We start from the raw sequence: 56,298 nt of genomic DNA, 5'->3' as shown, positions 1-56,298 counted from the left end.
AGCACGGGCGCCTCAGCGGGCGGGCGGAGGACAACCGGCTCGTCCACGTCGGAGTGCCGGCCGGCGCCGAGGTGCCGCGCCCCGGCGATGTCGTCACCGTGACCGTCGACGAGGCGAAGCCGTACTTCCTGCTGTCCGATTCCGGCTACGCGCTCCGCCGCACCCGCGCCGGAGACGCCCATGACCTCGCCCAGGCGGAATCGTGCGGAACGGATGCGGCCGGGAGCCAGGGGGCAGGTGCAGGGCCCACCTCCCTCGGCATGCCCTCCCTGCGCGCGGGCCTCTGAGCCCGGCATGCGCACACCCGCAGCTCTCCTCATCCCCGGGACGCCGCTGCTGCTGGAGGGGATCGACGCCTGCGAACCGGCAGACGTCCGGGACCTCCGCACAGCCATGGGCGAGGTGCTGCGCAGCGCACCGGAGTGGACGGTCGTCCTGCCGGGAAACGCGCCGAATCCGCACGGCGGGACCGCAGCCGCGGCGCGATCCCGGGCCGTCCCGGGCGCTCGACCGGAGGCTGAGACCCTGCCGCAGCTCCTCTCGCTGGGCGGGCTGGGCGTGCCGCGCGGGGTGAGGGTGTCCTGGAGGGACGCCCGTGCCGCCGCTGCGCGCAGGGAGGCCCACCTCGCCTCCTCCGGTTCGCTGGAGGGGCCCGCGCTCGTCTCCGCCGTGGGCACCCTCCGGGAGCTGGATCCGGCCTCAGCGGCGGCCTCGGAGAACGTGCCGACGGGCATCGTCGTGGCCGTGCTGGCAGCCCTCGACGCCGGGGTCCGGGTGCGCCTCGTCTCCGATCCTCGCGTGTCCGCAGCTGAGGGGCTGTCCGCACAGGAGGGGCAGTCCGAGGTCGCGGGGCCGTCGCGCTCCCTGCTCGTGCCCCTGGACTTCTCGGGCGCGGCGCATCCGGACGCGCCGCTGGCACCCATCGGGGGCGCGGAGGCGTTCGACGAGGCGCTGGAGCAGGTTCTGACCGGGCAGGTGGACCGCCGAGCACTGGCGCATCTGCATCCGCGGGCCGAGGCCGCGGCGGCTTGGACCGCAGCGCTGCGTTCCGCATTCGCCGGGTCCGCGCTCGGGGAGTCCGCACCGGGCGGGACGGCGCTGCGGGGGACACTCCTCGCCGCCGCGGACTCCCATCATGTCCGCTACCGGCTCATCCAGCTGGACGGACACAGCGGGCCTCACGCGGACGGGGGAGGCATATGAGCGCCGGTGGAGCGGACCGGCGTCCGCTGATCACGGTCGTGGGCGCAACCGCGACGGGCAAATCCGACCTCGGGATCGCTCTGGCCCGGACACTGGACGGGGAGATCGTCAACGGCGACGCCCTGCAGCTCTACCGCGGCATGGACATCGGCACCGCCAAGCTCGCGCCGGGGGACCGCGGGGGAGTGCCGCATCACCTCGTCGATGTCCTGCACGTCGACGAACCTGCCTCGGTCTCGGCCTTCCAGCGTGCCGCCCGGGCGGCCATCGCAGAGATCGAGAGTCGCAGGCGGTGCGCGCTCCTCGTGGGCGGTTCGGGGCTCTACGTCCGCGCGGTCACCGACGACATGCGCTTTCCGGGCACGGATCCGGAGGTGCGCGCGCGGCTGGAGGCCGAGGCACAGGCGCAGGGGGCGCAGGCGCTGCACGCCCGGCTGGAGCAGGCCGATCCGCCCGCGGCGGCGAAGATCGCCCCGGGAGACGTCCGACGCATCGTACGTGCGCTGGAGGTCATGGAGATCACCGGGGAGCCGTTCTCTGCGCATCTGCCGGAACACGCCTATGTCCGCCCCACGGTGCAGCTGGGGCTCACGCTCGCACGGGAGGTCCTGCACGCGCGGATCGCCGACCGCGTGGAGCGGATGTGGGACGCGGGCTGGGTCGAGGAGGTCGCCGGCCTCGTGGAGCGCGGCCTGCGGGCGGACTCGACGGCGGGTCAGGCGATCGGCTACGCGGAGGTGCTCGCGCACCTCGACGGGACGATGAGCCGGGCCGAGGCCGTGGAGCGGACGATCGTCCGCACGCGGCAGTTCGCCAAACGACAGGAGACGTGGTTCCGGCGGGACCGCCGGATCACGGTGCTGCAGGCGGACGCCCCGGATCTCCTGGAGCAGGCGCTCGCTGCGGTTCGAGCATGAGGACATCGCCCACCCCGAACGGCTGTGCGGCCATCCGGCCGAGGCTTCGATGACCCCTCATCGGGGCTCGAGGCCGACGGCGGAGACGAGGCGGTGCGCAAGCGCTGCGGCCTCGTGTGTCGGCTCACCGGCGTAGGCAGCCAGGAACGCCTCGTGCAGTGCGGCACCGGTGAGCAGGCGTGCGACTGCGTCCGTATCGCAGGCCTGCGGCAAGCGACCGCGCTGTGCCTCCTGGTCCAGGTAGCAGGCGAGCAGGTGGACCGGGCCCTGGGGACCGGCACCGCGCGAGGTCATTGCCTCCCTGTGCGCGGTCAGCAGGTCCGTGCTGCTGAAGATCGAAGCGGCGATCGGGAAGGTCTGTGCGTAGAACTCCAGGAGGTCCGTGACGAGACTCTCGAGGTTGCCGGTGACGGTACCGGTACCGGGCAGCTCGCTCGCCGAACCGAGTCGCGGAGACCGCTCGCTCAGCATTCGCAGGAAGATGTCCTGTTTGTCCGGGAAGTGCTTGTAGAGCAACGCCTCCGAGCATCCGGCCTCGCGCGCGATCTCCTTGGTGGTGGCCCGCGCGAGTCCGTCTCGTCGCATGATCGCTGATGCCGCGTCGAGAATGCGAGTGCGGGCAGAGGGCACTTGGCTGCGCGAACCGGGTGTTGACGAGGATCCTGCCATGCTTCCAGTCTAGGGGTTAGTAAATACTCACTCACCCTAGGAGGGACGATGCCTCCCTTGGAAATTGCACGTCTTGCGCTGCTGATCGTCCACTTCCTCGGACTCGCTGCCATGCTCGGCCCCTTCCTGCTGCAGATCCGCAGCCGGGAAGCCCTGCGCCTGCGTCTTATGCTCACCGGTGCGATCGTGCAGGTCGTCACCGGGAACGCGCTCATCGCCTCGAGACGGCTGCAGGGGTTGGAGGTCGACGAGATCAAGATGATCGTCAAACTCGGCATCGCTCTCGTGGCACTCGGCGCGCTCATCGCGGCGATCGTCCTGCAGCGCCGGCGCGGTGCTGACACCGGCTCGGTTCGCCCGCTCTTCCGCGCTGCGGGCGGGCTCGGGCTCGCAGACGTCATCATCGCGGTGGTGTGGGCATGAGGCGCAGCGCGTTCGTCTGGACCGGCGTCGGGGCCATGGTGCTGATCGTCGAACTCGGTGCGACCCTCGGCGCAATCACCGGTGAGCCGTTCTCGCCGGTCGAGGAATGGGGTCGGACCGCCCCGACCGATGCCATCGCATTCGCTGTGGTGGTGCTCGGATGCGCTGCACTCGCGTTCTTCCGACGCTTCCCGCCCACCGTTGCGGTCATCGCGACCGTTTCCTACGTCATCTTCGCCGTGCGCGACTACGAGCTCGGCATGTTCCTGCCGCCGATGGTGGTCATCTTCGCTCTTGCGGCGCTGACCGGGCACCGGTTCGCTGCGGTCCTCTGTGCCTCGGCGAGTTTTGCTGCGGCCATTGCCTGGGTGGCTCACCGGACAGCCGCGATCACCGAGCCCGGAGTCGAACTGCTCGCCTGGGTCGCATTCGGCACGGTGCTCGCAGTGTTCTTCTTCGCGCCTCTCCTCATCGGTGAGATCGTCCGCGCCCGCTCGCTGTTGCGTGATGCTCGCACGGCTCATGGCACTCCCGGCTGATCAGCCGGCGCTCTGCACGCTCATGCGGTATTCGGTCCCGCGGCCTGCACTGCCAGCTCCAGGGCACGGCGCGCAACGGGAAGGGCATCGGAGGCGGCTGGGGTGAGGGCGTAGATCGTCCGGACGGGGGTGGGAGAGGTGATCGGCCGGGCAACCGCTCCGTGCGGCAGTGAGCGCGCGGCGAGCGACGGCATGACCGAGATGCCGATGCCACGCGCCACCAGCGCCAATGCACTGGGATAGTCGGGAGTCTGCACGCGGAAGACCGGCTGGAATCCCGCTGCTGCGGCCGCGTCCACGGCTGTCTGCCGGCATGAGCCTCCGGCGACGTCGTTGTCGATCCAGTCGTATTCGGACAGGGTGCTCAGCGGGATGCGGTCGCTCGCGGCCAGCGGATGGCCGGCGGGCATGACGACGGCGTACTCGTCCTCCGCGAGGAGGTGTGCGCGATAGCCGGGCGGCGCATGCGCGGTGTCGGGGAGGACGACGAGCTGGAGGTCCGGTCTCGGGTGCCGGGCAGCGTCGAACGAGTCGGCGACGAAGAGCTCCAGCTGTGTCTCGGGGTGTTCCCGGGCGAGGCGTGCGAGGATGTCCGGCATCCACGTGGTGCCCAGGGAGGCGAAGTATCCGATCGTCGCGGTCGTATCGCGGCCCTCGCGCAGGCCGCGCACGTAGTCCTCGAGGACGCTGAGCTCTCCGAGGACCCCGTCGATCCTCCTGGCGAGGGCGAGGCCTTCAGGGGTCGGCTCGATCCCGCGGCCCACCCGAGTGAGGAGGGGGACGCCGGCGGCGCGCTGCAGCCCGGAGACCTGCTGGCTCACGGCAGACGGCGAATAGCCGAGCATCTCCGCGGCTGCGCGCACGGACCCTGTCGCCACCACGGACCGCCACGCCCTGAGCTGTTGGACCTCCATGGGGTGATTCTACTCACTGTTCAGCTCACCTGAACAGTGCATCAGAATTGTTCTCTTTCATTCATCACTGCGAGAGGCCATGCTCGAAGCATGCCCCTCGTTGCGAAGCGTCCTGAGTCCCTTCCGGCGGGAGCCGGATCCCCGCGCGTCCTCGGTGCGGCGGCGGTCACCGTGGTGCTGTGGGCATCCGCGTTCGTGGTGATCCGCGGCCTCGGCGAGCATTTCGGACCAGGTTCCATGGCGCTGCTGCGGATGGCGGTGGGCAGTGCGGTGCTCGGTGCGATCGCGGCTCTCTCCGGGGCGCGCATGCCGTCACTGCGGGATCTGCCGCTCATCGCCGTGTGGGGGATCAGCTGGTTCTCTCTCTACAACCTCGCGCTCAACTGGGCCGAGGTCTTCCTCGACGCGGGCACCGTGGCCATGCTCGTCAACCTTGCGCCGCTGATCGTCATCGTCTTCGGCGCCGTCTTCCTGCGGGAGGGCTTCCCCGGGCCCCTCCTCATCGGGGCTCCCGTCTCGTTCCTGGGGGTGGTGCTCATCGGAAGCAGCTCGTGGACGGGCAGCAAAGCGGTGGGCGGAGTCGTCCTCGCCGTCACCGCGGCCTTCCTCTACGGCGGATCGGCGCTGCTGCAGAAGCGCCTGCTGCGCGACGCCGATGCGACCGCGCTGACGTTCCTCGGGGCACTGGTCGGGACCGCGGCGCTGCTGCCCTGGACCGGCGAGCTCGTGCACGACCTCGCGCACGCCTCGCTCCCCGCGACGCTGGGGGTCGTCTACCTGGGGGTGTTCCCCACCGGCGTCGCGTTCACCACCTGGGCATATGTGCTCTCGCGCACGTCAGCGGGGAGAACGGCTGCGACGACGTATGCGGTCCCCGCGGTCGTCCTCGTGATGTCCTGGCTTCTGCTCGCCGAGATCCCGACTCCGGTGATGTTCGCCGGTGGAGCGCTCTGCCTGCTGGGAGTCTTCATCACCCGCCTCCCCACCCGCCGGGCACCGGCCGGTCGGGTGTCAGCGGGCCCAGGCCAGTGACGCCGCCCCATAGCCCCCGATCGCACCGGTCAGGCTCTCGCCGTCCAGCCGGATCGGGGGCGGAATCGCCTCCAGCCTGCCGTGCGGAGAATCGACCGTCACTGTCTCCGGGGCCGGCACGCCTACCTGCTCCGGCCGGTCCGCTCCGGCCGCGCCCGGGCGCGCGAGCAGCGTCCGGGCGGCTCCGAGCAGGCTTGCGCGGACGAGGCCGCCGCGGCCCTGCGCGAGGAGGGTGAGCACCCCGGCGGCCAGACGGTAGCCGGTCGCGTGGTCCAGTGCCTGGACGGGCAGGGCGCCGGGCCTGCCCTCGTCGTCCGCACAGGTTGTCGCGATGCCCGAGGCCGCCTGCACGATCGAGTCGAACCCGGCGCGCTCGCCCCACGGCCCGCGGTCTCCCCAGGCTGAGAGCGATCCCACGATCAGGTGCGGACGTGTCTCGCGCAGGGTCGCGGGGTCGAGCCCGAAGCGCGCGAGTGCTCTCGGCCGGTAGCCGAGCAGGACGATGTCAGTGCGCGGCAGCAGCCGCTCCCGGACCGTGTGCCCGACGCGTGCCAGATCGGCCACGGCCGAGCGCTTTCCCAGGGAGTTCGACAGGTACTGGCCGATGAGCTCCGGGCGCTGCGGGGGATCGATGCGGAGGACGTCCGCTCCCAGGCAGGCGAGCAGCTGGGAGCAGGTCGGGCCGGCGATGACGCGGGTGAGATCGAGGACGCGGATGCCGGTGAGGGGCAGGTCCGCAGAGCTCTCGAGTGGGCGCGCCTGCCCGGGCTCGACCTGCACCCACGGGTCTCCCGAGACGGCGAGCGCATGAGGATGCGCCGCCCACTCATCGGTACGGCGCACCCGGACCCCGATGCCGCCCGCCTCCGTGACGGCATCCTCGACCTCCTGCGCCTCGCGTCGCAGGAGGGCGCGGGTCAGCTCCTCCCGGTCCGCGACGCCGAGGACCCACTCGATCACGGCGGAATGGTGCGGATAGTTCCCGTGGAGGCGCACCCAGCCCTCGGCTGTCGGGAAGAAGCCCGAGTACGGGGCCCAGGCGGCCAGTGCCCTGCCGTCGACGCGCAGGTGCTCGAGTGCTGCGAAGGCACCGGGAACCCCTGTCACCGAGGTGCGCACGCGCACGCGGAGCCTGCGCGCGGCGACGACCTCCTCGACGGCCGACCGCGCCGCCCCGACTGCCTCGACGGCGAGCCCCTCCACGTCGAGGGGACCGGGCCACCATCGCTGCGGAGTCGTCATGCGGTCATGGTAGCGGGAGGGCGGCGGTCCCGGATCACGAGGAACCAGGTGACGAGGAGGGCGCCGAGGGCCGCGAGGAGGGCCGCGGCGACGGCATATGCCTGGAGGCCGCTCGCCACAGCCGTGTGCACCGCCGTCAGGAGCTCCTGTCCGCCTGCACCCAGCGACTGCGCCGTGCCGATGCCGTCATGGACGCTGCTGAGCGCGGCTTGGCCGGCGGACGGGGGAACCTCCGCCGGCATTGATCCGGACAGGGCCGCCCGGTAGACCGCGATCCCCACAGCACCCCCGGCCGCCGTGCCCAGGGCAGCGCCGAGCTCGCCTGAGACCTCCTGGGCCGCGGCCGCGGAGCCCGCCTGCTCCTCCGGGGCGCCGGCGATGATGAGGTCGCTCACGAGCGCCATGGAGACACCCTGTCCGAGGCCGATGACGGAGAGTGCGCCGATGAGGACCGGCAGCGGTGTCGCGGGGCCGGCGAACACCGCGAGCCCCACTCCGCCTGCGACGGTGATCCCGAGGCCGCAGGTCACCACGACGGCCGGCCGCAGGCGAGCGGCCAGCGCGGGCGCGAGAAGGGCGCCTGCGATGTTGACGACGACATAGGGCACGGTCCACAGGCCCGCCTGCAGCGGGCTCTGCCCCGCGACCCACTGCAGATGCTGGGTGACGAGGTAGAACGCGCCGACCAGTCCGATGCCCGCGAGGAGCAGCGCGAGGAGGGAGACGCCGATGCGCGGATTCGCCAACAGCGTGAGATCGAAGAGCGGATCGTGCAGGCGGCGCTGGCGGAGAACGAACACGACGAGGGCGAGGAGACCGAGCCCGGTGACGAGCACGTTCGGCCAGAGCGCTCCGTCCTCGGTCTCCTGCCCTGCGGCGAGCTCCTGGAGGCCGTAGACGATCGCGAGCATCCCCGCCACCGAGAGCGCCACGCTCGGGAGGTCGAGTGCGGCATGTCCGCGCTCGGTGCGCTCCGGCAGGAGGCGGGGGCCTGCAATGGCGAGCAGCACCATCGGCGGGACGTTGATGAGGAACACGGAGCCCCACCAGAAGTGCTCCAGCAGCGCTCCGCCCAGCAGCGGGCCGAGGGCTCCGCCCGCGGAGAACGCGCTGAACATGATCGCGATCGCGAGCCGGCGCTGCCCGTCGTCGCGGAACATCGTGCGCAGCAGGGAGAACAGCGAGGGCATGAGGGTGGCGCCTGCGATGCCCAGCAGCGCGCGTGCCGCGATGAGCATCTCGGGATTGACGGAGAGCGCCGCGAGGAGCGAGAGCAGGCCGAAGGCGAGCCCGCCGATCAGCAGCAGCCGTCGGGGGCCGATGCGGTCGCCGAGGCGTCCCATCGTCACGAGGAAGCCCGCGATGAGGAAGCCGTAGACGTGGACGATCCACAGCGCCTGCGAGGCACTCGGGTCGAGGGCCGCGCTGAGGGTGGGGAGCGCGAGGAACAGGACGGTGAGGTCGGTGGACAGCGTCAGCATGGGCAGGACGAGGAGCGCGAGGCCCGCCCATTCCCGTCGGGTGGCGCGCAGAGGGGTGGTCGTATCGACGGTCATGATGTGCTCCTCGGGGTCGGGAGGATGCCGGGTCTCAGTCGGACGGGGTCCCTGGGAACGGCTGGCGCGCGCGGCCCTCGCGCAGAGTCGCGGCCCACCATTCGAGCTGATCGAACAGGCGGGCGGCGCGGGCTGCGGCGCGCTCGGCGTCGACGGGGAGGGAATCGTGGTCGAAGGCCTCCCAGAAGTCCGGGAAGGCGACGGCGTAGGAGAGCGCGACGGCATCGAACTCCGCGAAGACCTCGCGCAGCGCCGCGACCGATTCGATCCCGCCGTAGGTGCCGCCGTAGGACACGAAGCCCACCGGCTTGAGCCGCCATTCGGAGAAGAACCAGTCGATCGCATTCTTCACCGAGCCGGGGAAGCTCCGGTTGTAGACCGGGGTCACGACGATGAAGGCATCGGCGGCGTGCAGTCGCCGGCTCAGGGCGGCGATCTGCTCAGGCATTCGCGCATCGGCGCTGTCGCCGCCGAGGACGGGAGGGACATCGGCCTCGGCGAGGTCGATGAGGTCCACCTCGAAGCCCTCCCTCCGGCGGGCCCGGTCCGCGATCCACCGGGCGGGGGCGGGGCCGAAGCGGCCGGTGCGGATGCTGCCGACGATGACGGCGACGCGCACGGGCGTCGCCTGCGCCTCGGCTGCGGCGGTCTCGGGGGTGAGAGCAGGTGACATGGTCATCGGTGATCGACTCCTTCGTGGTTTCACTGCCTGTCGGCATTGATCCTCCGGCGGCGGGGCTTCACCGGGGCTTCGGGAAGGCTTCAGTGCATACCCGAGCGGACGTAGCCTCACAGGCGGTGCTCCCAGGGGTCGAGGCGGCCGGCGATGGCGTACGGGTCGTCGCCGTCCCAGGCGCGCAGCGCCGCCTCTGAGATCTCCGCGTGGGTGAGCCACCGGGAGCCTCCGCGGTCGCTGCGGTAGCCGAGGAGCAGATGCCGCATGGTCCACGGGCGCGGCGTACGGGTCTCCTCCGCCATCACCTCGCGGGGATCCCTGTGCGCGCTTCCCCACAGCTGGAGGACGGTCGCCTCTCGAGACAGCACGCGTTCGAGCTGATCGAACACGGCCTGGCGGTGGGGCGCATGCACCCAGGCGATCGCGCCGGGCAGGGACGCGGGAGGGAAGCCGTGATCGCGCATGGCGGTGAGGGCGCCGTCCGCGAGGCCCTCGGGTTTCCTCCATTCGGCGGTGACGGGGATGAAGCTCCCTGGAACCGGGCCGTCCGGGGCTGCGCGTGCGGGACGGCGGGCGGCGGCCAAGACGGTGTCGCCGCGCTGGGCGAGCGCCCGCACGGCATCGCGGAGCATCCCCGTGCCGCCGATGACGAGCACCGGTTTCCTGCCGTCCATGTTCCTCTCCTCCAGCCTCACGATCGTGTATCGGATCGACGGTGCCTCACGAGGGCTTCGGGGAGGCTTCGGGCAGATTTCCCGGGCTTATATGCTTGCTATTATGGAGTGAACTCCATAATATGAAGTTATGAGCAAGGACTACGGACAGTTCTGCGGGCTGGCGAAGGCGGCCCGGGTGCTCGGGGAGCGCTGGGCGCTGCTGATCATCCGGGACCTGAGCATCGGGTCCCGCCGTTTCAAGGACCTCCACGACGGGCTGCCCGGGGTGCCGACGAGCGTGCTGACGGCGCGCCTGCGCGAGCTCGAGGAGGCCGGCGTGGTGGAGCGCCGCGCGGCTGCACCCCCGCACCGGGGTGTGGTCTACGAGCTCACTCCGTACGGGCGTGAGCTGCAGCCGGCTCTCGATGCGCTGGGCCGCTGGGGTGCGCTCCGCATGGCCGCTCCCGAGCCCGAGGACATCATCACCGGCTCCTCCCTGGCGGCCGCGCTGCGGGCCGGCTATCAGCCCGGTGCGGCCGCCCCGGCCGCGACCTACCTGGTGCATGCCGGGCCGGCCACTGCATGGGCCCACACCGAGGGCGGCGAGCTGACGGTGGGCGCCGGCCCGCCGGAGGCCGATCCGGATCTCGTGATCCGCGCCGGACCGCAGCTCAGACTGCTGCTCGCCGGCCGGCTCTCGCCCGCGGAGGCACTGCGGAGGGGCATGGTCGAGATCGAAGGGCCGCATGCCGCCTTCGAGGCCTTCGCCGCGGCGTTCCAGGTTCCGCTGGAAGCTGATCTCCACTCCGCGGAGACCATCGGGGAAGGAAGATCATGACGACCGCCGTCGAACATCTCATCAGCCTGCCGATCGCCGACCGCAGGCGATCCATGGACTTCTATCGCGAGGCCTTCGGCTTCGAGGCCGTCGGCGTCCCTGAAGCGGACGGGGTGCCTGAACCCCTGCAGTTCCGGCTCGGAGCGCGGACGCTGCTGGTGCTCGTCCCCTCCGGCGGATTCGGATGGGTCCTGGGTGACCGTCCGCTCGCGCCCTACGGTGCGAGTGAGTGCCTGCTGGGCCTGGTGCTGACCGCCGAGGCCGAGGTCGACGAGGTCATCGAACGCGTCAGGCGGGCCGGCGGTGAGGTGAGCGCCGAACCCGCGAACCAGGACTGGGGATACACCGCGATCTGCACCGATCCCGATGGTCACGCCTGGCAGGTCACCGCCGGATCTTCGACGGCGTCCTGACCGGCAGTCCACGATCTCCCGAAGAGGAAGGAAACATCTCATGGAACTCAGCATCAATCTCTTCACCACGTTCGACGGCGTCAGCCAGGGGCCGGGCAGCTCCGAGGAGGACACGCGCGGGGGCTTCACCCGCGGCGGATGGCTCATGCCGCTCTTCGACGAGGGGTGCGGACAGGCCGTCGACGGCTGGTACGAACGCTGCGGGGCCATGCTCCTGGGCCGCAACACCTTCGACACCTTCGCCTCGCACTGGCCGCGGGTGACCGACCCGGACGACAGGATCGCCGCCCACATCAACCGCGATCACAAGTACGTCGTGACGTCCTCGCCGCTGGGCGAGGTCTGGTCCGACACCAGCACCACACTCGGCGAGGGGTTCCTCGACGAGATCGCCCGGCTCAAGGAGACCGAGAGCGACCTCGAGCTGCAGGTCCACGGCAGCGTCCATCTGGCGCGCACGCTGCACGAGGCCGGACTCGTCGACGTCTACCGCTTCCTGGTGGCCCCCGTCGTCGTCGGCTCCGGCTCCGGCCTCTTCGGCGGCGAGGGCGCCCCGGCCCACACGATGAGCGTGCAGCAGGGCTCGGTGACTTCCAACGGGGTGTTCGCCGTGGAGATGAGGCCGCATCCGTTCGAGAACTCCCTGACGCCGACCGTCCAGGACGGTCGGGACGCCGTCGTCGAGAGGTGAGGAGGGGGCACCCTAGACTGAGTTCATGCGGATCGAGGTTCTCGGACCCGTCAGGCTCAGCACTGAGGCGGGCGCGCACGTGGAGGTGGCAGAGCGCCACCTGCGCCTGCTGCTGGCCTCGTTCGCCGCCGCCGGAGAGCCCGTGCCCGCGGACGTCCTCGTCGACCGGCTGTGGCACGAGGAGCTGCCGGCCGAACCCAGGAAGGTGCTGCGGGCCAAGCTGTCCCGACTGCGCACAGCGCTCGACAGGGCAGAACCCGGTGCCCGCGCACTCCTGCGGCACACCCCTGCCGGATACCTCCTCGATCTTCCCTCCGGCAGTGTGGACACCGACCGGTTCCGGGAGAGCCTCGAACGGGCGCGCCGGACCGAGGACGCCCACGAGCGAATCCGGCTGCTGCGCGAGGTTCTCGCGATGTGGCGGGGACAGCCGTTCGGGGACATCGGTGATGCCCTCTGGCTCGCTCCCGTGCTCGCGGAGCTGCGGGACCTGCGCGGCGAGGCCGTCGAGCTGCTCGCCCGGACGCTTGTGGAGCAGGGCGAACCGGAGGGTGCACTGTCCCTCATCGGCGCCGTCATACACGAGCACCCCGCGCGCGAGCGGCTCGTGGCCGCGAAGATGCTGGCCCTCTACCGGCTCGACCGGCAGTCCGAGGCGCTGGAGTCCTTCGAGAAGCTGCGGCACCGCCTCGCCGAGGACCTGGGCGCGGACCCCGGTCCCCACCTGAGCGAGCTGCACGCGCAGATCCTGCGGCACGACCCGGCCCTGTCCGCCCGGACAGAGCCGAAAGCCGTATCGGGACCGGAAGCAGAACCCGGCCCGGCGCCGGAACCCGAGCCGCCTCCGGAGCGAGCCCCGGTGGCCGGCGCTCGCCTCGCCCTTCCAGCGGAGACCGTGCCGCTCATCGGGCGGAGGAACGAGGCCGTCTCGCTCCGCCGTCTGCTGGACGCCTTCCGCCTCGTGACCCTCGTGGGCACCGGTGGTGTGGGCAAGACCCGGCTCGCGGTGCACGTGGCCCGCGAACTCGCAGCCCGCCCCGGGCAGCGGATCTGGTTCGCGGACCTGACCGAGGTCCTCGAACAGCCGCAGCCGGCCGGATCCGAGGCGCCTGTGCGTCCTGTCTCCTGCGAGGACATCGCCGCGCACGTCATCGCCGCACTCGACCTGCCCAAGCGCAGCCTCGGGGTGAGCGACACGGACCAGCTGGCCGCAGTGCTCGAACGGCGTCCCGTGCTCCTCGTGCTGGACAACTGCGAGCATCTGACGGCCGCCGCCGCGGAGTTCGTCGCCGGCCTCCTGCGGAGAAGCGGAGAGGTGCGGGTGCTCGCGACCAGCCGAGAGCCCCTGGGGCTGCCGGAGGAGCAGCTGTGCCAGCTCGACACCCTGGGCACCGAGCCGCCCGGTCCCGGCGAGCTGAGCGCGGCCGCCGAGTTCTTCCTCCGGCGTGCGCAGGCCGGAGACCCGGACTTCCGCCTGGATGCGGCGACCGCCCCCGCGGTCCAGGAGCTGTGCAGGCGGCTCGACGGGCTTCCGCTCGCGCTGGAGCTGGCCGCGGCGCGCCTCCGGGGCATCTCCGCCGCCGAACTGCTCGAGCGCCTCGACGACCGGCTGCGCCTCCTGGCACGTCCCGGCGGCGGCGTGCCCCCGCGTCAGCAGACGCTGCGCGGGACGATCGAGTGGAGCTGGTCCCTGCTCGACGCCCGGCAGCGCACGGTGCTGCGCAGGCTCGCGGTCCATCCCGGCAGCCTGAGCCTCGACGCAGCCGAGGCCGTCTGCGGCGACGGTCCCGACCGCCGCGACGGCGCGGTGTCGGCCGGGCAGGTCGCCCGGACCCTGCTCGACCTGGTCGAGAGGAGCATGGTCGTCAGCGTCCCCACTCCCACCGGCACCCGCTACCGGCTGCTGGAGTCGATCGCCGCCTTCGCCGCTGAGAAGCTCGAGGAAGCGGGGGAGCGGGACGTCGCGGCTCGCCGTCACCTCGACTTCCACCTCCGCCTGGTGCGCGAGGCCGATGCGCACCTGCGCGGTCCGGGCCAGCGGCGGTGGCTGAATCGGCTGGCGGCCGAGCGCACCCAGCTCCGCCACGCCTTCGACGAGGCGGTGCGCACCGCGGACGGCGGCAGTGCGGTGGCGCTGTCCCTCGCCGGCTTCTGGCAGCAGTGGATCTTGGGCTGCCACGATGCCCTCGCCGAGGAGCTCGATGCCGCCGTCGCACTGCCCGGACCCCGGGACGACCGGCATGCCGCCGCGACCGTGCTGTCGGTGTGCATGCACGCCCTCGAGCAGCCTGCGGGGCTCGCCCTCCGCATCGCCGCAGGGCTCGAGCGCTGCGGCGACGGCCTCGCCCGGGCACGCGTCCAGTGGTTCGCGGGAGCCTCGCTGCTCGCCACGGGGGCACGTGAGGCGGGGGAGTCCCATGTCGAGGCCGCCCTCGGCGTGCTGCTCGCGGAGGGGGAGGACTGGGAGGCCGCCGTCGCCGCGAGCCAGCGCGACTGGTTCCGCATCGCCCTGTGTGGCGAGGCTCCGCACGGCCTCCCGGACGGACGCGATCCCGAGGAGCTGCTGCTGGGCATCGGCGACGGCTGGGGAACGGTGCAGGCGCTGAGCGTGCGGCACCGCGCGGCGGAGGTCGCCGGAGACCACCGGGAGGCCGCCGCGGTCGCACGGCGTGCGCTCGGCACCGCCCTCGAGTTCGAGCTGTGGGCCGAGGCCTCGGACTGGCACAGCGCCTGTGCGATCGCGGCCGTGCGCGCAGGCGACCTCACCCGGGCCGCGGAGCACCTGGAGCGGGCGCGGGCGGCGGCACGAGGCAGTGCCTATGCGCACGGAGAGCGTGCGGCCGAGCTCGCCGAGGCGATGCTCGTCCGCCGCCTGGGAGACCTGGACCGGGCGGCGGCGTGCCTCGACGGGTGGCTCCTCGGCGCGGGGATGGAGGCGAGCGCGGATCCCGTCACGAGGCTGGAGCAGGGCTTCCTGGCGGTCGAGCGCGGAGACCGCCGGAGCGCGGAGAGGGCGCTCGGCGCGCTCGGCACCGCACTCGGCCCCAGTCCCTCGGTCGCGATGAGCGCCGCCGCCCTCGAGCTGGCGGCCGGTGTCCGCGCACTGCGCGGGGACGGTGCCGGCGCGGCGGAGGCACTGGATCGCGCCGCCGCCCTCCGCGAGTCCTCGGGCGCGGAACCCTCGGTCGCAGCCGGCTGGGACATCGCCCGGGTGCGCACCCTGGTGGACGCGCTGGACCTCGCGCGCTCGTGAGCGCCTTCCGCAGCGCCGATCGCCTCCCGTGACGCGGGGCGGGGCCCGTAGACTGGTGCGCGTGACGATCGCACAGGTGACCAAGGGACACGGGACCGCCAACGACTTCGTGCTGGTGCACGATCCCGCCGGCCGGGAGAGCCTCGACGCGGACACGGTCCGCGGGCTCACCGACCGCAGGCGCGGCATCGGCGGCGACGGCCTCATCCGCGTGATCCGCTCGGCCGCGCTCGCCGAGTCCGCGACTCCCGAACCGGCTGCGGCCGAGGCCGCCGCGGCGGGCGCCGAATGGTTCATGGACTACCGCAATGCCGACGGCTCCGTCGCGGAGATGTGCGGCAACGGCGTCCGCGTCTTCGCCCACTACCTCGTCGAGAAGCGCCTGGCCGATCCCTCGGCGCCCATCCTCGTGGGCACGCGCGGCGGCGTGAAGGCCGTGACCGTCGTGGACGCGCCCACCGGGAATGCGACGACGGGCCCCTGGTACCGCGTCGAGATGGGCCGCTGGCGCATGCCCGCGGCCGGTGCGGGCCTCGAGGAGCAGGGCTCGGACTCCCGCGTGCGCACCCGCGGCCTCGACGTCGACCGGCCCGCCGTGAGCGTCGACATGGGCAATCCGCACACCGTCGTCGCCCTCGCCGCCCTCGAGGAGCTCATCGCCGCGGACCTCGGCGCGGCACCCGCCGTGGAGCCCGAGCCGTCGCACGGCACCAATGTCGAGTACATCGTCGTCGAGGCCGATGGGGACGGCGACCGGCGCACGGGCCGGCTGCACATGCGCGTGCACGAGCGGGGCGTGGGCGAGACCTTCGCATGTGGGACGGGAGCCTGCGCCTCTGCGCTCGCCGCGCGCTTCTGGGCCGGCGCCGAGGGTCCCGTCGACTGGCTCGTCGAGCAGCCCGGCGGCACGGTGCGGGTCGAGATCGACGGCGACCGGGTGGCCCTGTCGGGTCCCGCCGTCCTCGTCGCCGAGGCGGTCCTCACCGGCAGCTGATCCACCCGCCCCGCGCGGGGTCGGCTCAGCCCGCGCGGTCGACCCGGATCACCCGGAAGCCCCTGCTGTTCCCGACCCGCGCGGCCGTGAACTCCGGTCCCAGTCCGGCGCCGTCCTCGTCGTCCAGCCAGCGCAGCAGGGAATCGGCCCCGAGCTTCTTCGCCACGACGAGGTGTGCGGCCCCGCCGGGCGCCAGGCGCGGCAGCCACTCCCGCAGCATCCCGTGCAGCACCGCCTTGCCCACGCGGATGGGCGGATTCGACCAGATCTGAGTGAACCGCACCTCGGCGGGCACCTGCTCCTCCGTCACGGCACGCACGCACGCCGGCGAGCCGCCGGGCTCTCCGGCCGGTCCCTCCAGACCGAGTGCACGCGCATTGGTCCGGGTGAGCTCGAGCGCCCGTGCATTCACGTCGAGCGCCCAGACCGTGACCGGCGTACCCGCCTCCCGCGCCCGCAGGCCCGCGTCAAGGGCGATGGGCCCCCAGCCGCAGCCCAGATCGAGGAGGTCGCCGGGCACGGGCTCCGGCACGGTGTCGAGCAGCACGCGCGTGCCGGTGTCGACGTGCTCGGGGGAGAAGACGCCGCCGGCGGTGACGACCTCGGCCTCCTGCCCGCCGAGGACGACGCCGATGCGCCTGTGCTCGGCGCGGCTCACGGGCTCCTGGGTGAAGTAGTGCTCGGACATGCCAGCGATTCTAGGCGCAGCGATCCGCAGGCGCCGGCCGGACTGGGGTCCGCCCGAGCCCTGTGGGACAATGAGGGCTCGCCATCACGAGAGGGAGTAGATGACCCGGACCCACGGCAGCCACACGGACGACGCCGGAGACGAAGGAGCGCAGGACCCGGCGATCGAACGCATCCTGGGACGTGCTGCCGCACTGGGCTCGGCGCAGACCTCGGCGGACGAGGCCGAGCAGCTGGACCTGCTCGAGCGCTCCGCGCTGCGCAGGGTGAGCGGGCTGTCGACCGAGCTCGAGGACATCACCGAGGTCGAGTACCGGCAGGTGCGCCTCGAGCGCGTCGTCCTCGCGGGCATCCACGCACCGGGCCGCGTGCGGGAGGGCGAGACGAGCCTGCGCGAGCTCGCAGCACTCGCCGAGACCGCCGGCTCCCAGGTGCTCGACGGGCTCCTCCAGAAGCGCGTCACCCCGGACCCCTCCACCTTCCTCGGCAGCGGCAAGGCCCTCGAGCTCAAGGAGATCGTCGAGGCCGTCGGCGCCGACACCGTCGTGGTCGACTCCGAGCTCGCCCCCAGCCAGCGCCGTGCGCTCGAGGACGTCATCAAGGTCAAGGTGATCGACCGCGTCGCGCTCATCCTCGACATCTTCGCCCAGCACGCGAAGTCCCGCGAGGGCAAGGCCCAGGTCGAGCTCGCGCAGCTCGAGTACCTCCTGCCCCGCCTGCGCGGCTGGGGCGATTCGATGTCCCGCCAGGCCGGCGGCCGGGTCGCCGGCGGCGAGGGCATCGGCTCCCGCGGCCCCGGTGAGACGAAGATCGAGCTCGACCGCCGCCGCATCCGCACCCGCATGGCGAAGCTGCGCAGGCAGATCCGCGCGATGGCGCCCGCGCGGGCGACCAAGCGCGCCGACCGCCGCCGCAACGCCGTGCCCTCGGTCGCGATCGTGGGCTACACGAACGCGGGCAAGTCCTCGCTGCTCAACAGCCTCACGGACGCCGGGGTCATGGTGCAGAACGCGCTCTTCGCCACCCTCGACCCCACGGTGCGCCGCGCGGTGGCCCCGGACGGACGCGACTTCACGCTCACGGACACGGTGGGATTCGTCCGGAACCTGCCGCACCAGCTCGTCGAGGCCTTCCGCTCGACGCTGGAGGAGGCCGCGGACGCGGATCTGCTCATCCACGTCGTCGACGCCTCCCACCCTGACCCCACGGGGCAGATCTCCGCGGTGCGTGAGGTGCTGGCCGAGGGCGAGGCCGCCGAGCTGCCCGAGCTCGTGGTCTTCAACAAGATCGACGCCGTGTCCCCGGACGAGGCTGCGGGGCTCCTGCTCGAGGCGCCCGGTTCGCTCGCGGTCTCCGCGCGCACCGGCGAGGGCATCGAGGCGCTGCGCGAGCGGATCGGGCGGATGCTGCCGGTCCTCGCCCGCGAGCTCACGGTCCTCGTGCCCTATGAGCGCGGTGAGCTGGTCAGCCGCGTCCACGAGCGGGGAACCGTACTCGACGAGCGCTTCCTCGCCGAGGGCACGGTCCTGCAGGCCCGCGTGGACGAGGCGCTGGCCGCCGAGCTCGAGCCCTACCTCAGGCCCGACATGTACGCCGGCGATGACGCAGACGCCTGAGCTGCTGGCCTCCGCCGTCGCCGCAGTGGGCGGGACGGAGCGGGAGGGGCAGACCCGCATGGCCGAGGCGGTGTCCAGCGCGCTGGCCTCGGGCACCCACCTGCTCGTCCAGGCCGGCACCGGGACGGGCAAATCGCTGGCCTATCTCGTCCCCGCGATCGACCATGCCGTCGCGACCGGCAACCGCGTCGTGGTCTCCACCGCGACGCTCGCGCTGCAGGCCCAGATCGTGGACCGGGACCTCCCGCGCCTCGTGCGGGCGACGAGCGCGCAGCTCGGCCGCAAGCCCAGCTACGCCGTCCTCAAGGGCCGGCGGAACTACCTCTGCCGGCACAAGCTCGACGGCGGCTATCCCGATGACGGCGCGGGCATGCTGTTCGACTTCGGCGCGGACCAGGCCGGCACGCGCGGCGGGAGCGCCGGCGGCAGCCGCATGGAGGAGGAGATGCAGCGCGTCCGCAGCTGGGTGCGCACGACGGAGTCCGGCGATCGCGACGATCTGGTCCCCGGCGTCTCGGACCGGACCTGGGCGCAGGTCTCGGTCAACTCCTTCGACTGCCTGGGCTCCAAGTGCCCGGCCTTCGAGGAGTGCTTCGCGGAGCTCGCCAAGATCAAGGCGCACGGTGCGGACGTCGTCGTCACGAACCACGCCCTGCTCGCGATCGACGCCTTCGGGGAGAACGCGGTGCTGCCCGAGCACGATGCGGTCATCGTGGACGAGGCGCACGAACTGCGCGACCGCGTGACGAATGCGCTCTCGGCCTCGCTCACGGTGTCGATGATCGAGCACGCGGCCTCCGCCGTCCGCCGCACGGGTCTCGTGCAGGAGGGCGTCATCGCGCTGCTCGAGACGGCCGGTGCGGCGTTCGGCAGGGCGCTGGAGGCCGCCGAGGACGGACTCGTCCAGCGCTGGCCCGAGGCGCTGTCGGCCGGAGTGGGACAGGTGCGCGACGCCGCCCGCCAGGTGTCCGCGGATCTCGGCTCCGGCACCGGGGCGAAGAACGGGGAGACGGACGCCGATGCGGGCAGGCAGCTCGCGCGCGCCCGCATCCTCGAGGTGTTCGAGGTCGCCGAGCGCATGGCCGAGCCCTCCGGCAACGACGTCGCGTGGGTGTCCCGGTCGACGTTCCGCGAGCGGGTGACCGTCTCCCTCGTGATCGCCCCGCTGTCCGTGGCCGGGACCATGCGCACGGGGATCTTCGAGAAGGCCACCGTCGTCGCGACCTCGGCGACTCTGGCCCTGGGCGGGCGCTTCGACACGGTGGCGGGCTCACTGGGCCTGGCCGGCCCGGAGGCTCCGCGCTATGACGCCGTCGACGTGGGCTCCCCGTTCGACTACGCCAGGCAGGGGATCCTCTACGTCGCCGCGCATCTGCCGCGGCCGGGCCGGTCCGGTGTGGGCGAGCAGGCCTTCGAGGAGCTCCGGGGGCTGCTCGAGGCCTCGGGCGGGGGAGCGCTGGGGCTGTTCTCCTCCAAGGCGGCGGCCCAGGCGGCGGCCGAGGAGATGCGTGCGCGCACGGACCTGCCGATCCTGCTGCAGGGCGAGGACGGCCTGAGCTCGCTCGTCGCCCGCTTCGCCGCCGATGAGAGCGCCTGCCTGTTCGGGACCCTCTCACTGTGGCAGGGCGTGGACGTGCCGGGACCGACCAACCGGCTCGTGGTCATCGACCGCATCCCGTTCCCGCGCCCCGACGATCCGCTCGTGCGCGCCCGCACGGAGAGCGCGCAGCGCGCCGGCGCCAACGGCTTCATGTCCGTGAGCGCCTCGCACGCTGCGCTGCTCATGGCGCAGGGTGCCGGCCGCCTCGTCCGCGCCATGGGGGACCGGGGCGTCGTCGCGGTGCTCGACGAGCGCCTGCGCAGCGCCCGCTATGCCGGTTTCCTGCTCAGCTCGCTGCCGCCCATGTGGCGCACCGACGACCCGCAGGCGGTGCGGGCGGCACTCACCCGCCTCCGGACCGCCGCCTGAGGCGGGTGCGGCCGCAGGCTCAGTCGACCCGGCGGATGACGGCGGTGACGACGCCCATGATCGTGGCGAAATCGCCGTCGATGGGATCGTAGAAGCGGTTCTGCGGCAGCAGCCACTGCTTGCCGTCGGCGCGCTTGAGCGTCTTCACCGTGGCCTCGTCGTCGAGCAGGGCGGCGACGATCTGGCCGTTCTCGGCATCGGGCTGCGAGCGCACCACCACGAAATCGCCGTCGCAGATCGCGGCGTCCTGCATCGAGTCGCCCACGACCCTGAGCAGGAACAGCTCGCCCGAGCCCACGATCTGCCGGGGGAGGGCGAACATCTCGTCCACGGACTGCTCGGCGAGGATCGGGCCGCCGGCGGCGATCCGACCGACCACCGGCACCATCGCGGTGTTGGGCGCGGGGTCGATCCCCTTGCGGACCTCCTCCGGAGGGGTGACGACCTCGATCGCGCGCGGGCGCTTGGGATCGCGGCGGAGGTAGCCGAGGCGCTCGAGCTGCGAGAGCTGGTGGGCCACCGAGGAGAGCGAGGCCAGCCCCACCGTCTTGCCGATCTCCCGCATGCTCGGCGGGTAGCCGTTGACGTGGACGGCGCGCTCGATCGTCTCCAGCACGAGGCGCTGCCGGGCGGTGAGGCGGTCGTCCCCCTCCGCGGCCGAACCCTCCGGCAGCTCCGGATCGCCGTCGAACCGGAGGCGCCGGACGTTCTCGACCTCCTCGTCGATGCCGCTGTTGCGCGGGCGGCCCCGTCCCCTCCGCTGCGGGCTGTCGGTGCTCATTGGTCTTCCCCCTCGTCGGCCTGTGGCCATCTGACCTGTCCGTACGCCGGTGCCTGCCGCTGTGTCCGTGCCTCGTGCTCCACTTGCCGTCATGGTCCACCGCTGCGCGGAGGCGATCGCGGAAGCGGTCACCGACGTTCGATTCCCATTCTCGCATACGCGTTCGAAGGGGGGTGGACATACGTTCTAATATGCGCTTCAATAGTACACGTGTTCGATCCCGCTGGAGCGGTGAGGAGCGGCGAGCGCCGGTCCCTCCGGTGCTCCTGGGATCGGCGGGGTCAGCATCGGAAGGTCAGTGGAGGTCCAGTCATGAGCGCACTCGCAGTCGGTCGTCCCGCACTCCGGCGCCCCGCTCCCGGGGGCGTCCAGCTGCTGCGCACGCAGCTGCACCGCATCTGCGCCGGCTCCCCGCGCCGCAGCCGTCTGCTGCGCACCGCGGTCCTGGCGCTGGCCCTGCTGGCGCTGCTGGGCGCCGTGCTGGCCGGGGCGCTCACGAGCAGCGCCGCCGCCGGTGACGAGCGCCCCGCCGTCGAGACCGCGGCGGTGGTGGTGTCCGAGGGCGAGAACCTCTGGGAGATCGTCGCCGAGCGCGGCTACGACCGGGACCCGCGCGCCGTGATCGAGGAGATCCGTGCGCTCAACGGGCTCGCCACATCCGTGGTGCACCCCGGTCAGAGGATCGAGGTCCCGGCGCGATAAACTCCCCCGTGTGACATCACTGGACTCACTTCCGCTCCGCGCGGACCTGCGGGGTGCGACCCCCTACGGCGCGCCGATGATCGACGTCCCCGTCCGCCTCAATGTGAATGAGAACGCCTTCGACGTGCCCGAGGTCGTCGTGCGCGCGATCGGCGAGCGGATCGCGGAGGCGGCCGGCGCGCTGAATCGCTATCCCGACCGCGAGTTCGCGCAGCTGCGCGAGCGTCTGGCCGGCTACCTCACCGGGGTCCTGGCCGCGGAGGGGTCGGAGCAGACGATCTCCCCGGCGATGGTGTGGGCGGCCAACGGCTCCAACGAGGTGCTGCTGCACATCCTCCAGGCCTTCGGCGGGCCGGGGCGAACGGCACTGGGCTTCGTGCCGAGCTATTCCATGCACCCCCTCGTCGCGCAGGCGTCCGGCGCATCGTTCATCGCGGTGGAGCGCGACGCAGGGTTCGGGATCGACGCGGAGACCGCCGCCGCGGCCGTGGCCGAGCACGATCCCGATGTCGTGTTCCTCTGCACCCCCAACAACCCCACGGGCAACAGCACACCGCTCGAGGTGGTGGAGGCGGTGTACGCCGCTGCCCGTGGGATCGTCATCGTCGACGAGGCCTATGCGGAGTTCGCCGACGAGGGGTTCCGAAGCGCCCTGAGCCTCCTGCCCGGCCGCGAGCGCCTCGTCGTCTCGCGCACCATGAGCAAGGCCTTCGCCTTCGCCGGGGCCCGCGTGGGCTATGCCGCCGCCGATCCGGCCTTCGTCGACGCGCTGCGGCTCGTCCGCATGCCCTATCACCTCTCCGCGCTCACGCAGGCGGCGGCGATCGCCGCACTCGACCACACCGCGGACCTCCTCGCCGGCGTGCGCGCCCTCGTCGCGCAGCGGCGGCGGATGGCCGCCGCGCTCGAGGGGCTCGGCTTCGAGGTCGTCGACTCGGACGCGAACTTCGTCCTGTTCCGGGGCGCGCGGGATCCCCGCGCACTGTGGCAGGGGCTCGTCGACGCCGGCGTGCTCGTCCGCGACGTCGGGCTCCCCGGATGCCTGCGGGTCAACGCCGGCACGGAGGAGGAGACGACCGCATTCCTCACCGCCGTCACCGCGCTCGTCGGGCAGGAGCGGCAGACCACGCAGACCACAGACAGGAGTGCCGGATGACGCATCGCACAGCCACCGCCCAGCGGGTGACGGGGGAGTCCGAGGTGGCCGTGGGCATCGACCTCGACGGCGCCGGCACCTCGACGATCGACACGGGGGTGCCGTTCTACGACCACATGCTCACGGCGCTGTCGAAGCACTCCCTCATCGACATGGACATCCGCGCGACGGGAGACGTGCACATCGACGTCCACCACACCGTCGAGGACACCGCGATCACGCTCGGCTGGGCGCTGCGGGAGGCGCTGGGCGACAAGGCCGGCATCCGGCGCTACGGCGATGCCCTCGTCCCGCTCGACGAGGCGCTCGCACGTGCCGTGGTCGACGTCTCCGGCCGCCCCTACTTCGTGCACTCGGGCGAGCCCGAAGGCCAGCAGTACCACCTCATCGGCGGGCACTTCACAGGGTCGATGACAGCGCACGCGCTGGAGTCCCTGGCGTTCCAGGCGGGACTGACGGTTCACCTCACCCTCCTCGCCGGCCGCGATCCCCACCACATCGTCGAGGCGCAGTTCAAGGCGTTCGCCCGGGCGCTGCGCACGGCTGTGGAGCCGGATCCCCGCACGACCTCGGTGCCGTCGACGAAGGGCGCGCTGTGAGCCGGACCGTCATCGTCACCCCCTTCGGCCGGGCGGACCAGCTCGCTGCGGCCTGCGTGCTCTCCGGCATCCCCGGCTGGGTCGTCCCGCTCGGGGACTTCTCCGCCGTCGTGCAGGACACGACCGACATCGCCGCCGGGAACGAAGCGGCCGCGACCCTCTCCCGGCTCACGGGCAAGCACGAGGTGCTGCTCATGGTGCGCAGCGAGGAGCAGATCGACGCCGCGCACTACCGCTCCGGCACCCGGGAGGCGGACGTCCCGGCCGGACTGGCGCTGTCCAATCTGCCCGGGGAGCTCGAGGGGCTGCTGCTGGGCTCGCTCGAGCCGGCGGACGTCGAGGGCGGTTTCGACACCGCGACGATGTCCCGTCTCGAGGCCTCGCGGGCAACCATGACCCCGGCCCGCGCCGCCCTCGCGCGGACGGCGCTCCTGTGGCTCGTCGCCGCGCTCCTCGCGGTGGTCGTCATCGCCTTCGGCGCGGTGCAGGGGATGAATGGCTCCGCGATGGGCTGGGCGGTGGGCGCCCTCGGCCTCATCGTCCTCGTGATCTCCCTCCTGCGCGTCCGGACGCTGCTGGGCGGCGGCCGCGGGGCCGGAGCGGGCGGGGGCCGGCGATGACGACAGCGCCCTTCGTCGCCGTACTGGACTACGGCTCCGGCAATGTGCATTCCGCCGTGCGCGCGGTGCAGGCTGCGGGTGCACATGCGGAGCTGACCGCCGAACGCGCGCGGATCGAGGCCGCGGACGGTCTGCTGGTGCCCGGAGTGGGCGCCTTCGCCGCCGTCATGGAGGGCCTGGCCGGCGTGGACGGCGTGGAGATCATCCGCGAGCGCCATGCCGCGGGCCGGCCGCTCCTGGGGATCTGCGTCGGCATGCAGGTGCTGTTCTCCGCGGGCACCGAGCACGGTGTGCGCACGCCCGGGATCGGCCTGTGGGACGGCGAGGTGGTGCCGCTGCGCGCGCCCGTCGTCCCGCACATGGGCTGGACGCGCGTGGCGGCCCCGGCCGGCAGCCGCATGTTCGCAGGGCTCGGCGGGGAGCACTTCTACTTCGTGCACTCCTATGCCGCATCGAGCGGGCCCGCGGGCGCGCTCACGACCACCGCCGAGCACGGCGGGCGCTTCGCCGCCGCGGTCGAGGACGGCACCACGTGGGCCGCGCAGTTCCATCCCGAGAAGTCCGCGGCCGCAGGTGCGGCCCTGCTGCGCAACTGGGTCGCCTCGCTGAGCGAGCCGCCCCGGTCCGCGGGCCCGAACCCCCACGCACACGAACCGAAGGACACGGTATGACCCCCCTCGTCGAAACCCCCTCCCTCACCCTCCTGCCCGCGGTCGACGTCGCTGACGGGCAGGCCGTGCGCCTCGTCCAGGGCGAGGCCGGCACCGAGACCTCCTACGGCTCTCCGCTCGAGGCCGCCGGCGAGTTCGAGGCCGGCGGCGCGGAGTGGATCCATCTCGTCGACCTCGATGCGGCCTTCGGGCGGGGCTCGAACTACGAGCTGCTCCGCAAGGTGACGAAGTCGCTGTCGATCAAGGTCGAGCTGTCCGGCGGGATCCGGGACACCGAGAGCCTCGAGCGGGCTCTCGACACCGGTGCGGAGCGGGTGAACATCGGCACCGCGGCGCTCGAGGACCCCGAGTGGACGGCTGAGGTCATCGCGCACTACGGGGACAAGATCGCGATCGGCCTCGACGTCCGCGGCCGCACGCTGGCCGCGCGCGGGTGGACCCGCGACGGCGGGGACCTGTACGAGGTGTTCGACCAGCTCGAGGCCGCCGGCTGCACCCGCTACGTCGTCACGGACGTGACGAAGGACGGCACGCTCACGGGTCCCAACACGGACCTGCTCTCGGATCTCGCCGCCCGCACCGAACGGCCCATCGTGGCCTCGGGCGGCATCTCCAGCCTCGACGACATCGCCGCACTGCGGGAGCTGGTGCCGGAGGGCGTGGACTCCGCGATCGTGGGCAAGGCGCTCTACGCCGGGAAATTCACGCTCGCCCAGGCGCTGGACGTCGCGGGACGCTGATGAGCGGCGGCCCGGAGATCCCGGAGCACCTCAGGGGCGCGCTCGGCGGTCCGGCGGACTCGGCCGGGGTGCCGTGGGGCGGACGCGAGCTGCACCCGAACCCGTTCGCCGGCGACACCGGTGAGGCCGATGCCGGGCTCCTCGCGGCCCTCGAGGCCGTGGCCGCGGATCCGCTGGACCCGCAGCGCCACCGCGCCGTGCTGAGCGCGCTCGCCGGCGCGCGGCTCTACGCCCCCGTGCTGCCCGTCGTCACCGAGAGCACGGTGGACGAGCGCGGGCTCATGCACGACAACGCCTCGGACATGGCGATGGTGCGGCTGCGGTCCGCCGACGGGCGCGAGGCCACCCCCGCCTTCACCGACATCCCCTCGCTGACCGCCTGGCACCCGGAGGCCCGTCCGGTGCCGATCGAGGCCGAGCGCCTCGGCGCCGCCGCCGTCGAGGAGGGCGCCCAGCTCGTGGTGGTCGATCCCGGCCGCCCGCACGCGTTCCTGCTGCGCAGGCCGGCGCTGTGGTCGTTCCTCAAGCAGGAGCAGTGGATGCCGGCCTGGGCGGACGCGGCCGTCGCCGGTGCGCTGCGGGGTGCGGCCGCAGGGCATCCGTGGATCGCGGGCATCGGGATGGGGCCCGGCTCGCGTGCCGTGCACGCGCAGGGACCGGAGGTCCGGATCGAGGTGCGGGCCGATGCGGCGCCGGCACCCGAGGAGCTCGCAGCCCTCCAGCGGTCGCTCGCGGCCGATGCGGTCATCGCGGAGCGGATAGACTCGCTCGCGCTCAGCGCCGTGTGAGCGCTCGGCGCTCGTCGTTCAGCGCCTGTCCGCGAGCGCGGCCGCGACGACGTTCTCCACGCGCGCGCCGAGGTGCGCGTCGACGCTCTTCCAGTAGTCGAAGGCGCGCGCCCGCACGCCGGCGTCCGCGACCTGCATGACGTGACCGGCGATGTTGCCGACCATGCGGTCGCGCGCCGCGTCGTCGAGGACGGTGCGGACGAGATCGCCGGCCTGGTTGAAGTCGCCGTCGTCGGAGCGCAGGGTCTGGGCGGAGCGGAGCACGTCCCCGGAGGCGCCGGAGAGGTTCGCCTCGGTCGTGAGCGAGGGTTCGGCTTGCGGGCCGTCGAAGCCGCTGGGCGCGTATTCGGGCCTGTCGGCGGGGTAGTTCTCGAACGACATGGCGCCGTCGCGCGAGTAGCTCGCCTTCGCGGCCCGGGGCCGGTTGACCGGCAGCTGCGCGTAGTTGGGGCCGATCCGGTGCCGGTGGGTGTCCGGGTACGAGAAGATGCGCCCCATGAGCATCCTGTCCGGGGACAGGCCGGTGCCCGGCACGAGGTTCGCAGGCGAGAACGCGGCCTGCTCGATCTCCGAGAAGAAGTCCTCGGGATTGCGGTTGAGCTCCAGCCGGCCCACAGTGCGCAGGGGGAAGTCCGCGTGCGGCCAGACCTTCGTCACGTCGAAGGGGTTGATGCGGTACCGCGCGGCTTCCTCATAGGGCATGATCTGCACCTTGAGGTCCCAGCTGGGGCAGCGGCCGCCCTCGATGGCCTCGTAGAGGTCCCGGCGGTGGAAGTCCGCGTCGACCGCGGCCATCTGGTCGCCCTCGGCCTGCGAGAAGCCCTCATGGCCGTGCGCGTCGACGAAGTCCTGCTTCTGGTTCGACAGGAAGTGGTACTTGACCCAGAAGCGCTCCCCGGCGGCGCTGATCCACTGGAACGTGTGCGAGCCGTAGCCGTTCTGCTCACGCCAGGACCGCGGGATGCCGCGATCGCCCATGAGGTAGGTGACCTGATGCGCGGAGGCGGGCACCTGGGTCCAGAAGTCCCACTGCATCGTGTTGTCGCGCAGGCCGGTGCGGCTGCGGCGCTTCTGCGAGTGGATGAAGTCCGGGAACTGCATGGCGTCCCGGATGAAGAAGACGGGGGTGTTGTTGCCGACGATGTCGAAGTTGCCCTCGGTCGTGTAGAACTTCACCGCGAATCCGCGGGGATCGCGCCAGGTGTCCGGGGAGCCCTGCTCGCCGGCGACGGTCGAGAACCGGAGGAGCACCTCGGACTGCGCACCGGGCTGGAAGAGCGCGGCCCGCGTGTAGGCGGAGAGGTCCTCGGTGGCGGTGAAGGTGCCGAAGGCGCCGCCGCCCTTGGCGTGGACGACGCGCTCGGGGACGCGCTCGCGGTCGAAGTGCGCGAGCTTCTCGATGAGGTAGTGGTCCTGGAGGAGGATCGGGCCGTTGGGTCCGAGTGTGAGCGAGTGCCGATCGGATCCGACCGGGATGCCGAAGTCGTTGGTCGTGAAGCGGGCGGTCACACTACCTCCATGGATTCGCCTGCCGGTGCGGGCCCTGCCCTGCCGGTGCAGTGGGCATGGTACCGAGCCCGCGCCGGAGGCTTCAAGGACGGGGCGCCTGATGTGCGCCGTCCGGCTGGGTCAGGAGACCGGTCCCGTCCACTTCTCGCCCGGGCCCCTGCCGGGCGCGTCCGGGATCGTCGAGGCCTCGCGGAAGGCCAGCTGCAGGGCGCGGAGGCCGTCGCGGATGGGGCGGGCGTGCTGATCGCCGATCTCGGGCGCGCCGGCGGTCACGAGGCCGGCGAGGGCCGTGATGAGCTTGCGCGCCTCATCGAGGTCGACGAGGTCCGCCGCCTTCTCCGTCTCCGAGTCCTCGGTGAGGCCGAGCTTGACGGCGGCGGCGCTCATGAGGTGGACGGTGGCTGTGGAGATGACCTCCGCAGCCGGCACCTCGGCGATGTCGCGGACCGCCTGGGACTCGGCTGCGGCGGAGCCGGCGGGTGCGGCCGACGGGCTGGACTGGGGGGTGTGCGCGTGTGCGCCGGGCGCCTGCGACTGCGCGTCGAAGCTGAAGGACTGGGTCATGGCAGACAGTCTCCCACAGGCCGATGTGCGCTCGCGCCGCAGGTGCGGTAGCATGGTCCGAGTGTGAAGAGGGGCCTGCCGGCTCCCACCTGGATCGCGAGCGCGATCGGGTAACCCTGCAGTGCGGAAGCCGCGCCCGTGGCGAACATCTGGTTCACGGGTGCAGCGGATGCGCATGCTCGACTCAGGACCAGGGCCCCTCTGCATCGTCAGCGGGGTCCTTTTTCGGTTCCCCTGACGCGTACAGCAGTTGTCATCAGTCGAGAAGGAGCAGCACATCAGCGAGCCGCGTATCAACGATAGGATCCGAGTTCCGGAAGTCCGCCTCGTGGGCCCCAACGGGGAGCAGGTGGGCATCGTCGCGATCCGCAAGGCACTCGACCTGGCTCGTGAATCGGAGCTGGACCTGGTCGAGGTTGCGCCCCAGGCAAAGCCCCCTGTCGTGAAGCTCATGGACTACGGAAAGTTCAAGTACGAGTCCGCGCAGAAGGCTCGCGAGGCCCGGAAGAACCAGGCCAACACGGCGCTCAAGGAGATCCGCTTCCGGCTCAAGATCGACGAGCACGACTACGAGACCAAGAAGGGCCACGTCACGCGGTTCCTGACGGGTGGGGACAAGGTCAAGGTCATGATCATGTTCCGCGGTCGTGAGCAGTCGCGCCCGGAGATGGGAGTGAAGCTCCTCAATCGACTCGCTGAGGACGTGTCCGAGCTCGGCAGCGTGGAGTCCGCTCCCCGCGTCGACGGACGGAACATGGTCATGGTCATCGCGCCGGCGAAGTCCAAGGCCGACGCGAAGGCGGAATCGCGCAAGGCGTCCGCCGGAGCCAAGGGCTCGCGTGCGGAGGTCAAGTCCCGCCGCGAGCGCGAGGCGCAGGCCAAGGCCGGCACGCACTCGGAGGACTCCTCCGAGCAGGCCGACTGAGCCCCGCGCTGACAGACACGATGTGAAAAGGAGACGGCACCATGCCGAAGCAGAAGACCCACAGCGGCGCCAAGAAGCGTCTGCGCCTCACCGGTTCCGGAAAGGTCATGCGTGAGGGCGTCAACAACCGCCACCTCGCAGAGCACAAGTCCTCGCGCCGCAAGCGCCGGATCTCGATGGATCAGGAGCTGACCGGGGGCGACAGGGCCAAGGGCCTCAAGCTTCTCGGCAAGCGCTGAGTCTCACTTTCCGGATACTGGTTTTCTAAGGAGTACACGTGGCACGTGTGAAGAGGGCGCTCAACGCCAAGAAGAAGCGCCGGGTCATCCTCGACCGGGCGAGCGGCTACCGCGGACAGCGTTCGCGGCTGTACCGCAAGGCCAAGGAACAGGTCATCCACTCGCTGGTCTACAGCTACCGCGACCGCCGGGCCCGGAAGGGCGATTTCCGCCGTCTGTGGATCCAGCGCATCAACGCCGGCGCCCGCGCCAACGGCATGACCTACAACCGCTTCATCCAGGGTCTCAAGGCCGCTGGCGTCGAGGTGGACCGCCGGATGCTCGCGGAGCTCGCGGTCAACGACGGCCAGACCTTCGCGACGCTGGTCAAGGTCGCCAAGGACGCGCTGCCGGCAGACGTCAACGCCGCGAAGAGCGCAGCCTGAACTGAGCCGCGGACAGTGCGTCCGGCCGGCTGAGGCCGGTTGCGCGCACCCGCTTCGCCGATGGGCCGAGGGAATGCTCCCTCGGCCCATCGGCGTCTTCGCATGCATCCCGGCCGCGCCCTCCGGGCGGTCACGTCCGAGGCGTCTGCTTGGATGATGGTATGACTCACAGCTCCGCGGGGCACCCGCACCCGTCTCAGCAGCCAGGCCCGGCTCAGCAGCCTGACGTGTCTCAGCAGCCGGCCCGTCGGCTGCGGCCCCTGCTGCTGGGCATGGCGGCAGGGCTCGCTCTCGTCCTCATCGCGGTGGGCGGGATCTTCGCCTTCCGGGTGCTCTTCGGCGGGCCCGATTTCCGCACCGCGCCCGCACAGGCCTCGACGACGGACGTCTCCGGCGTGGGCGAGGATGTGCGGCTCGTGCCGCTGCACCTGCCGGGCGCTGGGCAAGCGGGCGGGGCAGGGGACTTCGCACGTCTCGTGACCCCCACCCGTTCGGTCGTCTACGCGCTCGGGGAGACCGGGGCGCTGGAGGACTCCCGCTGGGCCGCTCCCGTGCCCCACACGGACATTCCCGCGCAGCCGCGGGAGGTGGACTTCGAGGAGCTGTGGAACCGCGGCGAGGCCGCCGGTGCCGGAGGGGCCGGGGAGACGGCCGAGCAGGAGCCGCTGCCGCCGGAGCTTCACGGCACGCTTCCCGACTGCGCCCTTGACGGTGCGGACCTGCTCTGCGGGAGCACACGGATCGGCCTCTCCGACGGCAGCGTGGAGCACGGCGATGCCGGCCAGGGCAGTGCTGAGCACAGCGGCGGCGCGGCGCCCTCGGAGGCGGCGGGAGGCTCCCAGGATCCGGCCACCGCCGCCGTGCCGGTGATCGCGGAACCCGATGGCACGCTCACCACGGCAGCCGGCGTCCCCTATCCGGAAGCGGCGGTGGACCCGGCGGACACTGTGCGCATGGTGGGGCCGTCCGCGGACGGTGAGGAAGGCCCCTGGGCGGTCTCGGACGGAAGCGCGCTGTTCGTGCTCGGAGAGGACTCCGTGCTGTGGCAGCGGCAGCTCGACGCCGCCTCGGCCGCGGTGACCGGTCTGGGCTCGTCCGCCGTGACGCCGGGATGGGCGCTCGTCGACGGCGTGCTGGTGCTGGGAGCGCGGGACGAGGTCCACGGGCTCGACGCGCGGACGGGGGAGGCGCTGTGGACCGTCGGGGTGCCGGGCCTCGACAGCTTCACGGTGGCGGGCACGCAGCTGCGCATCCTCGCCGACGGCGTGTACACGGTCCTCGACTTCGCCGATCCCACCGGGGAGGAGCGCAGCACGGTCACCGCCCCGCCGTCCGCGGCCCGGGCCGGTGGGCTCCTGGGGCCGGGCCGGGAGGCGTTCGCGAACGGCACCTATGAGCTTCCCCGGGAGTGTGCCGCCTTCGGGCTCCACTACGATGCCGCCCACCTCGACGGGCAGCCGCTGTCCGAGCTCGACACGACCGGGGACTTCACGGACGGCGTGGCCGAGGCCGGGGAGTTCCATGCCTCCGTCACCGTCGGGGAGGTCAGGCCGGCACGCGCGGACGGGGCGCCGGTGACCGCTGTGAGCTTCCTCTGCTACGGGGGCGGTGCGTATGCGTACAGCTCGATCGGCCTCTACGATGCCGATCGCTCGCTGCTGGGCTCCGTGGAGCCCTGGGGCGCCGGTGCTGCGCGAGCGGACGTGCCCGCGGGGTCCATCGGGGAGTTCGGCATCGGCGATCTCGGCATGACCGGGTCCCTCCTCACCTTCAACCTGCAGGGGATCGACCTCTACGGCGACGAGCCGTGTCATGCGTGCGCGAAATCGGCGTCCGCGGACCTCGTCTACCGCTGGGACGGTGGGGAGCTGGTCCACGCCGACACCGTCTTCCACGTGCCCGGCGGCGATGTGCGCCCGCCCTCGGCCGAGGGCGTGCAGGAGTTCGTCGATGCGGTCGCCGCCGGCGACGATGCCGCGGCCTCCGCGCACGCGACGGATGCCGTCATGGAGCTGGTGCGCGAGGGCACGCTGGGCGATGCCTCCGCCGGGGCTCCCCTCACGGTCCGCGAGGTCCAGTTCGCCGACACCGAGGTTGAGGTCTGCGAGCTCGTGAGCGCGAACGGCTCCCCGGGCGGCTACGGCGCGTCCGAGTACCGGTTCGGCGACGGGAGCACTGCGCCCGTGCGCTTCGAGCACCTCGAGGGAGTGGAGCCCGGGGACGTCATCTGCGCCCAGAGCATGCCCGGAGCGCCGGCGGAGCAGCACCCCCTCTGGCTCCTGCTGCGCGCGGACTCCGCCGGCGGCTTCGAGGTCTACGAAGCCGGCCGCGCATTCAGCTGAGTGCGCGGCAGTAGGCTTCTGCCATGAGCGATTCCCCCGCACCCGCCCCCCTCCATCCGCGCCTCACCGGCCCGGTGGTGACGAATCCGCAGTCGACCCGGCTCAGGGACGCAGCGAAGCTGCTCCGCCGTGCAGGGCGCAGGCGTGAGGGGAGGTTCCTCGTCGAGGGCCCGCAGGCCGTGCGGGAGGCGGTGCGCCGGCACGGTGCCCGGAGGCCCGTGCTCGCGACCGTCGGCGGGGACGAGACCGCGGAGCAGCCCCGCCCCGACGGCGGCATCATCGACATCTGGGCCACCGCCGAGGCCGCGGATCGGCATCCTGACGTCATCGACCTCGCCCGCGGCGCCGGGCTGCGGGTGCGGCAGGCCGCCGCGGAGGCGCTCGCGGGCCTCACCGACACCGTGGCCTCGCAGGGGATCGTGGCGGTCGCGGAGCGGCTCGACGTCCCGCTCGCGGACGTCCTCACGCGCGAGTCGAAGCTCGTGGTCGTCCTCTCGCAGGTGCGCGATCCCGGCAATGCGGGCACCGTGCTGCGCGTCGCCGATGCCGCGGGCGCGGACGCTGTCGTCGTGACCGCGTCCAGTGTGGACGTCTTCAACCCCAAGACGGTGCGCTCGACCGCGGGCTCCCTGTTCCACGTGCCCGTCGTCACGGGTGTGGGCCTGCCCGAGGTCACAGAGCTCGCGCGCGCCCGCGGGATGCAGGTGCTGGCCGCCGATGCGCACCCGCCGGCGCACGACCTCCACGTGCCCTGGGACACCGGGCTGGACCTCTCCCGGCCCACGGCCTGGGTGTTCGGCAACGAGGCCTGGGGTCTGCCGACCGAGGATCGGGAGCAGGCCGATGCCGCCGTCGCGATCCCCATCTACGGGGCCGCCGAGAGTCTCAATCTCGCGACAGCCGCGAGCATCTGCATCTACGAATCGGCCAAGAGCGTCCGCCTCTGAGACGCCCCGCCCGCGCCCGGGACGTCCGACCGGGCCCGGCTAGACTTTCCGTGAAGATCCATCCGTGAGGAGAAAGCAGGCAGATGACACAGCCCAGTGCTGCCGAACAGCCACCCGTCGACCCGTGTGACGAGTCCGCGGTCACCGCCGCCGTCGAGGCCGCGCTTGCCGCCTTCGCCGCCGCCGGGGACCTCGAGGAGCTCAAGGCCGTGAGGATCGAGCACATGGGGGACCGCTCCCCGCTCGCGCTCGCCAACCGGCAGATCGGCTCCCTCGACAAGCAGGACAAGGCAGCGGCGGGCAAGATCGTCGGCCGGTCCCGCGGGCGCGTGAACCAGGCGCACGCCGACCGGCTCGCCGAGCTCGAGGCCAAGCGCGACGCCGAGGTGCTCGTTGCCGAGGCCGTCGACGTCACCCTGCCCGTCGCGCGGACCGCGCCCGGCGCCCGCCACCCGCTGCAGCTGCTCCAGGAACAGATCGCCGATCACTTCATCGGCCACGGCTGGGAGGTCGCCGAAGGGCCGGAGATCGAGGCCGAATGGCTCAACTTCGACTCGCTCAACTTCGGCCCGGATCATCCCGCCCGGCAGATGCAGGACACCTTCTTCGTCGACCCGCCCGAGGCCGGCCTCCTCCTGCGCACGCACACGTCCCCCGTGCAGTCCCGCAGCCTGCTGGAGCGCGGCGTCCCGCTGTACGTCGTGTGCCCGGGCAAGGTGTTCCGCACCGATGAGCTCGATGCGACGCACACGCCCGTATTCCATCAGGTCGAGGGCATCGCGATCGACCGCGGGCTGACGATGGCCCACCTCAAGGGCACCCTCGACGAGTTCGCGCGCGCCATGTTCGGCCCCGAGTCCGTCACCCGCCTGCGCCCCTCGTTCTTCCCGTTCACGGAGCCCAGCGCGGAGATGGACTTCTGGTTCCCCGCCAAGGTGGGCGGTGCGGGCTGGATCGAATGGGGCGGCTGCGGCATGGTCCACCCCAACGTCATCCGCGCGGCCGGGCTGGACCCGGCGGAGTATCAGGGATTCGCATTCGGAATGGGCATCGAGCGGACGCTCATGCTCAGGGAAGGCATCAACGACATGCACGACATGGTGGAAGGCGACCTGCGCTTCTCCGCTCGCTTCGGGGTGAACGTCTGATGCGCGTACCCCTCGAATGGCTCTCCGACTGCGTCGACACCTCCGTCTCCCCGGACCCGCATGTCCTCGCGGCCGAGCTCGCGGGCATCGGACTGGAGGAGGAGGAGCTCATCGGACCCGCGGTGAGCGGGCCGCTCACGGTGGCCCGCGTGCTCTCCGCGGAGCCGGAGGAGCACTCCAACGGCAAGACGGTGAACTGGTGCCGGCTGGACGTGGGCGAGGGCGAGCCCCGCGGCATCGTCTGCGGTGCCCACAACTTCTCCGCCGGCGACCTCGTCGTCGCAGCGCTGCCCGGTGCCGTGCTGCCCGGTGATTTCGCGATCGCGGCGAGGAAGACCTACGGCCACGTCTCGGACGGCATGATCTGCTCCGCCCGCGAGCTGGGCCTCGGCGATGACCACGACGGCATCATCGTGCTCTCCCGGCTGGGGCTCGGCCCGGAGCAGCTCGCGCAGCTGGCTCCCGGCGATGACGCCAAGGCCCTTCTCGGCCTCGACCGCACGACGCTCGATGTGAACGTCACCCCGGACCGCGGATACCAGCTGAGCATGCGCGGCATCGCACGCGAGTACGCGATGCTCAAGGGGCAGCCGTTCGCGGACCCCGCGGACGTGGACGTCGACGCCCCGGGCGGCGAGGGGTTCCCCGTCGAGCTCGACGATGCGGCCCCCATCCACGGGGTGCCGGGCTGCTCCCGCTTCACGGCAGTGACGGTGACGGGCATCGACGCGTCCGCGCGGACGCCTTTCTGGATGCGGCGGCGCCTCCTCGAGGCCGGCATGCGGCCCATCAGCCTCACGGTGGACGTGACGAACTACGTGATGCTGGAGCTCGGCCAGCCCCTGCACGCTTACGACGCGGCCAGGCTCGTCGGTCCTGTCACCGTCCGCCGCGCCGCGGCGGGGGAGACGCTCACGACGCTCGACGACGTGACGCGCACGCTCGATCCGGAGGACCTGCTCATCACGGATGCGGGCAGCGGCGCGCGTGCGGGCCGCATCATCGGCCTCGCCGGGGTCATGGGCTCGGCCGAGCTCGAGGTCACGGACGCGACCGAGGACATCGTCATCGAGGCGGCGCACTTCGACCAGGTCTCCATCGCGCGCTCGGCCCGCCGCCACCGGCTGCCGAGCGAGGCCGCCAAGCGGTTCGAGCGCGGCGTGGATCCGGAACTCGGCCCCGCCGCGGCGCGCAGGGCCGCCGATCTCCTCGCGGAACTGGCCGGCGGTGTGATCAGCCCGCACGTGACGGAGGCGGGTGCTGCCCCGGCCCGTCGCGTGATCGAGCTGGCCGCGGATCTGCCGTCGAAGCGGGTGGGCATCGACTACCCGCAGGAGAGGGTGATCGAGCTGCTCGCCGCCGTGGGTGCGGAGGCCGTTCCCGCTGATGCGCAGACCGAGGCGGGTGCGACCGTGCTCCGGGTGACGGTGCCCTCGTGGCGACCGGATCTCACGGAGGACGTGGACCTCGTCGAGGAGGTCGTCCGCGCCGGCGGCTACGGGGAGATCCCCTCCGTCGTGCCGCAGGCGCCCGGCGGAGCGGGGCTGAGCGCTGCGCAGCGGGCCCGGCGCCGCGTATCCGATCTGCTCGCGGCCTCGGGCCTGAGCGAGGTGCTCACCTATCCGTTCACGTCCGCCGAGCGCGCCGACCAGCTGCTGCTGCCCGCGGACGACGAGCGCCGGACCATGGTGCGGATCGCGAATCCGCTCGGCGAGGACCGGCCGCTCATGCGCTCGAGCCTGCTCGCCACGCTCGTCGACGCCGTGGTGCGCAACACCGGCCGCGGCTTCAAGGACGTCGCGGTGTTCGAGGCGGGACAGGTGACGGAGGGCGGCCGTCCCTCGGACCGCCCGGGCCCACGCTTCGCTCCGGGGCACCATCCTGCGGAGGAGGAGCTCGCAGAGGTGTTCGGTAGCGTGCCGGCGCAGCCGTTCCACATCGCCGGGGTCATCGCCGGCCATCGCGCCCTGCCCACTGCGCTCGGTGCCGGTCGCCGGGCGGATGCGCACGATGTCATCGGTCTCGTGCACGAGATCGTGCGCATGAGCGGGCGCACGGCCGCCGTCGTCGCGGATGCGCGTGCGCCGTGGCACCCGGGCCGGTGCGCGCGCTTCGAGCTGCCCGGCGGCGCGGTCCTCGGCTGGGCCGGCGAGCTGCATCCGAAGGTGTGCGAGAACCTCGGCCTGCCCGCGCGCACCGTGGCCTTCGAGATCGACCTCGATGCGCTGCTGGCCGAACCCGATCCCCGCACCTGGGACGGTGTGCTGTCCACGTACCCCGTCTCGCGCCAGGACGTGGCGCTCGTCGTCGACGAGTCGCTGCCCGCGGGCACGCTCATGGCCACGCTGCGTGAGGCCGCGGGGGCCGAGCTCGAGGCGCTCGAGGTCTTCGACGTCTACACCGGCGACCAGGTGCCGGAGGGGCGGAAGTCGCTCGCCCTGCGGATGACCTTCCGCGCCGCGGATCGCACGCTCACTGCGGACGAGGCCTCGGCGCTGCGCGAGCGCGCGACGGCCGCTGCGGCGGCCGCTCACGGCGCGGAGGTGCGGGCATGAGGGACGCGAGTACGAGAGAGGTGTGAGCATGTCCACTGGAGTCGGAGCACCCGGCACGGCGATCGAGCCGGCCGGCCTCGGGTACTCCCGCAGCCTCGTCCTCATCACGGGCGGGGCGCGCGGGATCGGCAGGCATCTGGCCGCGGGCTTCGTCCGCGCCGGCTATCCCGTGCTGCTGACGGCCCGGACGCGGGAGTCCGCGATCCGGGCGGCGGCGGAGATCGTGCGGGAGGTCGCCGGGGAGACGACGGGCGCGGAGGCCGCGCGCACGGCCGGTGACGGCTCCGGGGCGACCGGGGGGTCGTCGACCGCGGTGCTGACCCCGCGCGTGCGGGGTGCGGCCCTCGACCAGACGGATGCGGCCTCGGTCGCGGAGCTGGTGCGTACCGCGGCACAGGTGAGCGCGGAATGGGATGCGCCGCTGCGGGTGCTCGTGAACAACGCCGGACGCATCGAGGCGACCGAGGGTCCGCTGTGGGAGGCCGATGCCGAGGATCTGGCCGCGGTGCTCGAGACCAATCTGGTGGGGGTGTTCCGGCTGGTGCGCGCCCTGCTGCCCGGCATGCTCGCGACGGCGGAGGCCAGCGGTGCGCCCGTGCGCATCATCGACCTCAACTCCGGCTCCGGCGCGCAGGGCACGGCCGCCCATCCCGCGTACTCGGCCTCGAAGGCTGGCCTGTTCCGCCTCGCGGAATCGCTCGTCGAGTACGGGCACGCGCGCGGTCTGCGCGTGTTCGAGATGGCGCCGGGAGTCGTGGAATCGGACATGACGCGGTCGATGCCGATGCACGACCACCGCAGCGGGGACGACTGGACGCCGCCGGCCGCGGTCGTCGATCTCGCGCTCGCGCTGGCCTCGGGCGAGCTCGACGAGTGGACGGGCCGGTACGTGCGGGCGGGCCGGGACACGCCCGCCTCGCTCGCCGCCGCCGGCACCTCGCTCACGGCCGGCGAGCTCGCGGACGGGGAGCGCGTCCTCACGGTGCGCATGTAGCCTGACGCGGGGCGCGCCGCAGCGGCGGCCCCCGCAGATCCGCGGACCGGATCGGAGAGGGTGGACATGAACGTCTTCTGGACGATCGTCCTCGGGCTGCTCAATGCGGTCGTCGTCGGGGCGCTCGTGCGCCGGCTCACGACGGTGGGCACGGGCGCGCTGCGCAACACCATCGTCTCGCTCGTCATGGGCCTGTCGATCTGGCCGGTGACGCTGCAGGCGTTCGCGATGCTCCAGATCACCCAGCGCGGCGATGTGCCCTTCCTGGGGATGAGCTTCTCCGCCGTGATGGTCTTCCTGCTCATCTTCGGCTGGTTCCTCACGATCCAGCTCTACGTCATGCTCGCCATCGAACTCGTCCTGCCCTCGGGCACATTCACGCAGGTGGCGCGGACGGCGGCGCGCATGCCGTCCTGGTACCGCACGACCCGGCGCGTATGGGAGATCCAGCGGATCCTCTTCCGGTTCGGCCTCCGGAGGTATCTCAAGCCGCGCGTGCCCAGCCTGCGGGTCTCGCGGCGGGAGCTCGCGCGCACGGCGGCCGAGGCGCTGGCCGCGGCCGGCGTCACCTTCGTCAAGCTGGGGCAGTTCGTCGCGACGCGGGCGGACATGGTCCCCGGCGAGTTCGTGGAGGAGTTCTCCGCCCTCCAGTCCGAGGTGCCGCCGGTGCCCTTCGAGCAGATCCGGCCGTCGCTCGAGCGGGCCTGGGGCAGGCCCATCGACGAGGTCTGCCGGGAGTTCGACGAGCAGCCCCTGGCAGCGGCCTCGGTCGCGCAGGTGCACAGGGCGGTCCTGCTCGCGGGCGAGGAGGTGGTCGTGAAGATCCAGCGGCCGAACCTGCGCCGGCAGGTGCGGGCTGACTCCGCGATCATCATGAGCCTCGCCGAGCGCTTCGAGGCCTCGGCGCAGTGGGCGCGGAGCATCGGGCTCGCGGAGATCGCCCGCGGCTTCGTGGACTCCCTGGCCGAGGAGCTCGACTACCGCGGTGAGGCGCAGCAGATGGCGGTGCTCGGCCGGGCGGTGCACCGGACGAAGGCGGAGCTGCGCGGACGCGGCGGCGCCGAGGCGCCGGCCGGGCGGGCCGCCGTGACGATCCCGGAGGTCTATCCGGACCTCTCGGGCGAGCGCGTGCTCGTCATGGACCGTATGCCCGGCCGGCCGCTGTCGCGCAGCGCGGAGGCGCTGGCGGGCATGTCCGCCCTCGTGCGGCGGGAGATGGCCGAGCAGCTGTTCATGACGATCGCCCGCCAGATGCTCGACACGGGCGTGTTCCACGCGGACCTGCACCCCGGCAACGTCATGGTCTCCCCGGCCGGCGACCTCGGGCTCATCGACTTCGGGGCGGTGGGCAGGCTCGACTCGCGCGACCGGCGCGATGTGCTCACGCTGCTGCTGGCCTTCGACAAGCAGAACTCCCAGGCCGCGACGAATGCGGTCATCGACATGTTCGGCATGCCGCCGGGCACCGACCTGCGCCGGATGCAGCGGGAGATCGGGCAGATCATGCTGCGCTTCGACTCGGGCGCGGCGGAGCCGGGCAGGGGCTCTGGCCGTGCGGGCGGTGCGGATCATGCGAGCTCCGGCACCGGGGGCGGTGCGGCCTCGGGCTTCTTCCGCGAGCTGCTGGACTTCGTGTTCGACCACGGATTCGCGATGCCCCGGGCGGTGGCGCAGGCCTTCCGCGCCATCACGACGCTTGAGGACAGCCTGCGCAAACTGGACCCGCGCTGCGATCTGCTGAGCCTCGTGCGCTCGCACGGGCGCGAGGTGCTCGCGGGCTCGCGGAGCCTGCGGAGGACCCTCGACGACACGGCGCTGTACGCGAACGCGACCCTGCCGGCGGTGGCCTCGCTGCCCATCGAGGTCTCGCGCGTGGTCAAGCACCTGCAGGACGGCACGCTGGACATCGGGACGAGCGGGCTGACGACGGACCTCATCCGCAATCTCGTGCGCACCGTCGTCGACCAGCTCGTGCAGGTGGTGCTCGCCACCGCCCTCGTGCTCGGCGGGGTCGTGATGATGGCGTTCGACTTCGGTCCGCCGCTGGCCGAGCAGCTCACGATCTTCACGTACTTCGGCGCCTGGGTGCTGATGGCGGGCATGGTGCTCGCGGCGATCGTGCTCGCCCCCGCCCTGCGCGACCGCCGCGTGCTGCTGTGGTGAGGGGTGCAGCACGCGGCGGCGCGGCCCTCAGGTGTAGAGGGACAGCGGTGCGGTCTCGCCGTTGAGGAAGTGCGCGCCGACCTCGAGCTTCTTGTAGTCGACGGGATCGTGGAGGGTGTGGGTGCGGGCATTGCGCCAGAACAGGTCGAGGCCCACCCCGGTCCGGGTCGAGCTCGTCCCCGTCGCCTCGAAGATCCGGTTGCTCAGGTCCGTGACGAGGTCGGAGGACACGACCTTGAGCTGCGCGATGCGGATCGCGGCCTCCTCGCGTTCCTCCCAGGTGAGGGAGCGACCCCTGCCGATGTATGCGTCGTAGTCCCGGTTCAGCCTGTCCGCGAGCGCCTCGACGGCCGCGATGCGGGAGACGAGCTCGCCGTAGAGCCGTTTGACGAAGGGATCGTCGCGGTACCGCTCGACGGCGGAGAGGAACCAGGCGTTCGGACGCTTCCGGGTCAGTTCGGCGCCGAGTGCCAGCGCGCCCTCGGCCAGCCCCAGGTACAGGTTCCCGAACATGAGCTGGATGCCCGGGGTCAGGAGCGTGGCGAACGGCTCGTCCACGAGGTGGCCCAGGATGTCCCCGCGCTCCACCCGGACGTCGTGGTAGCGGACCGAGTTCGAGGAGGACAGCCGCTGGCCCAGGAAGTCCCAGTCGTCGAGGTGCTCGACGCCGGCCCGACCCCGCTCCAGCACGAGTGCTGCGACCTGCCCGTCGTGCTCACCGCCGCGGATCACGGCGTTGACCACGAGGGCATCGCCCACCGCGGAGCCGGTCGAGTACCGCTTGAGGCCGCGCAGGCGGAAGCCCTCGCCCTCGGGCACGAGCTCCAGATCGGGATCCGTGGGGTTGACGGAATCGCCCCAGATCCAGCGGCCGTCCGCGCTGCGGCGCAGCCAGTCCTCGGTGACCGCGTCCGAGCGCGCGCCGAAGACGACATTGCCCTCGTTGATGTAGTGATAGGCGAGCAGCTGGGCGATCGAGCCGTCGGTACGCGCGAGGATGCGGACCGCGCGCAGGGCGGACTCCCAGTGCCCGCCCCCGCCGCCGAACTCGGCCGGCACCAGCAGCGAGGTCAGACCGGAGTCCTTGAGCAGGGCGGCCTCGGCGAAGGGGGTGGCATTGGCACGGTCGCGCTCATAGGCGTCTGCCGCGAGCGCCTCGGCCACGCGCTCGGCCACCGCCTCCCAGCGGGCGAGCTCCTCGGCATCAGCGTGCCCGGTCCAGTACGTGCGCAGGCGGGTGTCTGCGGTGGCCGTGGTGGTCATGGTGTCTCCTGTCCTGCGGATGCGGTGTGTGCGAGTGGTGCCTGGGACGGTGCGGTCTGCGCGGCCCGTGGGGCAGCCGGTGCGGGCATGCCCGTACCGGTGACATCGTCGATGGTGGAGCCGGGTCCGCCCACGCGGTAACGGGCACCGCGGTGGGTCTCCGGCAGCCGGTCCCCGTTCCCGGAGAGCCTGCTGCGCAGGGTCCCGGGCGTGTACTCCTCCTGATAGACGCCGCGGGCCTGGAGCTCGGGCACCACGAGGTCCACGACGTCCTCGAAGGTGCCCGGCGTCGTCGCATAGGCGAGGTTGAAGCCGTCGATGTCCGTCTCCTCGACGAGGTCGATGAGGGTGTCCGCGATCTGCGCGGGCGAGCCGACGAAGTTCTGCCCCTGCCCGCCGATCCCGCCGAGCTTCACGATGTCCCGCACCGTCCAGGCCTCCCCGCGCTCGTTCTCGCCCTGGAAGGCGGCGAGCGCGGACTGGATGGCATTGGACTTCACGTTCCCCAGCGGCTCGTCGAGGTCGTAGGCGGAGAGGTCGATGCCGAGCCAGCCGGAGAAGAAGACCGCGGTGCCCTCGACGCTCGCGTACGAGAGCAGGTCCCGGTGCTTGGCGGCCGCACCTTGGGCCGTCTCGTCCGTAATGATCGTGCTGAGGAGGTAGATCTTCGCGTCATAGGGGCCCCGTCCCGCATCCACGAGTGCGCGGCGGATGCGCCGGACGGTCTCCTTCGCGATCTGCTTGGTAGGACCGCCGATGAAGATCGCCTCCGCGTTCTCCGCGGCGAACCGCACGCCCCGGGGCGAGGCGCCGGCCTGGAAGATCACCGGCGTGCGCTGCGGGGAGGGCTCGGACAGGTGGATGCCCGGCACGTCGAAGTGCTTCCCGTGGTGGCCGATGTGATGGACCTTCGCCGGGTCCGCGAAGACGCCGGTCTCGGCATCGCGGACGACGGCATCGTCCTCCCAGGAGCCCTCGAGCAGCTTGTAGACCACCTCGAGGTACTCATCGGCGTGGTCGTAGCGCGCATCGTGGGCGAGCTGGTCGGCCTGCCCGAGGTTGCGCGCGGCCGAGGGGAGATAGCCGGTCACGACGTTCCAGCCCACCCGGCCCCTGGTGAGGTGATCGAGCGTCGACAGTCGCCGGGCGAAGGGCACGGGATGCTCGAAGGCCGTGCCCGCCGTGATCCCGAAGCCCACGTGCTCCGTCACCGCCGCGCCCGCGACGGCCAGCTGCAGCGGATCGTTGACGGGCACCTGAGCGCCCTGCCTGATCGCTGCGACATCGCTGCCGCCGAAGACGTCGTAGGTGCCGAGCACGTCCGCGATGAACACCGAGTCGAAGAGCCCGCGCTCGGCGATCCGCGCGATGTCCTGCCAGTACTCGAGATCCTTGTACCTCCACGCCTGGTCGCCGGGGTACCGCCACAGTCCCGGGGACTGGTGGGCGACGCAGTTCATCTCGAAGGCGTTGAAGCGGATCTGCCTGCTCATGCCGGGACCTCCTCGTGTGTGTGGTCCGGCTGCTCCGCAGGCCGGTCTGTGATGCCCACGTCCCAGAGCCGGACGGGGTCGGTGCCGTTGACGGCCCAGTCGCCGATGATCCGCTGCTTGTAGACGACGGGATTGTGCGAGGCGACGGTGCGGGCATTGCGCCAGTGCCGGTCGAGGCCGAGCTCCCGCGAAGTGCCCGAGGCGCCGAGCGCGTCGAACAGCCGCCCGAGCGCCTGCGGCACCTGCTCGGAGAGCACAACCTGGCCCTGCGCGGTGGCGAGCTCGGCCTCTGCCGAGGCCGCGAGGTGCGCGGCCGAACCGCGCTCGTGCTCGAGGTCCGAGACCCGCTGCAGCGCGGCAGCGGCGTGCGCCACGACGGCCTCGGCGGCGAAGGCGGTGGAGCGGACCTGGCCGACGACGGCGAGGATCTGCCCATCGTGGCGGGCCAGGGGTGCCAGACCGTGCGTGTACACCCGGGTGCGCTCACGGACTGCCAGCGCCACATCAGAGGCCGCACGTGCGGCGATGCCGGCGAGCACGCTCAGCAGCACGAGCTGGTAGTGGGCCGTCTGGTAGCTGAACCGCCCCGTGAGCTCCGTGACATGGGCCGGATCCACCGGGACGTCGGAGAACACGGCGGTGCCGGTGCCGGTGAGCCGCTGGCCGAAGCCGTCCCAGTCATCCGAGACGCTCACACCGGGATCCGCGGTCGGGACGATGACCGCCACCGTGCGGCCGGAATCGTCGGTTGCGGTGACATCGGCCCAGTCCGCGTAGAGGGTGCCCGTCGTGTAGTGCTTGCGGCCTTCCAGCCGGAGCCCGTGCGGGGTCGAGCGGAGCCGGGTGGCCGCGCCTGAGGTGGTGCTCGCCCCCGTCTCGCTCCACGCGTTGCCCACGAACTCACCGGCCAGGAAGCGGTCGAGCCATGCCTGCCGGGAGGCGTCGCGGGCGTGGATGCGGTCCTCGGCGAAGGCGAACTGCCCGCGGAAGATCTGCGGCAGGTTCGCATCCGCGGCGGCGGCCTCGATCCACAGCCGCGCGGTCTGGGGCAGGCTGAGCCCGGGGCCGCCATCGGCCTGCGGGATCCGGAGCGCGCCGAACCCTCGCGTCGCCAGCGCGCGGACGGCATCTGCCGGCAGGGTGTGCTCCCGGTCGCGCGCCGCGGCCTCCGGCGCCGCCGCCTCGAAGATCGCGCGGAAGTCCCCTGCGATCCGTTCGAACTCGTCCTCTGCTGCCATGTGGGGCGGGCCCCTTTCCCGGCCGGCTCCTGCGCCGGACCGTCGGTGCGGTCACAACGCCGTCACCGTACGGCCGCGGCACCGGGGCGGGCCGGGGGCCCGCAACACGGCGACCCGGTGCGACACATCGCGTCGCAGACCGACATGCGGGCGCCGTGCCTGTCCGCGCTCAGGGCACGAGGACGACCTTGCCCGTCGTCTCGCGGCCCTCGAGGGCGCGGTGGGCCTCGGCGGCCTCGCCGAGGGAGAATGTGCGGCCCACCCGGAAGTCCAGCCAGCCGTTCTCCAGGCCGTCGAACAGCATGGCCGAGCGCTCGGCGAGCTCCTCGGGCGTGCGCACGAACCACTGCAGCGAGGGCCGGGAGAGGAAGAGGCCCCCGCCGGAGTTGAGCCGCTGGATGTCGAACGGGGGCACCTGGCCGCTCGCTCCGCCGAAGAGCACGAGCGAGCCGCGCACCGCCGTCGCCCTCAGCGAGGCGTCGAAGGTGTCCTTCCCCACGCCGTCATAGGCGACGTCGACGCCGCGGCCGTCGGTGAGGTCGAGGACGGTCTGGGCGACATCGACCCCCTTGCCGTAGAGGAACACCTCATCGGCACCGGCGGCGCGGGCGAGCCCGGCCTTCTCCTCCGTGGAGACGGTGCCGATCACGCGGCCGCCCAGGTGCCTGATGAGCTGGGTGAGGAGGAGCCCCACGCCTCCGGCCGCGGCGTGGACGAGCGCCGTCTGGCCCGCCTCGATCCGGTGCGATCCGGTGGCGAGGTACTGCGCGGTGAGTCCCTGGAGCGGGATGGCCGCGGCAGCCTCGAAGCCGACCCCCTCGGGCACGCGCATCGCCATGTCGGCACGCACCACCGCCCGCTCGGCGTACGAGCCGGGCGCATCGTGCCAGGCGACGCGGTCGCCGGGGGAGAGATCACTCACGCCCTCGCCGACCTCGGCCACGACGCCCGCGCCCTCGACGCCCACGATGTGCGGGTAGTCCATGGGGTAGACCCCGGAGCGGCGGTACGTGTCGATGAAGTTCACGCCGGAGGCGCGGACGTCCACGAGGAGCTCACCCGGACCGGCGGCGGGGGCTGCGACACCGCCGTACTCGAGGACCTCCGGCCCGCCGGCCGCCATCGCGCGCACCGCCTGCATCTGCTCGGTCATGCTGTTCTCCCTCTTCGTCCTTCTTCGGGCACTGACCATCGTAGGGATTCCGGAGGCGGGCTGTGGCGGTAATCTCATGGTGCGGTGCCGGAACCGGGGCGCCCTGCGGCTGGATAAAAACGCGAAGTTGCGTATGATTATGCATATGCAGACCTTCACCGTCGCCGTCTCCGGCGCCACCGGCTATGCCGGGGGCGAGGTCCTCCGCCTCCTCGCCGGCCATCCGCAGCTGCGAGTCACCACCGTCGCAGGGCACTCGACGGTGGGGGAGCGGCTCGGCGCCCACCAGCCCCATCTGACCACTTTCGCCGATCTCGCCATCCAGCCCTCCGATGCGAGCGCACTCGCCGGCCACGACGTCGTGGTCCTCGCGCTCCCGCACGGGGCCTCGGGCCGGATCGCGGCGGAGCTCGCGGCCACGAGTCCCGAGACCCTCATCCTCGACCTCGCCGCCGATCACCGGCTCACCTCGGCGTGGGCCTGGGAGCGCTTCTACGGCAGCGAGCACCAGGGCAGCTGGGACTACGGCCTGCCCGAGCTCATGCACGCCGACGGAACGAAGCAGCGCGAGACGCTCCGGCGCTCGACCCGCATCGCGGTGCCCGGCTGCAATGTCACCGCCGTGACCCTGGGCCTCCAGCCGCTCGTCGCCGCCGGTCTCATCGATCCTGCCCGGCTGACCGCGACCCTGGCCAACGGCGTCTCGGGAGCGGGGAAGGCGCTCAAGCCGCACCTGCTGGCCGGTGAGATCCTCGGCGATGTGAGCTCGTACGCACAGGCCGGCACCCACCGGCACATCCCGGAGATCGAGCAGAACCTCGCCCGCGTCCTCGGGATCCCGGAGGCGTCCCAGCACGACGGCGGCGTCCGCATCTCCTTCACCCCCACGCTCGTGCCGGTGGCCCGTGGCATCCACGCCACCCTCAGCGCACCGCTCACCGTCCCCGTCGCCGAGGCCGGCTCCCGCGCGGGGGAGGCCTTCGCCTCGGCGTACCGCGAGGAGCCCTTCGTCACCGTCCTGCCGTCGGGGCTCTGGCCGCGCACGAGCTCCGTGACGGGCTCGAACACCGCACAGATCCAGTACGGCATCGACGAGCGTGCGGGCACCGTGCTCGTGTCCGTCGCCCTCGACAACCTCGTGCGCGGCACTGCGGGCCAGGCGCTCCAGTCCGCCCACCTCGCGCTCGGCCTCGACGAGGCGCTCGCCCTCCCCGCGGACGGCGTCGCCCCCTGAGCCGCGGTCCTGACCGGCTCCGACCCCGACCCGCTGAAACCCCGCCTCCTCCAGGAGAGAACACATGAGCGTCACTCACCCCGCAGGCTTCTCCGCCGCCGGCCTCACCGTGGGCCTCAAGCCCTCCGGCAGGTCGGACCTCGCCCTCGTCGTCAACGACGGCCCCTCCGATGCCGTGGCGGCCGTGTACACGTCCAACCGCTGCAAGGCGAATCCCGTCCTGTGGTCGGAGCGGGCGAGTGCGGACGGGCGGGCCCGCGCCGTCGTCCTCAACTCGGGAGGCGCCAACTGCTACACGGGCGAATTCGGCTTCCAGACCACGCACCTCACCGCCGAGCGCGCCGCCGCCCTCCTGGAGATCTCGCCGGCGGATGTGCTCGTCTGCTCGACCGGTCTCATCGGCGTGGGCGGCCAGGACTTCCGCGACCGGATCGTGGACGGGCTGCCGGGCCTGATCGCCGAACGGGGGAGTGGGGAGGCCCACGGACAGGCCGCCGCCGAGGCGATCATGACCACGGACACCGTGCCCAAGACGGTCGCACTCGATGCGGAGGGCTTCCGTGTGGGGGGCATGGCGAAGGGCGCGGGCATGCTCGCACCGGGCCTCGCGACGATGCTTGTGGTCCTCACCACGGATGCCGCCGTCGAGCAGGACGTGCTCGAGCGAGCTCTGCGCGCGGCGACCGCGCAGTCCTTCGACCGGCTCGACACGGACGGGTGCATGTCGACCAACGACACCGTCGTGCTCATGGCCTCGGGTGAGGCGGGCACGACCCCGAGCGAGGCCGAGCTCACCGCAGTCGTCACGCAGGCCTGCCTCGACCTCACCGCACAGCTGCACACGGATGCGGAGGGAGCCCACCACGACATCGCGATCACGACGCGGGGGGCCGTGAGCGTCGACGACGCCGTGACCGTCAGCCGCGCCGTCGGCCGGTCCAACCTCTTCAAGGCCGCGATCTTCGGCGAGGACCCCAACTGGGGGCGGGTCGTGGCCCAGGTGGGCGTCACGGATGCGGAGTTCGACCCCACGACCATCGACGTCACGATCAACGGTGTGCGCGTGTGCGCGAACTCCGCCCCGGACGCGGACCCCGAGACCGTCGTGTTCTCGCGGAAGGTCGACGTCGTCATCGACCTCAAGGCCGGGAGCGAGTCCGCGACGGTGTGGACCTCGGACCTCACCCACGACTACGTCGAGGAGAACAGCGCCTACTCGACCTGAGCGCACACCTCCCGGCGGGCCGCCGGCATCCGCGGCCGGTCCGCAGCGGCACATGACAGCCGACGGCACACGACAGCAGAGGAAGAGACCATGAACAGCGAGGAGCGGCTGGCGCAGGCGCAGTCCAAGGCCGCAGTGCTCACCGAGGCGCTGCCCTGGATCAAGGAGTTCGCCGGGGCCACCATCGTCATCAAGTACGGCGGCAACGCGATGATCAGCCGGGAGCTCCAGCAGAGCTTCGCCGATGACATCGCCTTCCTGCGCTTCGCGGGCCTCAAGCCCGTCGTCGTGCACGGGGGCGGTCCGCAGATCACCGCGATGCTCGAGCGGCTGCAGATCGCAAGCGAGTTCCGCGCCGGCCAGCGAGTCACGAGCGAGGAAGCTGCCGAGGTCATCCGCATGGTCCTGTCCGGGCAGGTGAACCGGGAGATCGTGAGCCGGATCAACATGAACGGCGATGCCGCCGTGGGGCTGTCCGGTGAGGACGCGGACCTGCTGCTCGCCACCCCCACGACCGCCGTGGTCGACGGCGAGGTGGTGGAGCTCGGCCGCGTGGGAGAGATCCAGCAGGTCAACACCGACTTCCTCCACGAGCTGCTCGACGCCGGCCGGGTGCCCGTCATCTGCTCGATCGCCGCGGAGACCGGCGGCGAGGCCGGCAAGCCCCTCAATGTGAACGCGGACCTCGCCGCCGCGGCGATCGCCCGCCGGCTCAGGGCGGACAAGCTCGTCATGCTCACCGACATCGAGGGCCTCTACCGGGACTGGCCGGACCGCGACAGCCTCATCTCGAGGATCAGCCCGGAAGAGCTGCGCGAGCTCCTGCCGCGCCTGGACTCCGGCATGATCCCCAAGATGACCGCAGCACTCGAGGCGCTCGACGCCGGGGTGCACCAGGCCCACATCATCGACGGCCGGGTGGCGCACTCGCTCCTCATCGAGGTCTTCACCTCGGAGGGCATCGGCACCATGGTGACGCACGACGCGGAGGGAACACAGTCATGAGCTGCACCGCAACGGCAAGGTCCGCAGAGGCCGCAGAGACCGCCTGGCAGGCCGAATACCACGATGCCCTCATGCCCGTCTTCGGGACCCCGCAGCGCCTGCTGGTGCGCGGCCAGGGCTCGCATGTGTGGGACGCGGACGGGAACCGCTACCTCGACCTGCTCTCCGGCATTGCGGTGAACGCTCTCGGTCACGCCCACCCGGCGATCGTCGAGGCGGTCACCGAGCAGATCTCCACCCTCGGACACATCTCGAACTTCTTCGCCTCCCGGCCGCAGATCGAGGCGGCCTCCGAAGTCCTCGCGCTCGCGAAGGCGCCGGAGGGCTCGACGGTGTTCTTCTCGAACTCCGGGGCCGAGGCCAATGAGGCGGCGCTGAAGATCACCCGCCGCACGGGAAGGTCGAAGATCGTCTGCGTCGAAGGCTCCTTCCACGGGCGCACGATGGGCGCGCTCGCGCTCACCTCGAAGGCCGCCTACCGCGCGCCCTTCGAACCCGGTGTGCCCGGGGTCGTCCACGTGCCCTTCGGCGACGAGGCCGCCCTGCGGGCCGCGGTGGACTCCGACACCGCCGCGGTGTTCTTCGAGCCCGTCCAGGGCGAGTCCGGGGTGCGGAGACATCCGCAGGGCTACCTCACCGCCGCGCGCGAGGCCACGAGTGCGGTCGGTGCCCTCCTCGTCCTCGACGAGGTGCAGACGGGAGTGGGGCGCACGGGGGCGTGGTTCGCCTTCCAGCACCCCGAGATCGGCGAGGGCGTCAGCCCGGACGTCATCACACTGGCCAAGGGCCTCGGCGGCGGCATGCCGATCGGTGCGACGGTGGCCTTCGGCGCCGATGTCACGAAGCTCCTGCAGGCCGGACAGCACGGCTCGACGTTCTCGGGCAACCCCCTCGCGACGGCCGCCGCGCTCGCCGTGCTGCGCACCCTCGGGCAGGAGGGGCTGGTCGACCGCGCCGCGCAGCTCGGTGCGAGCGCCCGCGACGCCCTCACGGGCCTCGACGAGGTCAGCGAGGTGACCGGAGCGGGCCTGCTGCTGGGCCTCGAGCTGTCGGACGGGCAGGCCAAGGCCGTCGCGGCGGCCGCGCTGGAGGCCGGGTACATCGTCAATCCCGTCACCGAGACCCGCCTGCGGCTCGCCCCGCCGCTCATCGTCACCGAGGACGAGCTGCTCGGCTTCGTCCGTGCCCTGCCCGGGATCGTCGCAGATGCCGCAGCCCAGACCGCCTCCGCAGAAGGAGCCTCATGACCCGCCACTTCCTCAAGGACACGGATCTCTCCCCGGCCGAGCAGGCCGAGGTGCTCGAACTCGCAGCCCGGCTCAAGGCCGACCCCTATGCCGAGCGCCCGCTCGCCGGCCCGCAGACCGTCGCGGTGTTCTTCGACAAGACCTCGACGCGCACGCGCGTGAGCTTCGCCGCCGGGGTGAGCCAGCTGGGCGGCAGCCCGCTCATCGTCAACCCGGGCGAGAGCCAGCTGGGCCACAAGGAGTCCATCGCGGACACCGCCCGGGTGCTCGAGCGCATGGTCGCGGCGATCGTCTGGCGCACCTTCGCGCAGGCCGGGCTCGAGGAGATGGCCGCGCACTCCTCGGCGCCCGTCGTCAATGCGCTGTCCGACGACTACCACCCGTGCCAGATCCTCGCCGACCTCCTCACGATCCGCGAGCACCGGGGCACCGGCGAGGGCAACGGCCTGGCCGGGCTCACCCTGAGCTACTACGGCGACGGGGCGAACAACATGGCGAACTCCTATGCGCTCGGCTGCGTGAACGCGGGCATGCACGTGCGCATCGCCGCGCCCGCCGGCCACCAGCCCGCCGCCTCCGTCGTCGCCGAGGCCGAGGCGCTCGCGGCCGTCACCGGCGGCTCACTCACCGTGACGGACGATCCCCGCGCCGCCGCGGCCGGCGCCGATGTCCTCGTCACCGACACCTGGGTCTCGATGGGCCAGGACGCCGCCGGCCGCGACGACGAGGCCTCTCCGTTCGTGCGGTACCAGGTCACCCAGGAGCTCATGGAGCTGGGGAACGATCCGGTCTTCCTCCACTGCCTGCCCGCCTACCGGGGCAAGGAGGTCGCCGCCGAGGTCATCGACGGACCGGCCTCGGCGGTCTTCGACGAGGCGGAGAACCGCCTCCACGCGCAGAAGGCGCTGCTCGCCTGGCTGCTGGCGAAGGCCTGAGATGACGCAGCCGCAGTCCGCGGAGCACGCCCAGACGAAGACGGCGCGGCAGCGGCTCATCGTCTCGCTCATCGAGCGGGAGCCGATCCCCTCGCAGTCCGAGCTGCTGGGCCGGCTCGCCGAGCACGGCGTGCGGGTCACGCAGGCCACCCTGTCCCGCGACCTCGGCGAGATCGGCGCGGTCAAGGTGCGGGCGGCCTCGGGCGGGGTCTACGCCGTGCCGGGCGAGGGAGGGGACAGGTCCAGCCTGTTCTCCGCCCAGGGCGCGGACGTCTTCGACGCGAAGCTCCAGCGGCTGCTGGAGGAGGTGCTCGTGAGCGCGGTCCGGTCCGGGGCGCTCGTGGTCCTGCGGACGCCGCCGGGCGCCGCACAGTACCTTGCGAGCGCGATCGACCGCTCCGTCATGAGCGGGGTGATCGGCACGATCGCCGGCGATGACACGGTGCTCGTGATCGCCTCGGGCGAGACCGAGGGCGGGCGCATCGCCCGGCTGTTCCTCGAGCTCGCGGGCCACCCCGGTCCCGAGCACGAGACGGATGACGGACAGGCGAGCGGTCCCGGCCGCGATGCCGCAGAATAGACGCGAAGAGAACGAACAAGGAGACATCTCAATGACAGAACGCATCGTGCTGGCCTACTCCGGTGGGCTCGACACCTCCGTGGCGATCGGCTGGATCCAGGAGGCCACCGGCGCCGAGGTCGTGGCCATGGCCGTCGACGTGGGGCAGGGCGGTGAGGATCTCGAGACCATCCGCCAGCGGGCCCTGGACTGCGGCGCGGTCGAGGCCTATGTGGCGGACGCGCGCGACGAGTTCGCCGAGGAGTACTGCATGCCGGGCCTCAAGGCCAACACGCTGTACATGGACTCCTACCCCAATGTGTCCGCGCTCTCCCGGCCGCTCATCACCAAGCACCTCGTGCGCGCGGCGCGCCAGTTCGGCGCCTCGACGGTGGCTCACGGCTGCACCGGCAAGGGCAACGACCAGGTGCGCTTCGAGGTCTCGCTGACCTCGCTCGCACCGGACCTCAAGTGCATCGCCCCGGTGCGCGACCTCGCGCTCACCCGCGAGGCCGCCATCGAGTACGCCGAGCGCAACGAGCTGCCGATCGTCACGACCAAGTCGAACCCGTTCTCGATCGACCAGAACGTGTGGGGGCGTGCGGTGGAGACCGGCTTCCTCGAGGACATCTGGAACGGCCCCACGAAGGACGTCTACGACTACTCCGACGACCCGGCGTTCCCGCCGCCGGCCGACGAGGTCACGATCGAGTTCGCCCAGGGCGTCCCGGTGCGCATCGACGGCCGCGAGGTCACCCCGCTGCAGGCGATCGAGGAGCTCAACCAGCGCGCCGGCGCACAGGGGATCGGCCGCATCGACATCGTCGAGGACCGCCTCGTGGGCATCAAGTCCCGCGAGGTCTACGAGGCGCCGGGCGCGATGACGCTCATCACGGCCCACCGCGAGCTCGAGAACATCACGCTCGAGCGCGAGCAGGCCCGCTTCAAGAAGCTCGTCGACCAGCGCTGGACCGAGCTCGTCTACGACGGCCAGTGGTTCTCCCCGCTGAAGAAGAACCTCGACACCTTCGTCGACGCCTCGCAGGAGTACGTCTCCGGTGAGATCCGCATGGTGCTGCACGGCGGCCGGGCCACGGTCGAGGGCCGCCGCTCGGACTCGACGCTGTACGACTTCGGGCTCGCCACCTACGACGAGGGCCAGACCTTCGACCAGTCCGCCGCCCGCGGCTTCATCGACATCTTCGGCCTGTCCTCCAAGCAGGCCGCGGCCCGCGACGTGAAGTTCGGGCGGAACGAGCTGTGAGTGCCGCCGGGAAGCCGTCCGGGCAGGAGGCCGCCGGTGCGTCGGCGGACACCGAGCGTGTGAGCCTGTGGGGCGGGCGGTTCGCCGCCGGTCCCGCGGATGCGCTCGCGCAGCTGTCGAAGTCGACGGACTTCGACTGGCGGCTGGCCCGCTACGACATCGCGGGCTCCCGGGCGCATGCGCGTGTGCTCTCGCGTGCCGGCCTCCTCTCGGACGAGGACCTCGCGGGCATGCTCGCAGCGCTCGAGACGCTCGAGGCCCGCGTGGTCGACGGCTCGTTCGCCGCCGCGGAGTCCGATGAGGACGTGCACTCGGCGCTCGAGCGCGGGCTCATGGAGATCGCAGGCCCGGAGCTCGGGGGCCGGCTGCGCGCCGGCCGCTCGCGCAACGACCAGATCGCGACGATGGGGCGCATGTACCTGCGCGACCACGCACGCGTCGTCGCCGGGCTCGTGCTCGACACCGTCGCAGCGCTCGTGGAGCAGGCCGCGGCGCACCCCGAGGCGCCCATGCCCGGGCGCACGCACCTGCAGCACGCGCAGCCCGTGCTGCTGGCACACCATCTGCTCGCGCACGCCTGGCCGCTCATGCGCGATGTCGAGCGCCTGCGCGACCTCGATGCGCGGCTCGCGGTGTCGCCGTACGGCTCCGGGGCCCTGGCCGGCTCCTCGCTCGGCCTCGATCCGCAGGCCGTCGCCGAGGAGCTGGGCTTCGCGGACTCGGTGGAGAACTCCATCGACGGCACCGCCGCCCGCGATGTCTTCGCGGAGTACGCCTTCGCAGCGGCGATGATCGGCGTGGACCTCTCCCGGCTCAGCGAGGAGATCATCGCGTGGGCGACCAAGGAGTTCTCCTTCGTCACCCTCGACGACGCCTTCTCGACGGGCTCCTCGATCATGCCGCAGAAGAAGAACCCGGACGTCGCGGAGCTCACGCGCGGCAAGGCGGGCCGCCTCATCGGCGACCTCACGGGGCTGCTCTCGACGCTCAAGGCGCTGCCGCTCGCGTACAACCGCGATCTGCAGGAGGACAAGGAGCCCGTGTTCGATGCGACGGACACGCTCGAGCTGCTGCTGCCGGCCTTCACCGGAATGGTCGCGACGCTCGAGTTCCACACCGAGCGCATGGAGCACCTCGCTCCCCGCGGTTTCGCTCTCGCGACGGACATCGCGGAATGGCTCGTCCGCCAGGGTGTGCCGTTCCGGATCGCGCACGAGCTCTCGGGCGAGGCCGTGCAGCTCGCGGAGTCCCGCGGGGTCGAGCTGTGGGACCTCTCCGACGAGGACTATGCGGGCATCTCCGCCCACCTCACGCCCGCCGTGCGCGAGGTGCTGACCACCCACGGCTCCATCGACTCGAGGAACGCCAAGGGCGGTACGGCCCGCTCGGCGGTCGCGGCTCAGCTGGAGAGCGCACGTGCGCATCTGGCGCAGCTGCGGGAGTTCGCCGGTCAGCGCCTGCGCTGAGGCCGGGCGCTCCGACGGCAGCCGCGCCCCCGGGCCGGGACTCAGCTCTCCGGTCCGGGGGCGCCGTGCTGCCGCCGGACTCCGCCCTCGCACCGGCGGCGGGCGGGAAGGATACACTTGCCCCGGCGCACGACCGCGACCCGGCCGGGAACTCGGCTGCTGGGGCGGGAGGCGCGAGAGACGTGAAAGGAACATCGTGACCGACATCCTCAGCGAGCTCCAGGCCCGCGGCCTGGTGGCACTGTCCACGGACGAAGACGCGCTCCGGCGCGCGCTCACCGAGGAGACGGTGAACTTCTATGTGGGCTTCGATCCCACCGCGCCCAGCCTGCACATGGGCAATCTGGTGCAGATCCTGTTCGCGCGCCGCCTGCAGCTGGCCGGGCACAATCCGTTCGCGCTCGTGGGCGGAGCCACGGGGCTCATCGGCGATCCTCGCATGTCGGGGGAGCGCACGCTCAACCCGCGCGAGGTCGTCGACGGCTGGGTGGAGAAGATCCGCGGTCAGATCGAGCGCTTCCTCGACTTCGAGGGCACGCATGCCGCGCAGATGGTGAACAACCTCGACTGGACGGGCCCGATGTCCGCGATCGACTTCCTGCGCGACATCGGCAAGCACTTCTCCGTCAACAGGATGCTCGCGAAGGAGACGGTGGCGACCCGGCTGAACAGCGAGCACGGGATCTCGTTCACGGAGTTCTCCTACCAGATCCTGCAGGGCAACGACTACCTCGAGCTGCATCGCCGCCACGGCATCACCCTGCAGACCGGCGGCTCCGACCAGTGGGGCAATCTCACCTCGGGCGCGGATCTCATCCGCCGGGTCGAGCAGAAGAGCGTGCACGCGATGGCGACGCCGCTCATCACGAAGGCCGACGGCACCAAATTCGGGAAGACGGAGAGCGGCACGGTGTGGCTCGACCCCGAGCTCACGAGTCCCTATGCCTTCAGCCAGTTCTGGCTCAACGCCGACGACCGCGATGTCGTCAAGTACCTCAGGGTGTTCTCCTTCAAGCCGCTCGAGGAGATCGAGGACATCCGCGAGCGCTTCGAGGCCGCGCCCCACACGCGCATCGCGCAGAAGGAGCTGGCGCAGGAGATCACGACGCTGGTGCACGGAGAGGAACAGGCCGCGCAGGCCTTCGCCGCGGCCGAGGCGCTCTTCCGCGGCGGTGAGCTGCGCGAGATCGTCCCGGCGACGCTCGCGGCGGCGACCGCCGAGCTGCCTTCGGGAACCGTGAGCGCCGCGGCGATCTCCGCGGGCCTGCCGGTGGCGGATGCCTTCGCCGAGGCGGGGATCGTCAAGTCGAAGTCCGATGCCCGCCGTGCTCTCAAGGACGGCGGTGCGTACGTCAACAATGCGAAGGTGACGGGGGAGGATGCGGTGCTCGGCACCGAGGATGTGCTCCCGGCCGGTGAGCAGGGTGTCGTCGTGCTGCGCAGGGGGAAGAAGACCCTCGGTGCGCTCCACGTCGTGAGTGCCTGATCCACCTTCCCGGCCCGCCGAGTGAGCGGTTTCCGTAGGTTCGCGACGCGCGAACCTGCGGAAACCGCTCACTTCGTGTATGGGGGCGCAGGCACAGCTGCCTCCGGGATAGTGTGTCGCAGGCCACGTGATTCCGGGTTGCGCGGCGGCCTGGGGGCGTATAGAGTTACATCTCGTTCGCAGGGAAGTGAACGGCGGCTGAACAGCCGAGCGGATCCCCTGCGAAGCACTTCTCCTTGAGCGCTGCGCGTGCGTGTGTGGTGGGATGGGTTTGTGTGTCTGTTCTTTGAGAACTCAATAGCGTGTTTGTTTGTTTTTATGATGCCAGTATGTTTTATGTGCTGGTGAATCAGAACCCTGTCCATCAGCCTCCTGTGTGGGGTTGGTGTGGTTTTTGATTGACTGGTCAGGATTGCGCACACATCCTTAATGTTGTGTGTTTTTGGAGAGTTTGATCCTGGCTCAGGACGAACGCTGGCGGCGTGCTTAACACATGCAAGTCGAACGCTGAAGCCCTCAGCTTGCTGAGGTGTGGATGAGTGGCGAACGGGTGAGTAACACGTGAGTAACCTGC

52 protein-coding genes and 1 rRNA gene (1 of these 53 only partly in view) are annotated in these 56,298 nt (G+C 71.8%); 39 read left to right on the top strand and 14 right to left on the bottom strand.

The window, feature by feature from the left end; all coding sequences use genetic code 11:
- The 3 genes in view from miaB to miaA are tightly spaced (at most 7 nt apart) and all read left to right on the top strand, a layout consistent with a single transcriptional unit that may run on beyond the window.
- On the top strand, window positions 1-287 hold the 3' portion of the coding sequence (gene miaB, locus K318_RS0113695) for a tRNA (N6-isopentenyl adenosine(37)-C2)-methylthiotransferase MiaB (RefSeq protein ID WP_029089889.1). It extends 1,222 nt beyond the left edge of the window; only the last 287 of its 1,509 coding nucleotides appear in the window; its start codon lies off the left edge, out of view; its stop codon occupies window positions 285-287.
- A 7-nt stretch (window positions 288-294) separates the two neighbouring features.
- Window positions 295-1,203, top strand: coding sequence for a hypothetical protein (locus K318_RS0113690; protein WP_029089888.1), 909 nt, complete (start codon window positions 295-297; stop codon window positions 1,201-1,203).
- Window positions 1,200-2,120 (top strand): tRNA (adenosine(37)-N6)-dimethylallyltransferase MiaA, encoded by a 921-nt coding sequence (gene miaA, locus K318_RS0113685; protein ID WP_029089887.1) that lies wholly within the window; start codon window positions 1,200-1,202, stop codon window positions 2,118-2,120. The genes K318_RS0113690 and miaA overlap by 4 nt, the downstream gene beginning before the upstream one ends.
- A gap of 57 nt (window positions 2,121-2,177) precedes the next feature.
- Here the strand turns inward: miaA and K318_RS0113680 are convergent, their stop codons facing one another.
- On the bottom strand, window positions 2,178-2,789 hold the full coding sequence (locus K318_RS0113680; RefSeq protein ID WP_051298033.1) for a TetR/AcrR family transcriptional regulator: 612 nt from the start codon (window positions 2,787-2,789) through the stop codon (window positions 2,178-2,180).
- A gap of 57 nt (window positions 2,790-2,846) precedes the next feature.
- Here K318_RS0113680 and K318_RS0113675 point away from each other — a divergent pair, with 57 nt between their 5' ends.
- Both K318_RS0113675 and K318_RS22040 read left to right on the top strand, forming a co-directional pair.
- Entirely contained in the window at window positions 2,847-3,212 is a 366-nt protein-coding gene (locus K318_RS0113675; RefSeq protein WP_029089885.1) for a hypothetical protein, read from the top strand.
- 35 nt (window positions 3,213-3,247) lie between these two features.
- A complete protein-coding gene (locus K318_RS22040; protein ID WP_156914027.1) occupies window positions 3,248-3,751 on the top strand; it encodes a hypothetical protein in 504 nt (167 codons plus the stop codon).
- Window positions 3,752-3,771: 20 nt separating this feature from the next.
- Here the strand turns inward: K318_RS22040 and K318_RS0113665 are convergent, their stop codons facing one another.
- On the bottom strand, window positions 3,772-4,665 hold the full coding sequence (locus K318_RS0113665; protein ID WP_029089884.1) for a LysR family transcriptional regulator: 894 nt from the start codon (window positions 4,663-4,665) through the stop codon (window positions 3,772-3,774).
- A gap of 90 nt (window positions 4,666-4,755) precedes the next feature.
- Here K318_RS0113665 and K318_RS22035 point away from each other — a divergent pair, with 90 nt between their 5' ends.
- Window positions 4,756-5,697, top strand: a complete 942-nt coding sequence (locus tag K318_RS22035) for a DMT family transporter (protein ID WP_051298030.1) — start codon at window positions 4,756-4,758, stop codon at window positions 5,695-5,697.
- Here K318_RS22035 and K318_RS22030 read toward each other — a convergent pair.
- The 4 genes from K318_RS22030 to K318_RS0113640 form a co-directional block, all read right to left on the bottom strand.
- On the bottom strand, window positions 5,677-6,939 hold the full coding sequence (locus tag K318_RS22030; RefSeq protein ID WP_035282092.1) for a CoA transferase: 1,263 nt from the start codon (window positions 6,937-6,939) through the stop codon (window positions 5,677-5,679). The genes K318_RS22035 and K318_RS22030 overlap by 21 nt on opposite strands.
- Window positions 6,936-8,495 (bottom strand): MFS transporter, encoded by a 1,560-nt coding sequence (locus tag K318_RS22025; RefSeq protein WP_035282090.1) that lies wholly within the window; start codon window positions 8,493-8,495, stop codon window positions 6,936-6,938. The genes K318_RS22030 and K318_RS22025 overlap by 4 nt, the downstream gene beginning before the upstream one ends.
- A gap of 34 nt (window positions 8,496-8,529) precedes the next feature.
- Window positions 8,530-9,174: an NADPH-dependent FMN reductase gene (locus K318_RS0113645; RefSeq protein WP_245579914.1), complete on the bottom strand. Its 645-nt coding sequence runs from the start codon at window positions 9,172-9,174 to the stop codon at window positions 8,530-8,532.
- 110 nt (window positions 9,175-9,284) lie between these two features.
- Window positions 9,285-9,845 carry a Rossmann-fold NAD(P)-binding domain-containing protein gene (locus tag K318_RS0113640; RefSeq protein WP_029089882.1) on the bottom strand — a complete coding sequence of 187 codons (561 nt, stop codon included), beginning with the start codon at window positions 9,843-9,845 and terminating at the stop codon, window positions 9,285-9,287.
- 130 nt (window positions 9,846-9,975) lie between these two features.
- On the opposite strand from K318_RS0113640, the gene K318_RS22020 reads away from it, so the two are divergent.
- From K318_RS22020 to dapF, 5 genes are all read left to right on the top strand, one after another.
- Entirely contained in the window at window positions 9,976-10,665 is a 690-nt protein-coding gene (locus tag K318_RS22020; protein WP_051298029.1) for a winged helix-turn-helix transcriptional regulator, read from the top strand.
- Window positions 10,662-11,078, top strand: coding sequence for a VOC family protein (locus tag K318_RS0113630; RefSeq protein WP_029089881.1), 417 nt, complete (start codon window positions 10,662-10,664; stop codon window positions 11,076-11,078). The genes K318_RS22020 and K318_RS0113630 overlap by 4 nt, the downstream gene beginning before the upstream one ends.
- Window positions 11,079-11,118: 40 nt before the next feature.
- Window positions 11,119-11,769 (top strand): dihydrofolate reductase family protein, encoded by a 651-nt coding sequence (locus K318_RS0113625; protein ID WP_029089880.1) that lies wholly within the window; start codon window positions 11,119-11,121, stop codon window positions 11,767-11,769.
- A gap of 25 nt (window positions 11,770-11,794) precedes the next feature.
- Window positions 11,795-15,022, top strand: coding sequence for an AfsR/SARP family transcriptional regulator (locus K318_RS22015; RefSeq protein ID WP_051298028.1), 3,228 nt, complete (start codon window positions 11,795-11,797; stop codon window positions 15,020-15,022).
- Window positions 15,023-15,083: 61 nt separating this feature from the next.
- A complete protein-coding gene (gene dapF / locus K318_RS0113615) occupies window positions 15,084-16,016 on the top strand; it encodes a diaminopimelate epimerase (protein ID WP_245579913.1) in 933 nt (310 codons plus the stop codon).
- Between the two features lie 25 nt (window positions 16,017-16,041).
- On the opposite strand, the gene K318_RS0113610 is transcribed toward dapF, so the two are convergent.
- Window positions 16,042-16,704: a class I SAM-dependent methyltransferase gene (locus K318_RS0113610; protein WP_029089878.1), complete on the bottom strand. Its 663-nt coding sequence runs from the start codon at window positions 16,702-16,704 to the stop codon at window positions 16,042-16,044.
- 100 nt (window positions 16,705-16,804) lie between these two features.
- Between K318_RS0113610 and hflX the strand changes: the two genes are divergently transcribed.
- Entirely contained in the window at window positions 16,805-18,319 is a 1,515-nt protein-coding gene (gene hflX, locus K318_RS0113605; protein ID WP_029089877.1) for a GTPase HflX, read from the top strand.
- Window positions 18,303-20,288 carry an ATP-dependent DNA helicase gene (locus K318_RS0113600; RefSeq protein ID WP_029089876.1) on the top strand — a complete coding sequence of 662 codons (1,986 nt, stop codon included), beginning with the start codon at window positions 18,303-18,305 and terminating at the stop codon, window positions 20,286-20,288. The genes hflX and K318_RS0113600 overlap by 17 nt, the downstream gene beginning before the upstream one ends.
- Window positions 20,289-20,307: 19 nt before the next feature.
- Here the strand turns inward: K318_RS0113600 and lexA are convergent, their stop codons facing one another.
- Window positions 20,308-21,069 (bottom strand): transcriptional repressor LexA, encoded by a 762-nt coding sequence (lexA, locus tag K318_RS0113595; RefSeq protein WP_029089875.1) that lies wholly within the window; start codon window positions 21,067-21,069, stop codon window positions 20,308-20,310.
- A 312-nt stretch (window positions 21,070-21,381) separates the two neighbouring features.
- Between lexA and K318_RS0113590 the strand changes: the two genes are divergently transcribed.
- From K318_RS0113590 to K318_RS0113560, 7 genes are read left to right on the top strand one after another with little or no spacing between them, the layout of a single operon-like run.
- Window positions 21,382-21,771, top strand: coding sequence for a LysM peptidoglycan-binding domain-containing protein (locus tag K318_RS0113590; protein ID WP_051298027.1), 390 nt, complete (start codon window positions 21,382-21,384; stop codon window positions 21,769-21,771).
- Window positions 21,772-21,781: 10 nt separating this feature from the next.
- Window positions 21,782-22,927, top strand: a complete 1,146-nt coding sequence (locus K318_RS22010) for a histidinol-phosphate transaminase (protein WP_051298026.1) — start codon at window positions 21,782-21,784, stop codon at window positions 22,925-22,927.
- Window positions 22,924-23,526 (top strand): imidazoleglycerol-phosphate dehydratase HisB, encoded by a 603-nt coding sequence (gene hisB / locus K318_RS0113580; protein WP_029089873.1) that lies wholly within the window; start codon window positions 22,924-22,926, stop codon window positions 23,524-23,526. The genes K318_RS22010 and hisB overlap by 4 nt, the downstream gene beginning before the upstream one ends.
- Window positions 23,523-24,146 (top strand): hypothetical protein, encoded by a 624-nt coding sequence (locus tag K318_RS0113575; protein WP_029089872.1) that lies wholly within the window; start codon window positions 23,523-23,525, stop codon window positions 24,144-24,146. The genes hisB and K318_RS0113575 overlap by 4 nt, the downstream gene beginning before the upstream one ends.
- On the top strand, window positions 24,143-24,817 hold the full coding sequence (gene hisH, locus K318_RS22005; protein ID WP_051298025.1) for an imidazole glycerol phosphate synthase subunit HisH: 675 nt from the start codon (window positions 24,143-24,145) through the stop codon (window positions 24,815-24,817). The genes K318_RS0113575 and hisH overlap by 4 nt, the downstream gene beginning before the upstream one ends.
- Window positions 24,814-25,557, top strand: coding sequence for a bifunctional 1-(5-phosphoribosyl)-5-((5-phosphoribosylamino)methylideneamino)imidazole-4-carboxamide isomerase/phosphoribosylanthranilate isomerase PriA (gene priA, locus K318_RS0113565; RefSeq protein WP_029089871.1), 744 nt, complete (start codon window positions 24,814-24,816; stop codon window positions 25,555-25,557). Before hisH ends, priA begins: the two co-directional genes overlap by 4 nt.
- Window positions 25,557-26,345 carry an SseB family protein gene (locus K318_RS0113560; protein ID WP_035282085.1) on the top strand — a complete coding sequence of 263 codons (789 nt, stop codon included), beginning with the start codon at window positions 25,557-25,559 and terminating at the stop codon, window positions 26,343-26,345. Before priA ends, K318_RS0113560 begins: the two co-directional genes overlap by 1 nt.
- 18 nt (window positions 26,346-26,363) lie before the next feature.
- On the opposite strand, the gene K318_RS22000 is transcribed toward K318_RS0113560, so the two are convergent.
- Together K318_RS22000 and K318_RS0113550 are read right to left on the bottom strand one after the other, a co-directional pair.
- A complete protein-coding gene (locus K318_RS22000) occupies window positions 26,364-27,854 on the bottom strand; it encodes a catalase (RefSeq protein ID WP_035282083.1) in 1,491 nt (496 codons plus the stop codon).
- Window positions 27,855-27,974: 120 nt separating this feature from the next.
- A complete protein-coding gene (locus K318_RS0113550; protein ID WP_425393465.1) occupies window positions 27,975-28,427 on the bottom strand; it encodes a DUF1844 domain-containing protein in 453 nt (150 codons plus the stop codon).
- 319 nt (window positions 28,428-28,746) lie between these two features.
- Here K318_RS0113550 and infC point away from each other — a divergent pair, with 319 nt between their 5' ends.
- The 9 genes from infC (at window position 28,747) to K318_RS0113505 (ending at window position 40,156) form a co-directional block, all read left to right on the top strand.
- Window positions 28,747-29,343, top strand: a complete 597-nt coding sequence (gene infC / locus K318_RS0113545; RefSeq protein WP_051298023.1) for a translation initiation factor IF-3 — start codon at window positions 28,747-28,749, stop codon at window positions 29,341-29,343.
- Window positions 29,344-29,384: 41 nt separating this feature from the next.
- Window positions 29,385-29,582: a 50S ribosomal protein L35 gene (gene rpmI / locus K318_RS0113540; RefSeq protein ID WP_029089867.1), complete on the top strand. Its 198-nt coding sequence runs from the start codon at window positions 29,385-29,387 to the stop codon at window positions 29,580-29,582.
- A gap of 38 nt (window positions 29,583-29,620) precedes the next feature.
- Window positions 29,621-30,007, top strand: coding sequence for a 50S ribosomal protein L20 (gene rplT / locus K318_RS0113535; RefSeq protein WP_029089866.1), 387 nt, complete (start codon window positions 29,621-29,623; stop codon window positions 30,005-30,007).
- Window positions 30,008-30,234: 227 nt separating this feature from the next.
- The gene (locus K318_RS0113530; protein WP_029089865.1) at window positions 30,235-32,349 is read left to right on the top strand and encodes a hypothetical protein; all 2,115 of its coding nucleotides are present in this window, start codon (window positions 30,235-30,237) and stop codon (window positions 32,347-32,349) included.
- 23 nt (window positions 32,350-32,372) lie between these two features.
- A complete protein-coding gene (locus K318_RS0113525; protein ID WP_051298022.1) occupies window positions 32,373-33,296 on the top strand; it encodes a TrmH family RNA methyltransferase in 924 nt (307 codons plus the stop codon).
- 83 nt (window positions 33,297-33,379) lie between these two features.
- Window positions 33,380-34,444 carry a phenylalanine--tRNA ligase subunit alpha gene (pheS, locus tag K318_RS0113520; protein ID WP_029089863.1) on the top strand — a complete coding sequence of 355 codons (1,065 nt, stop codon included), beginning with the start codon at window positions 33,380-33,382 and terminating at the stop codon, window positions 34,442-34,444.
- Complete coding sequence (gene pheT, locus K318_RS0113515) at window positions 34,444-36,999, top strand: phenylalanine--tRNA ligase subunit beta (RefSeq protein WP_029089862.1); 2,556 nt, start codon at window positions 34,444-34,446, stop codon at window positions 36,997-36,999. The genes pheS and pheT overlap by 1 nt, the downstream gene beginning before the upstream one ends.
- Before the next feature lie 28 nt (window positions 37,000-37,027).
- Window positions 37,028-37,993 (top strand): SDR family oxidoreductase, encoded by a 966-nt coding sequence (locus K318_RS0113510; RefSeq protein WP_051298021.1) that lies wholly within the window; start codon window positions 37,028-37,030, stop codon window positions 37,991-37,993.
- Window positions 37,994-38,059: 66 nt separating this feature from the next.
- A complete protein-coding gene (locus K318_RS0113505) occupies window positions 38,060-40,156 on the top strand; it encodes an ABC1 kinase family protein (RefSeq protein WP_029089860.1) in 2,097 nt (698 codons plus the stop codon).
- Window positions 40,157-40,183: 27 nt separating this feature from the next.
- Here the strand turns inward: K318_RS0113505 and K318_RS0113500 are convergent, their stop codons facing one another.
- The 4 genes from K318_RS0113500 to K318_RS0113485 form a co-directional block, all read right to left on the bottom strand.
- Entirely contained in the window at window positions 40,184-41,419 is a 1,236-nt protein-coding gene (locus K318_RS0113500) for an acyl-CoA dehydrogenase family protein (RefSeq protein WP_029089859.1), read from the bottom strand.
- On the bottom strand, window positions 41,416-42,912 hold the full coding sequence (locus K318_RS21995; RefSeq protein ID WP_051298020.1) for an LLM class flavin-dependent oxidoreductase: 1,497 nt from the start codon (window positions 42,910-42,912) through the stop codon (window positions 41,416-41,418). The genes K318_RS0113500 and K318_RS21995 overlap by 4 nt, the downstream gene beginning before the upstream one ends.
- A complete protein-coding gene (locus K318_RS21990) occupies window positions 42,909-44,150 on the bottom strand; it encodes an acyl-CoA dehydrogenase family protein (RefSeq protein ID WP_051298019.1) in 1,242 nt (413 codons plus the stop codon). The genes K318_RS21995 and K318_RS21990 overlap by 4 nt, the downstream gene beginning before the upstream one ends.
- 169 nt (window positions 44,151-44,319) lie before the next feature.
- Entirely contained in the window at window positions 44,320-45,291 is a 972-nt protein-coding gene (locus tag K318_RS0113485; RefSeq protein WP_029089858.1) for a quinone oxidoreductase family protein, read from the bottom strand.
- Window positions 45,292-45,448: 157 nt separating this feature from the next.
- Here K318_RS0113485 and argC point away from each other — a divergent pair, with 157 nt between their 5' ends.
- From argC to K318_RS0113435, 10 genes are all read left to right on the top strand, one after another.
- Entirely contained in the window at window positions 45,449-46,537 is a 1,089-nt protein-coding gene (gene argC / locus K318_RS0113480; RefSeq protein ID WP_156914025.1) for an N-acetyl-gamma-glutamyl-phosphate reductase, read from the top strand.
- 64 nt (window positions 46,538-46,601) lie between these two features.
- Window positions 46,602-47,762, top strand: coding sequence for a bifunctional glutamate N-acetyltransferase/amino-acid acetyltransferase ArgJ (gene argJ, locus K318_RS0113475; protein ID WP_029089856.1), 1,161 nt, complete (start codon window positions 46,602-46,604; stop codon window positions 47,760-47,762).
- Window positions 47,763-47,852: 90 nt separating this feature from the next.
- A complete protein-coding gene (argB, locus tag K318_RS0113470; protein ID WP_029089855.1) occupies window positions 47,853-48,767 on the top strand; it encodes an acetylglutamate kinase in 915 nt (304 codons plus the stop codon).
- Window positions 48,764-50,014, top strand: a complete 1,251-nt coding sequence (locus K318_RS0113465; protein ID WP_029089854.1) for an acetylornithine transaminase — start codon at window positions 48,764-48,766, stop codon at window positions 50,012-50,014. The genes argB and K318_RS0113465 overlap by 4 nt, the downstream gene beginning before the upstream one ends.
- The gene (gene argF / locus K318_RS0113460; RefSeq protein ID WP_029089853.1) at window positions 50,011-50,949 is read left to right on the top strand and encodes an ornithine carbamoyltransferase; all 939 of its coding nucleotides are present in this window, start codon (window positions 50,011-50,013) and stop codon (window positions 50,947-50,949) included. Before K318_RS0113465 ends, argF begins: the two co-directional genes overlap by 4 nt.
- A 1-nt stretch (window position 50,950) precedes the next feature.
- Window positions 50,951-51,529 (top strand): arginine repressor, encoded by a 579-nt coding sequence (gene argR, locus K318_RS21985; protein WP_051298018.1) that lies wholly within the window; start codon window positions 50,951-50,953, stop codon window positions 51,527-51,529.
- 31 nt (window positions 51,530-51,560) lie between these two features.
- On the top strand, window positions 51,561-52,772 hold the full coding sequence (locus K318_RS0113450) for an argininosuccinate synthase (RefSeq protein WP_029089852.1): 1,212 nt from the start codon (window positions 51,561-51,563) through the stop codon (window positions 52,770-52,772).
- On the top strand, window positions 52,769-54,238 hold the full coding sequence (gene argH / locus K318_RS0113445) for an argininosuccinate lyase (RefSeq protein ID WP_029089851.1): 1,470 nt from the start codon (window positions 52,769-52,771) through the stop codon (window positions 54,236-54,238). Before K318_RS0113450 ends, argH begins: the two co-directional genes overlap by 4 nt.
- A 196-nt stretch (window positions 54,239-54,434) precedes the next feature.
- Window positions 54,435-55,724: a tyrosine--tRNA ligase gene (tyrS, locus tag K318_RS0113440; RefSeq protein WP_029089850.1), complete on the top strand. Its 1,290-nt coding sequence runs from the start codon at window positions 54,435-54,437 to the stop codon at window positions 55,722-55,724.
- Between the two features lie 439 nt (window positions 55,725-56,163).
- Window positions 56,164-56,298: ribosomal RNA gene (locus K318_RS0113435) — 16S ribosomal RNA — on the top strand; the annotation flags it as partial.

It is taken from the genome of Brevibacterium album DSM 18261 (assembly GCF_000426445.1).
In the GTDB taxonomy this organism is placed as follows: Bacteria; Actinomycetota; Actinomycetes; order Actinomycetales; family Brevibacteriaceae; genus Brevibacterium; species Brevibacterium album.
The sequence above is the reverse complement of the archived record's forward strand: the minus strand, read 5'-3'. Positions and strand labels throughout refer to the sequence as shown.

Coding starts and splice junctions, on each gene's coding strand:
- K318_RS0113665 (WP_029089884.1), bottom strand. CDS start 4,665: ATGGAGGTCCAACAGCTCAGGGCGTGGCGGTCCGTGGTGGCGACAGGG.
- K318_RS0113560 (WP_035282085.1), top strand. CDS start 25,557: ATGAGCGGCGGCCCGGAGATCCCGGAGCACCTCAGGGGCGCGCTCGGC.
- K318_RS0113590 (WP_051298027.1), top strand. CDS start 21,382: ATGAGCGCACTCGCAGTCGGTCGTCCCGCACTCCGGCGCCCCGCTCCC.
- argR (WP_051298018.1), top strand. CDS start 50,951: ATGACGCAGCCGCAGTCCGCGGAGCACGCCCAGACGAAGACGGCGCGG.
- K318_RS0113625 (WP_029089880.1), top strand. CDS start 11,119: ATGGAACTCAGCATCAATCTCTTCACCACGTTCGACGGCGTCAGCCAG.
- hisH (WP_051298025.1), top strand. CDS start 24,143: ATGACGACAGCGCCCTTCGTCGCCGTACTGGACTACGGCTCCGGCAAT.
- K318_RS0113525 (WP_051298022.1), top strand. CDS start 32,373: ATGAGCGATTCCCCCGCACCCGCCCCCCTCCATCCGCGCCTCACCGGC.
- K318_RS0113645 (WP_245579914.1), bottom strand. CDS start 9,174: ATGACCATGTCACCTGCTCTCACCCCCGAGACCGCCGCAGCCGAGGCG.
- argF (WP_029089853.1), top strand. CDS start 50,011: ATGACCCGCCACTTCCTCAAGGACACGGATCTCTCCCCGGCCGAGCAG.
- priA (WP_029089871.1), top strand. CDS start 24,814: ATGACCCCCCTCGTCGAAACCCCCTCCCTCACCCTCCTGCCCGCGGTC.
- miaA (WP_029089887.1), top strand. CDS start 1,200: ATGAGCGCCGGTGGAGCGGACCGGCGTCCGCTGATCACGGTCGTGGGC.
- K318_RS0113465 (WP_029089854.1), top strand. CDS start 48,764: ATGAGCTGCACCGCAACGGCAAGGTCCGCAGAGGCCGCAGAGACCGCC.
- argC (WP_156914025.1), top strand. CDS start 45,449: ATGCAGACCTTCACCGTCGCCGTCTCCGGCGCCACCGGCTATGCCGGG.
- K318_RS0113690 (WP_029089888.1), top strand. CDS start 295: ATGCGCACACCCGCAGCTCTCCTCATCCCCGGGACGCCGCTGCTGCTG.
- K318_RS0113485 (WP_029089858.1), bottom strand. CDS start 45,291: ATGCAGGCGGTGCGCGCGATGGCGGCCGGCGGGCCGGAGGTCCTCGAG.
- K318_RS22020 (WP_051298029.1), top strand. CDS start 9,976: ATGAGCAAGGACTACGGACAGTTCTGCGGGCTGGCGAAGGCGGCCCGG.
- K318_RS22035 (WP_051298030.1), top strand. CDS start 4,756: ATGCCCCTCGTTGCGAAGCGTCCTGAGTCCCTTCCGGCGGGAGCCGGA.
- K318_RS21990 (WP_051298019.1), bottom strand. CDS start 44,150: ATGGCAGCAGAGGACGAGTTCGAACGGATCGCAGGGGACTTCCGCGCG.
- K318_RS0113630 (WP_029089881.1), top strand. CDS start 10,662: ATGACGACCGCCGTCGAACATCTCATCAGCCTGCCGATCGCCGACCGC.
- K318_RS0113505 (WP_029089860.1), top strand. CDS start 38,060: ATGAACGTCTTCTGGACGATCGTCCTCGGGCTGCTCAATGCGGTCGTC.
- K318_RS0113500 (WP_029089859.1), bottom strand. CDS start 41,419: ATGACCACCACGGCCACCGCAGACACCCGCCTGCGCACGTACTGGACC.
- K318_RS22040 (WP_156914027.1), top strand. CDS start 3,248: ATGGTGCTGATCGTCGAACTCGGTGCGACCCTCGGCGCAATCACCGGT.
- K318_RS0113600 (WP_029089876.1), top strand. CDS start 18,303: ATGACGCAGACGCCTGAGCTGCTGGCCTCCGCCGTCGCCGCAGTGGGC.
- K318_RS0113680 (WP_051298033.1), bottom strand. CDS start 2,789: ATGGCAGGATCCTCGTCAACACCCGGTTCGCGCAGCCAAGTGCCCTCT.
- hflX (WP_029089877.1), top strand. CDS start 16,805: ATGACCCGGACCCACGGCAGCCACACGGACGACGCCGGAGACGAAGGA.
- K318_RS0113640 (WP_029089882.1), bottom strand. CDS start 9,845: ATGGACGGCAGGAAACCGGTGCTCGTCATCGGCGGCACGGGGATGCTC.
- pheT (WP_029089862.1), top strand. CDS start 34,444: ATGCGCGTACCCCTCGAATGGCTCTCCGACTGCGTCGACACCTCCGTC.
- argJ (WP_029089856.1), top strand. CDS start 46,602: ATGAGCGTCACTCACCCCGCAGGCTTCTCCGCCGCCGGCCTCACCGTG.
- pheS (WP_029089863.1), top strand. CDS start 33,380: ATGACACAGCCCAGTGCTGCCGAACAGCCACCCGTCGACCCGTGTGAC.
- lexA (WP_029089875.1), bottom strand. CDS start 21,069: ATGAGCACCGACAGCCCGCAGCGGAGGGGACGGGGCCGCCCGCGCAAC.
- K318_RS0113510 (WP_051298021.1), top strand. CDS start 37,028: ATGTCCACTGGAGTCGGAGCACCCGGCACGGCGATCGAGCCGGCCGGC.
- K318_RS0113450 (WP_029089852.1), top strand. CDS start 51,561: ATGACAGAACGCATCGTGCTGGCCTACTCCGGTGGGCTCGACACCTCC.
- argB (WP_029089855.1), top strand. CDS start 47,853: ATGAACAGCGAGGAGCGGCTGGCGCAGGCGCAGTCCAAGGCCGCAGTG.
- K318_RS22025 (WP_035282090.1), bottom strand. CDS start 8,495: ATGACCGTCGATACGACCACCCCTCTGCGCGCCACCCGACGGGAATGG.
- K318_RS21995 (WP_051298020.1), bottom strand. CDS start 42,912: ATGAGCAGGCAGATCCGCTTCAACGCCTTCGAGATGAACTGCGTCGCC.
- hisB (WP_029089873.1), top strand. CDS start 22,924: ATGACGCATCGCACAGCCACCGCCCAGCGGGTGACGGGGGAGTCCGAG.
- K318_RS22030 (WP_035282092.1), bottom strand. CDS start 6,939: ATGACGACTCCGCAGCGATGGTGGCCCGGTCCCCTCGACGTGGAGGGG.
- K318_RS22015 (WP_051298028.1), top strand. CDS start 11,795: ATGCGGATCGAGGTTCTCGGACCCGTCAGGCTCAGCACTGAGGCGGGC.
- K318_RS0113610 (WP_029089878.1), bottom strand. CDS start 16,704: ATGTCCGAGCACTACTTCACCCAGGAGCCCGTGAGCCGCGCCGAGCAC.
- rpmI (WP_029089867.1), top strand. CDS start 29,385: ATGCCGAAGCAGAAGACCCACAGCGGCGCCAAGAAGCGTCTGCGCCTC.